This window comes from Sphingopyxis sp. BE235 (genome assembly GCF_031457175.1).
GTDB lineage: Bacteria > Pseudomonadota > Alphaproteobacteria > Sphingomonadales > Sphingomonadaceae > Sphingopyxis.
On the sequence record NZ_JAVDWC010000001.1, the window covers coordinates 805,515 to 862,634 of the forward strand.

Consider the following 57,120-nt stretch of genomic DNA (forward strand, 5'->3'; position numbering starts at 1 on the left):
CGGCATTGTCGCTCCCGACGAACCCGATGACGACAGCTTCACCGCTGGCGTTCCGTCGACCGGCGAAGACAGCGAAGCCCGCGCGATTTTCCAGGCATGGAAGCGTCTCGACACCGGCCTGACCGCCTCGATCGGCGTTGCGGTGCCGTCGCGCCGCCCGATCGACCAGATGTCGCTGTCGTCGTCGTACGGCATGCGCGTCCACCCCGTCACCGGCAAGGTCGCCCGCCACAACGGCATCGACATTCCGGCGCCGCGCGGCACCCCGATCTACGCGACCGCCGACGGCATCGTCGGCCGCGCCCAGCGCCTCGGCGGCTACGGCAATTATGTCGAAGTCGAACATGGCAACGCCATCCAGACGCGCTACGGCCACATGTCTTCCTATGTCGTCACCCCTGGCCAGTCGGTCAAAAAGGGCGATGTCCTCGGTTTCGTCGGCTCGACCGGCCGTTCGACCGGCAACCACCTCCATTATGAAGTCCGCATCGAAGGCGCGCCGGTCAATCCGATGCCGTTCGTTCGCTCGGACCAGATGGCGATCGCCGCCATCACCGGCAAGAATGTCGCGATGGGCGGTCCCGAATAAAAGAGCTTTCCTGGGTCGGAGAGGAGGGGCGCCAGGCGGGTTAACCGTCGAGGCGCCCTTTTTATTTGAGAACAGGACGCCTATCTAGCGATCATGGCCACGCAGCTTTCCGAAATCACCCTCTCGCCCGCCGCGGCGGCGCGCGTCCGCTGGATCGCCGATCGCAAGGGCGACGCTGAGGCCGCGCTGCGCCTCGCGGTCGATGGCGGCGGCTGTTCGGGCTTCACCTATCGCTTCGGCCTTGCCGAAGAAATCGATGCCGACGACATCGTCACCGAAACCGACGGAGTGAAGCTGGTGGTCGATCCGGTCAGCATCGACCTCGTCCGCGGCTGCATCGTCGATTTCGTCGATTCGCTCGGCGGATCGTCGTTCAAGGTCGAAAACCCCAATGCCGCCTCGGGCTGCGGTTGCGGGTCGAGCTTCTCGATCTGACGCCTTTCTAAGCTGCGTGCTTGCTGCCATAGGTGCGGCATGAAAATCGCGACCTTCAATATCAACGGGATCAAGGCCCGTTTGCCGCGCCTCGTCGAATGGCTCGAGGAAACGCAGCCCGATATCGCCTGCCTGCAGGAACTGAAATCGAGCGACGAAACGATGCCGACCAAGGAGATCGAGGCGGCGGGATACGGCTTCCTCTATCATGGGCAAAAGGGTTTCAACGGCGTCGCGATCCTCGCGAAGGGCACGCAGCCGGTCGAGACGCAGCGCGGGCTCGCGGGCGAGGCCGAGGACGAACAGTCGCGTTATCTGGAGGCCGACGTTCACGGCCTCCGCGTCGCGTCGATCTATCTTCCCAACGGCAACCCGCAACCGGGGCCGAAATTCGATTACAAGCTGCGCTGGATGGCGCGGCTGCGCGAGCGCGCGAAATTCCTCCTCGCTTCCGAAATCCCGACGATCCTCACGGGCGATTACAACGTCATCCCGCACGACGACGATGTGTGGGACCCGCGCGTCATGGCGACCGACGCGCTGATGCAGCCCGAATCGCGCGATGCCTGGTTCCGCCTGCTCGGCGACGGCTGGACCGACGCGATCCGCAGCCGCCATCCGGCGGGCGGCATCTGGACCTTCTGGGACTATCAGGCGGGCGGCTGGCAGCGCGACCATGGCTTTCGCATCGATCACCTGCTGCTCAGCCCCGCGCTCGCCGACCGGCTGGTCGATGCGGGCGTCGACAAGGACCATCGCGGCCGCGAAAAGGCGAGCGACCACGCGCCGACCTGGGCCATCCTCGACTAGGATCAGGATCCATTAAATTCCGTCATTCCCGCCTTCGCGGGGACACCTTTGTTATAATTCGTTTGAGGTTGTCATTTGAAGCCCTAGGGTGCCGAAGAAAACGATGGCTTTGTGCCATGTCTCTGACGTTATTGATGAAATCCGACTTTTCGAAAGTTGACCGAAGTTCAGCCGTATTCTTTGCTCAAAATTTCCGGGGGCGATACATTTCGGCGCGTCTCTTCGGTCTGAGGCTAGTGGCGCTGCGAACATTCGCCGACCGTTGCAGGTCGCGGAGCAGCGTGCGAGCGCCAGATTCTGGCAATTCGGGGATTTCAGCTTCAATCAATTGCCAGAGAGCGTGATGCTGCACCATGATCGCGAACGGAAAGATGCCGTGCCTCGCAACGATGTCGAGAACATGTTGGATTACATGTGGACTGGGTTCGGCCTCCACCCGGAGAATTTCAAACCGGTCGCGCGTGATTTTGCGGGGAGCGGCTGCCGCGGGGACGGCAATCATCTGCGATGCTGGAAACGGCATGGGAGGAATCGCATGGGGATGGGGCATATGGCCAAAAGCAGAATACCCGCCCCTCGCTGGCGAGGAGCGGGTATCGCGGGGCATCAGAATTTCGCCGAGACGTCGATCCCGATCGTTCGCGGCGTAACGACCTCCATCTGGGTCATCGTCGTGAGCGAGAAGGGATAGAAATTCCGGTTCGTCAGGCCCCGGCTGTTGCCGAGATTCTCGACGAACAGTTCGAGCGACCATCGATCGGCATTCACCCCGACGCGGGCGTTGATGATGTCATAGGCGGGAAGCCGGCTGTTGGCCGCCAGCGTCGGGTTGAACCGCGTGTTGCGGACATCATTGCCCTGATAGCTCAGGAAGACGAAGCCTTCGAGATCATCGCTCAGGTCGTGGGTATAGTCGATCGATCCGCTCATCGTCCATTTGGGGACGAAGGGCGCATGGTCTCCCTTGCGGCCGCTGACGAAGGCAAGGTCCTCGGTGAGGCGGCTGTTGGTATAACCAAAGCCGCCGCGGATGGTGAGGCCTTCGGTCGGGCGGATGACGGTTTCGAGTTCGCCGCCGTCGATCTTCAGGCCCCCGGCATTGACGAAGATGTTGAAACCGCAGCCGAGCTGCGCCGTGACTTGCGGATTCTTCCAGTCGATATGATAGGCCGAGACGTTCACCGTGAGCGCACGGTCCAGCCAGCTCGTCTTCGCACCGACTTCATAGTTCCAGAGGCTGTCGGACTTGTAGCTGTCGGGCGCCTTGGCGAGGCCGCGCGCGGCGAGATCGGCGGCGCACGAGGTTGCCGGCACGGGCTCGTTGGTCCCGCCGAGGCGGAAGCCCTTCGCGGCCTGCGCGTAGATCATGTGATCGCGGTCGAATTCATAGGACAGGTTGAACTTCGGATTGAAGCCGCTTTCCTTGTTGCGGAACGGAAAGGTACCGATGTTTGGATCGGCGAAAATGCCTCCGAACCGGACCGACGAGCGCTGTTTGGCGTCGAAATAGCGGCCCCCGACGGTCGCCTTCAGATGGTCGCCGACCGGCACGACAACCTCGCCGAAGATTGCCAATTGACGTTCCTTGAGGTCGATCGCGCTCACATAGAGCTGGTCCTTCGCGGCGCCGAAGGCGGTGCTGTCGAACCCGCCCGACGCATCGACGCCGGCAACCGTCAAATTCTGGGCGAAGGCGTTCGACTTGTCCTCGTAAAAGGCGCCGATCGTCCACTGCACGGGTGAGCTGGGTTTCGACGCGAGGCGCAGTTCGGCGCTGTAATCTTCCTGATCTGCGCTGTTCCGGATCACGCCGAGCGGAAGATTCCGGTAATTCGGCGCGACGAAGCTTACGAAGGAGCCCGTCTCGATCAGATAGTCGAGCTTCTTGTTGCGATAGGAACCGACCAGCGTCACGTCGAACGGATCGAATTCCTGATTCACGGTGAGCGCGGCGGTCAGATTCTTGTCGACATAGGGTTCGTTCACCGCGACGGTGGTATTCAGATAGCCGTCCTCCTCGGCATAGACGCTGCGCGCATTGTGGCGCGAGTGCTGGTAGGATAGCAGCGCGTCGATCGTCGTCGCGGGCCCGGGTGTGATCCGCGCCGCGATGCGCCCGCCCTTGCTAACTTCAGAGTTCACATTGTTTTCGCCGGTCACGACGTTGTCGATGAAACCGGCGTTATGCTTGTAGAAGCCGACCGCGCGGACGGCGAAGACGTCGGTCACGACGGGAATGTTTACCATCGCGTCGATCGTCCGGGTGGTGCCGCCGTGGTTGATCAGCGCGAGCTGGCCCTTGGCGCTCGCCTCGAACACGCCGGCGTTGGGCTTGCGCGTGATCAGGCGGATGGCGCCCGCCATCGAGCCCGCGCCATAGAGCGTCCCCTGCGGTCCGCGCAGCACCTCGACGCGATCGAGATCGTAAAGCTTGAGGTTCGGGCTGAACCGCTGAACCGCGATCGGCGATTCATCGAGATAGAGGCCGACCGTTTCCTTGATCTCGGCCTGGTCCTGGTTGACCGGCCCGGTGGTCACGCCGCGCAGAACGATCTGCGAATTGGCGCGATTGCCGGTCAGCGACAGGCCCGGCGTCTGGCCCGCGAACTCCTCGAGCGAATCGGCGCCAAGCTTGCCGAGCTGTTCGGCGCCGAGCGCGGCGATGCTGGACGGGATATCCTGCAGGGTTTCGGTCCGCTTGCGCGCGGTCACGACGATCTCGTTGCCGGTCGCCTCGCCGGCATCGGCTTCGCTGTCCGGCGCTGCGTCCTGCGCACGGGCGGGCGCGGCCGCGACCGCCATTGCGGCGGTGGTGAACAGGAGCGCGGTGCGCTTCGACAATTTCCTCATAAATCCCTCTCTCCATTTCCCTGGCGGCAGCGCCGATAGTGGTTCTCGACTATTATAGATTTTATCCAATTTCAATCGGCAAAGCGAAATGGGCGGTTGCCGGCGTCGAAGGTCATGGGAACAGGCGCTTTTTGGCGCGAGCGGCCGGCGGGCTAATCGCTCACGCGGCCGACGACGGACGCTTCATCGCCAAATTTCGCCCGCGATTCGCAGGTGGTTGCCGCCGAGCAGCTTTGCGAAGGTCGCGCTGCCGATGCCGCGCTTCGCCAGTTCCTCGACGATTTCGTCCATCTGCCAGGGCGCGATCATCGCCATGCCCGCGCCATAGCCCGCCTCCGACGGGAACATCGCCGGATTCGCAGCGGCGAAGGCCGCGACCTCCTGATCGTCGAAGACATAGTCGAGGGCGATCCCGACATGATCCTCGCCGACGAGCGCGAGCGCATATTCGACATGATCGGCAAAGGTGGTGATGCGGGCGTCATTGCGGCCGAGGAAAATGCCGATGCCGTTGATCCCGATGACGCCGCCGCGTTCGGCGCAGGCCGTCATCAGCGTGTCGGGAATATTGCGCGGATGATCCCACATCGCCCGCGGATTGGAATGCGAGAATATGACGGGGGTCGACGAGGCGTCGATCAGCTCGCGCGCGGTCCGGTAGCCCGTATGCGTGCCGCACGGCACCATTCCCACGCGGTTCATTACGGCCACCGCATCGCGCCCGAATCGCGTCAGCCCGCCGTCTTCCTCCATGCAACCGCCGCCCGCGATATTGGCGAGATTATAGGCGACGAGCATCCAGCGCACGCCAAGATCATAATAAAGCTCGATCATGCTGAGCTGCCCGCCGAGCGCGTTCATCCCCTCGATGTCGAAACAGACCGCCAGCTTGCCCGCCGCCTTGGCGGCCGTAATGTCCCGCGCGGCGGATGCCAGCAGATAGCGCCCGGCCCTTTCTCCCAGCCATGTCCGGATGGCCCCCAGCATCCGGACGTGCTCCTCGACGCCCTGATCCCCGAAGCCGACGTTGAGCGTGATCGTGTCGACGCCCGCGTCATGGACCCGTTCGAGCTGGGGAAGGAAGCTGTTGTCGTCGGGACGCAGCGGCATGCAGGCGTGATTGTCCCATATCACGGCGTCTCCGACCCGTTCGCGGATTGCATCTCTACCCGTGCGCATCTTGGCTCCCATCATCTGGCCGGCCCGGCGGGGCCACCGTCGATTGGCAATCTGGCTATCGGAGATTTTATCCAATTGCAACTATCGGGCAGACTATGTATCTAATTTCCGAATGCCATTTGAGAGGAGTGCCCCCGACCCGATCGGGGCATCGCAAATATGACGCAAACGCTCGCAACAAGGTCCATGGGTAAAATCCGACGCGTGACCGTGGCCGATTCGGCCACCGACGCATTGCGGCGGCGCATTTTGTCGGGAGAACTCCCCGACGGAACGCCCGTGCGGCAAGACGCGCTGGCCGAGGATTTCGGGACCAGCCGCATTCCCATCCGCGAGGCGCTGTCGCGTCTCGAGGCCGAAGGGCTGGTCGCGAGCTATCCGCACCGCGGCTATCTCGTCACCGCCTTGTCGCACGACGAGATTCGCGAATTGTTCGAGCTGCGCGCCCTGCTCGAACCCGAACTGATCCGCGCGGCGATTCCGAACATGACCGAAGAGGATTTCGCGGTCGCCGAAGGGGTGCTGGCCGAATATGCCTCGGACCTCGACAATTATGACGTGCATCGCTGGGGTGAGCTCAACACCCAATATCATCTGGCGCTCTATACGCCGTCGGGACGCAAGCGGACGATCGAGATTGTCCGCAGCCTGCTCGTGAACACCGACCGCTATACGCGTGTCGTGCTGACGCTCGAGAGCGGTATCGACGATGCCAAGGAAGATCATGGCGGTTTGCTGGAAATGTGCCGCAAGGGCGCGGTCAATCAGGCCGTCGCGCTGACCCGCGATCATATCCAGCGCGCCGAAAACAGTTTGCTGCGCATGCTCGACGCACAAGCGGGCTGATATCGCGTGACCGGGCGGAAAGCGGTGGACGTCGCGATCGTCGGCGGCGGCGTGATCGGCATCGCGTCGGCCGTCTGCCTGCGCGATGCCGGCTTTTCGGTTCTGCTGATCGACCGGGACGAACCCGGCACGGGCTGTTCGGCCGGCAATGCCGGGGTTGTCGCTACCTCGTTCATACTGCCACTTTCCAGCGTCTCGCATATCATGAGCGCGCCGCGGATGCTGCTTGACGAGATGGCACCGCTGTCGCTGCCGTGGCGCCATGTCGCTGCCTATACGCCTTGGCTCGGCCAGTTCGCGCTGAACGCGCTGCCGGGCCGTCGCCGTCGTTCGATCGATGCGCTCAAACGGCTCAACGGCGACGCGCTCGCCGCCTGGAAACGCCTGCTCGGCGGGTCGATGGCATCGCGTTTTCTGATCGAACGCGGCATGCTCGACATCGTCGCCAGCGGCGTTTCGCTCGGCGGGCTGCGCGCCGGTGCGGCGCAATTGCGCGCGGAGGGCGTTCCGGTTGATATCCTCGGCCCCGGCGAAGTCTTTGAGCTTGAGCCCGCGCTTGGCGACAGGGTCGCGGGCGCGGCGTTCCACAGCGGCGTCGCGCAGGTTACCGACCCTCTACTCCTGTCGCGGGCGCTGCTCGATCGCTTCGTCGCTGGCGGGGGACAGGTCGCGCGGCTGAATGTCGAGGCCGTCGCCATCGAAGCCGACGGCGTGAGGGTGATCGCCGACGGGCAATCGCTCCGGGCGCGAAACCTGCTTGTCGCCGCGGGCTTCTGGTCCCCTCGTTTCGTCGCGCCCTTCGGTCTGCGCGCGCCACTGCGGGCGGAGCGCGGCTATCATCTCATGCTTCCGGCGATGGCCGGCCTGCTTGGCCGCCCGGTGTCGTTTCACGCCGAATCCTTTCTGGCGACGCCGATGGAGGGAGGGCTGCGCCTTGCCGGCACGGTCGAGCTTGCCCCGCCCGATGCCCCCGCCGACTGGCGCCGCGCCGACAATCTGCCGGCACTTGCTGCGCGCTATTTCCCGGGGCTCGATCTGAATGGCCAGTCGCGCTGGGTCGGTTCCAGGCCATCCTTCGCCGATTCCCTGCCCGCAATCGGTGCGGTGCGCGGTGCCGGCCAAATTCTCTACGCCTTCGGACACCAGCATCTCGGCCTCACCCAGGCGGCCGTCACCGCCGAATATGTTCGCGATATCATTCGAGGATCCATGCCGCACAATATCGAATCCTTTTCGCTCGAGCGTTTCGGCGTATCGCGCGATGCGGCGGGCATCATGCGGGAGCGCGCGGCATGAGAATTCTGACGAACGCCGATATCTATGCGGCATCGCAGCCCGGCGAACTGGTCGATTGTCTGGCCGCGGCGTTCGGCGCCGCCTTCGCGAGTCCCGATCGCATGCATTGCGACCTGCCCGGCGGCGATGCCAAATTGCTCGTCATGCCGTCGTGGCAGGGACGCGAGGCGATCGGGGTCAAGGTCGCGACGGTGATGCCTGACAATGGCGCCCTCGGACTGCCGACGATCGATGGCGTCTATGTCTTGCTCGACGGACAGACCGGATCGGTTTCGGCGATCCTCGAAGCGAGAGCGTTGACCGCGCTGCGCACCGCTGCGGTTTCGGCGCTCGCCGCACGGCTTCTGTCGCGGCCGGACTCCCAAACCCTGCTGCTCGTCGGAACCGGCGCTCTCGCCCCGCATCTCGCCCGCGCGCATGCCGCGGTGCGCGGGCTTTCGCGCATCCTCGTCTGGGGGCGCAGCCCGGCCAAGGCGCAGGCGGTCGTCGATGCGCTGTCCGATCAGGGCTGCGAGGTCGCGGTCGCCACTAGCCTGCCCGACGCCGCAGCCGCCGCGGACATTATTTCCTGTGCGACGCTGAGCGATGCGCCGCTGATCATGGCCGACTGGGTCTTGCCCGGCACGCATCTCGATCTCGTGGGTAGCTTCGCTCCCGAGATGCGCGAGGCCGATGAGGCGCTGTTCCGGACCGGTCGCCTCGTCATCGACACCCCGACGGCGCTCAAAGAAAGCGGAGACCTGCTCGTGCCGCATCGATTGGGGTGGATATCCGATCCTGTGCCCGAACTTGCCGACCTCGTGCGCGGTCATGCGCGGGTGCGGACTTCGCCCACCGACATCACCATCTTCAAAACGGTGGGCACGGGCCTGTCGGACATCGCCGCAGCCCGCTATTTCGTCGGCAAGGCCGAGGAGCCGCAAAACCTGTTCCAGCGTAGCGCCGGGGGTGCGGCATGAACGGGGCTTCGGGCGGCTATCCCGCGAGGCTTCAGGCGTGGTGGATGGTCGCCATTTTTTGCCTTGCCGGCTTTGTCTCATACGTCGACCGGATGATCCTCAGCGTATTGGTTGCCCCCCTCCAACGCGATCTAGGTATCGGCGACGCGCAGCTCAGCCTGTTGCAGGGAGCGGCTTTCGCGATCGTCTATGTCTTTGCGGGATTGCCGCTCGGCATGATGGCCGACCGCAAGACGCGGCGCACGCTGATCATCGCCGGGTCGATCATATGGACGACGGGCACCTTGCTGTGCGGTCTTGCGCCCGGCTTCTGGTTCCTTTTCGCCGCGCGCATCCTCGTCGGGATCGGTGAGGCCGCGCTCGCGCCGGCGGCCGCCTCGATCATCTCCGATTCCTTTCCTCCGCATCAGCGCGGCACGGCGCTCGGCATCTTCATGATGGGCATGGTCGTGGGCGGTCCGGGCGCGGTCGGGGTCGGGGGTTTCCTTCTGGCGTCGGCGCAGCACGGCGACCTTGCCCATTGGTCCCTGTTCGCGGGGCTTGCCGACTGGCGCATCGTCCTCGTCATGGTCGGTGCGGCGGGGTTGCTCATCCCGCTCCTGGTCCTGACCGTCCGCGAACCGCCGCGCCGCGAGCGCGAAAGCGAAGCGAGCCTCGCCAAGGTGGTGGCGCATGTGAGCGCGCAGCGGCTGTTGCTGTTTTCGCTGCTGATCGCGGTCGCGCTGCTGTCGGTCGGTGACTATGGACTCTACAGCTGGGTGCCGTCGACGCTGTCGCGAAAATTCGGCTGGAGTCCCGATCAGATGGGCGGCTATTTTTCGATCATCACCACCGTGACAGGCATCGCGGGTGCGGTGCTCGGCGGCATTCTTTCGGACGCGGCGGCGCGCCGCCATGGCGAGGCGGCGCGCTTTTCGGTCGCGGCGGTCGCCGCGGTCGTGGGGGCGGTCGCGGCGCTGATGGTCGCCGGCCCGTACCCGTGGGTCGTGCTACTTGGCCTCGGGCTCTGGACGCTGGCTTCGTCGATCGGCGCGATCGGCGGGATCGCCGCGCTGCAGCATGTCATGCCGAACGAGATGCGCGGCATCGCCATGTCGTTCGTCGCCTTCTGCAACACGCTGCTGGGACTGGGGGTCGGGCCGACGGTTGTCGCCTCGGTCACCGAATTCGGTTTCGGCCGGCCCGATGCCGTCGGGCTCGCCATCGCGCTGGTCGTCGCGCCGGCTGCGCTGTGCTCGCTGTCGCTCTTCCTCGTTTCGCGCCGCGCGCTGGCGGCGCGACCGGCTCTCGACCATTGACAGGGGCGGGCTCTTTCCGGGAGCGTATTCCGCCGCACCGCGAAGAGATGGAAGAGTTGGAAATGGACGAATCGGGCAAAAAGGATCTTCCGCGGCGCTGGATCTTGCAGTCCAAGCTGGAAATGCCGCGCAACAATGTCCGCCTGATCGGGCGTCCGCGGCTGGTCGAGAAGATGGACCGGTGGCTGGATCTCGACCTTGGCGTCGTGGCCGGTCCGGCGGGCTATGCGAAATCGACGACCGTCGCCGAATGGTGCCGGCACCGCCATGCCGAAGGGGCGCGGATCGCATGGCTTTCGCTCGACGAAGCCGATCGCGAACCGGCCCAGTTCCTGTCCTATCTCATCGCGTCGCTGTCGAGCGCCGGGATCGCGTCGCAGGGTCTCGAAGCCGGCGCCGAAGAGGGATTTTTCGCGGGCGGCATATCCTCCGCGCTCGCGGCGCTGCTGGACGCGGTCCGCGCCGAATCGGTGCCCGTCATTCTGGTGCTCGACGATTATCACCGCGTCAATTCGCCCCGCGTCGATGCGTTGCTGCGCAGTCTGCTCGATGCCGCGCCGGACAATCTGACCATGGTCGCGGCCACCCGGGGTACGTTGCCGTTCGACATCGGCGCGCTGCTTGCGGCGGGGAGGGCGGACGAAATCGGGAGCGACGCGCTGCGCTTCACCAGGGACGAACTCGCCGGCATGTTTCCCGACGATATCGACGATGATGCCATCGCGCTGCTTCACGACCGGACCGAAGGCTGGCCGGTCGCGGTCCAGCTTGCGCGGCTGGTCGTGGCCGATGCGCCGACGACGGCGCATATCAGACATTTCCGCGGCGACAGCGGCCATATCGCGACCTATCTCGCCGAACAGATCGTCAGCGGCCTTCCGGAGGAGCTGCAGGAATTCCTCTGCTTCACGGCGCCGCTGGAGCGCTTCGACGCGTCCCTCGCGGCCGCCGTCGTCGAACGCCATGCCGCCGACGAAATGATCGACCGGCTCGAACCGCTGAACGCGCTGGTCGTTCGCGCGGAAGGGCAGGAGGCGACCTATCGCTACCATCATCTTTTCGCCGAGTTTCTGCAGATCGAATTGCGTCGCCGTCACGGCGAAGATGCCGTCGCGGGGGTCCATCGCCGGGCATCGGGCTGGTTCGAGGCCAATGGCTATATGGCCGAGGCGGTGCGCCACGCGCGCGAGGCGGGCGATCTCGATCGCTGCGCTTCGCTGGTCGAAAAAGCGGGTGGCTGGAAACTGATCCTGTTCGGCGGGATCGGCTATTTGCGCGGACTCCTTCAGCAGATTCCCGACGACATTGCGCAGGCCTATCCCCGCATTCTGCTGGCGAAGGCCTATCTCGCGGTAAAGGACGGGCTGCTGGCCGAAGCGCGGGCGCTGTTCGATGCCGCCGAAAACAGCGGCGATGCCGCCGCCGAAGCCGCGCCGCTCCGGCGCGATCTTCGCAATGTGGGGGCGCTTATCCTCGTCTATGAGGATATACCGGTTGGCCCGGCCGATGTAGCCCGGCTGGAAGGGCATCTGGCCGATCTTCCGGCCGACGATCCGCTGACGCGTTCGATCCTGTCGTGCCAGCTGATCGTCTATGAACTCGCCGTGGGCCGCTTCGCCGCGGCCGATCACCGCGCCCAGATGACGATGCGCGCGATGCGCGAGGCGCGCACGGTGCTGGGATTGAATTATTGCTACCTCCATGCGGGGCTGGCGGCGATATATCAGGGGCGTCTCAAGGCCGCCGAAGCGCATTTCGGCGTGGCCCGCCGCATGGCCGAAGAGAATTTCGCGTTCGACCCGGGGCTGCGGGCGCTTTCGCGCCTGCTCACCGGCTGCCTGCGGCACTGGACCGGCGAGCCTGCGGACTATGCCGGGGTTCAGGCGGCGGCGGATCTCGATCAGGTCGAACTTTATGACGGCTGGCTCGATATTTATGCGGCGGGATTGACCGTCGAGGCGATCCAGCAAGGGCAGCCCGAACAGGCCATCCGGCGCGGACAGAGGATTGCGGAACGGCGTGGCCTGCACCGCCTTTCGCGGATCGTCGACGCGCTTCGGGTCGCGACCGCGGGATGCGACGATCGCGGTTCGACCGCGATGACGCTGCGGCAGCAGCTGCCGCCGAACATCTGGAAGGACGAACCCTTCTGGTGGTTTCCCTTCGTCGAGAGCCGGCTGGCGCTCGCGAGCTATTATGCCGCGATCGATCGCTCGCGGGCGATCGAGGCGCTGAACGAAGGGCTCGAATGCGCGCGCGGCTTCGGGGCCAACCTCTATGCCATCCGCATCCTTGTGGCGCGGGCGTTGCTGCTCGATCTGTCGGGCGACCGGGCGCGGGCGGTCGACGACCTGATCGAGGCGCTGACCATGGCCGCGGCGGAACGGATCATCGGCCCGTTTCTGGGTCAGCGCGGGCTGGTGCCCCTGCTCCGGGCCGTCAGCCGTCAGGCGCAGGGTGCCTATATCGATATTCTGATCGTCGATTTCGCCGGCCTCGTCATCGCCCGCCTGTCGAAGCGGGGCGGCGATCAGGACGGCGCCGCAGGCCTTAGCGCGCGCGAGCGCGAGGTGCTGGAGGAGCTTGCGAACGGCCGGTCGAACAAAGAGATCGCACGGCTACTCGACATGACCGAGCATACGGTGAAATTCCACCTCAAGAATATCTTCGCCAAGCTGGGCGCCGAAAGGCGTACTGAAGCCGTCGCCCGCGCCAATCAGCTCGGACTGGTTTGACCTACCCGAAAGGGCAGGTTTTCGGCCCGGCCGGCCGCGCGCCTACCCATATGGGCGCTCCCGCTATGCTTTGGCGCGGTTGCCGGCGGGCGGCGATCCCCCGATGACAGCTCCCGAACCGACGTCAATCGAGCCGAAAGAGCCCTTCCGCAAAGGAAGGCCGGGCCGGAGCATGGGGAGGATATATGGGCGTTTCATACAAGGCAGGTCTGAAGCTCGGGATTGCGGTGGCCGGTCTGGTTTCCGCGGCGCCGTCTTTCGCGCAGGATGCGCCGAAGGACGATAGCACCGGGGTCGAGGAAATTGTCGTGACCGCACGCGGCCGCGGCGAAAATCTTCAAGATGTGCCGGTCGCCGTGACGGCATTCTCGGCCCAGTCGATCGCCGATCGCAAGATCGAGGGCGTCGGCGACTTTCTTTCGGCGACGCCGAATATTTCGATCAACCAGTCGCAGAGCGCCGGGGTTTCCTTCATTACCGTGCGCGGCGTTTCTCAGGTCCGCAACGGCGAAAGCCCAGTCGCGGTCGTCATCGACGGCGTCCAGCAGGTCACATCGCGCCAGCTGACCCAGGAATTGTTCGACCTCGAACGGATCGAGGTGCTGCGCGGACCGCAGGGCGCGCTCTATGGCCGCAATGCGATCGGCGGCGCGATCGTCATCACCACGAAAAAGCCGAGCGAGACGTTCGAAGGTTCGCTGGCGCTCGGTTACGGCCGGGGCGAGGATTACCGTGCGCGCGGTTCGGTTTCTGGACCGCTTGCCGGCGACGCGCTGCGCTTTCGCGTCGCGGGCAGCTATCGCAACCTCGATGGCTATTTCCGCAACGCCTATCTCGGCAAGAAGGTCGATGGCGTCGAGGATCTGAATCTGCGCGGACAGCTGTTCGCCGAACTCGCCCCGAATTTCACCGCCGACCTCAAGGCGCAATATGGCCGGACCGAAGGCGGCGGCGGCAACTTCCAGTATCAGTCGGCCAATTTCGACCCGGCGCGGCCCTGCTTTCTCGACGCCGCCAATCCCTTCGGCGGACCGGCGCCGGACGCCAACCGCGTGACGCGACGCTATTGCGCGACCAATTTGGGATATAATCTTCGCAAGACCGCGCAGGTTTCGCTGAAGCTCGAATATGACGCCGGTTTCGCGACGATCACCAATGTTGCCGCTTATGACCGGGTGAAGGAATATATCGAGGGCGACCAATTCCCCTATACGGCGAGCGTCGATGTCTTCGGCACCGACGGAACGCAGACGCAGTTCGAGGATGTCCGGGCGTGGTCGAACGAACTGCGGATCACCTCGCCGTCGAACCAGCCGTTCCGCTGGATGGTGGGCGCCTATTATCTCGATACGAAGCGCTTCATCTCGACGACGACGGGCGACGACAATCTGCAGGGCGTCGTCGATGTCCGCCGGAACCCGCAATTCGCCAATCCGGCCAATCCCACGCTGTCCTTCCTGGCCGACGACAATCGCAATCGCGCGTGGGCGGTCTTCGGCAATATCGCCTATGACGTCACCGACCGGCTGGAGCTTTCGCTTGCCGGCCGCTACGACAAGGACCGCCGGCGCCAGGCCGTCCGTCCCGACCAGACGGGATCGCTTCCGGTCGGATGCACGGTCGCCGCGCCCGACAATTGCATCAAGCGCAACAGCTATGACCTGTTCCAGCCCAAGCTTTCGGTCAAGTATCAGGCGATGGACAATCTGAACCTGTTCGGCTCGTGGGGCGTGGGCTTCCGTTCGGGGCAGTTCAACCAGAGCGGGGTTGCCGCCGCCGCGGCCGCCGCCGGGGTGAACGGCGTGTCCGACGTCGTAAAGCAGGAAGAGGCCGAGACGTTCGAGCTGGGCTTCAAGAGCGACCTGTTCGACCGCCGCCTGCGGCTGAACGGCACATTCTATACGACGAAGGACGAGAATCCGCTCTATTTCGTCTTCATCGGATCGATCGGTGCACAGGTTCTCGTCAACATCGACCGCGTGCGTTCGACCGGCTTCGAGCTGGAGGCGCAGGCACGGCTCGCCGACGGTCTCGATGCGTTCGCCAACTATGGCTACACGCACAGCCGGATCAAGGAATATGCGGTCGATCCGGCGCTGACCGGCAATTGGACGCCCTATGTGCCCCGCGATACCTGGGCGCTCGGCCTGCAATATCGCACCGCGATCGCCGAAGACATCGGCCTGTTCAGCCGCGCCGACGTCGAGCATCGCGGCAAGCAATATTGGGATCCGGAAAATTCGACCGCGCGCGACGGCTTCGAACTGGTGAACCTGCGCTTCGGGATCGAGCAGCCCGACGGGCGCTGGTCGCTGGTCGGGTCGATCGATAATCTGTTCGACAAGAAATATAACGCCGAATGGGTGCTGGGCGGCTTCGTCCAGCCGGCGCTGTCGCGTACCTGGTCGCTCGATTTTTCGATGAAGTTCTGAAGCGGCGGGGGGAGGCCGCAGGCCTTCCCACCGTTCCGGTTGATGACGCGCGCGGACCCTCCGCCGCGCGAAGGGAGAATGATGCCATGTCGCAGAAGACCAGAGTGCTTTGGGTGAATCCGGTCGGCGTGTCGTCCTATGACGCGCCGATGGGCGAGCTGATGGGCGGGGTCAAATCGCCCGATACCGACGTCGATATCGTTTCGCTCAGCACGGCGGCGCTGCCGAACCACCTCGAATACCGGACCTATGAAGCGCTGATCGTCGCCGACATGGTGCGGCTGGCGCGCATGGCCGATGTCGAGGGCTATGACGCGATGGTGATCGGCTGCTTCTACGATCCGGGGCTCGAGGATGCGCGCGAGATTTCGGGGGGCGCGGTCGTCGTCGCGCCGTGTCAGGCGTCGGTGCAGATCGCCGCGAACCTTGCCAACCGCTTCTCGATCATCATCGGGCAGGAAAAATGGGCGGTGCAGATGCGCGAGCGCGTCGATGCCTATGGCTATGCCCATAATCTTGCGTCGATGCGCGCGATCGGGATCGGCGCGGCGGATTTGCAGAAAGATTGTGATCTGACCGCCGAGCGGATGCTCGAGGCTGGCCGGCGCGCGATCGAAGAAGACAAGGCGGAGGCGCTGATCCTCGGGTGCACATGTTCGTTCGGCCTGCACGAGACGCTCCAGCGCGAACTCGGCGTGCCGGTGATCGACCCGATCCTCGCGGCTTTCAAGATGGCCGAATTTCTGGGCGGACTGCGCCGTCGCTTCGACTGGTCGCCCAGCCGGCGCTGGAGCTGCGCGCCGCCGTCCGAAGCCGAAATCGAAAGCTTCGGCATTTTCGCGTCGGGCCCGCCGGTCGGCAACAAGCTGCGCTATTGAGGAGCATATTCCCGTGGAGATCATACCGCTCAATTGGGACGATGCGAACGTCCGTATCGAAGAGTTGGGCCAGCGCCACAGTTCGGGAAAAAGCACGGCCCTTTATGGCATGGCAAGCTTCCCCGCCGGTATCCGGCATCCGGAGCAAGGCTATTCGGCGCATGAAGGCGTCGAAATCTCCTTCATCCTCGACGGGGTGTTCGAGGTCGAGACGCCGGACGGCATCATTTCCGTCGCGAAGGACCATCTGGTCGTGATTCCGGCGGGCGAGCCGCACGCGACGCGGGCGACCGCGTCCGGCCGCGTCGCCTATTTCCTCATCAACGATATTCAGGAGTAACGATCGTGCGGGCTTCGAGCGATGTCGGAGGGACTTTCACCGACCTGGTCTATTATTCGGTCGATCCTTCGACCGGTGCGTGCGGAACCGTCATGACGGCAAAGGCCGACACGACGCCGCCGAATTTCGAACAGGGCGTTCTCGATGCGCTGGCCAAATCGGGCGTGTCCGTCGCCGATCTGGACTTTTTCGCCCATGGATCGACGGTGGTGATCAACGCGCTCACCGAGCGCAAGGGCGTCAAGACCGCGCTGATCACGACGCGCGGGTTTCGCGATGTCATCGAGATTGCACGCGGTAATCGTCCCGATCTCTTCAATTTCAACTTCCGCAAGCCGAAGCCGTTCGTCGAGCGTTATCTGCGGGCCGAACTCGACGAGCGGGTGACCTATCGCGGGGCGATCAAGCGGCCGGTCGATCTTGCGCCGCTCGCCGACATCATCGCGCGGTTTCGCGAGGACGGGGTGGAGGCGATCGCGGTTGCCTTTCTGCACGCCTATGTCGAACCGGCGAACGAGATTGCGGTGGTCGACGCCATCCGCCGCCTGTGGCCCGAGGTTTCGGTCCTCGCCTCGCACGAGGTCAGCCGCGAATGGCGCGAATATGAACGCACCAATACGACGGTGCTCTCGGCCTATGTGCACCCGATCACCGAGCGCTACATCAATCGCCTCGAGGAGCGGCTGGCCGCCGGCGGCTATGCCCACCCGCTCTACATGATGCAGTCGAACGGTGGCATCGCGACGGCCGAGGCGTCGAAGGCGAACCCGATCGCGATGGTCGAATCGGGTCCGGCGAGCGGCATCTTCGCCGCCGCCTATATGGGCCGCGAGATCGGCGAACCCAATCTGATCGTCCTCGATATCGGCGGAACGACGGCGAAATGCACGCTCGTCGAGGACGGCGAGGTCAAGGTGACGACCGAATATCATATCGAGCGCGACAGCAAGACACCGGGCTATCCGATCCAGACCGCCGTGTCGGAAATCGTCGAAATCGGCAATGGCGGCGGCTCGATCGCGTGGGTCGACGAAGGCGGCAAGCTGCACGTCGGGCCGAAATCGGCGGGCGCGCGTCCGGGGCCTGCCGCCTATGGCCATGGCGGCACCGATGCGACGACCACCGATGCCAATCTCGTGCTCGGCCGGATCGACCCCGCAAGCTTCGTGGGCGGCGAACGCGAACCCGATTGGCGGGCGGTGGATGCCGCTTTCGCCCCGCTTCAGGACCGGCTCGGCCTGTCGCAGGAAGAGGTGGCGCGCGGCATCGTCCGCATCGCCAATGCGAACATGACCGGCGCGCTGCGGCTCGTATCGACGAACAAGGGCTATGATCCGCGCGATTTTGCGCTGATGGCGTTCGGCGGCGGCGGTGCCATGCACGCGGTCGCGCTGGCCGAGGAACTGCGCGTTCCGCACGTCATCGTCCCCGTCAATTCGTCGGTCTTTTCGGCCTGGGGCATGTTGCTCACCGATCTGCGGCGCGACTATTTGCAGACCCGGCTGACGGCGCTTTCGCACGAGGAAGCGGCTGTGCTCGCGGCGACCTTCGCCGCGATGGAAGAGGCCGCGCGCGGTGATTATGGGCGCGACGATATCCGCTTCGAACGCTTTCTCGACATGCGCTATATCGGGCAGGAGCATACGGTGAAGATCGCGGCCGCGACGGCGCCCGGCGGCGGGATCGATGTCGATGCGACCGCGGCGGCCTTCCATGCCGCGTACGAAAAGCGTTTCACCTATCGCCTCGACAATGCGATCGAGATCGTCAACTTCCATTCGGTCGCGACGGTCGCCGTGGCCAAGCCCGAACTGGCCGCGAAGGTGCCGACCGGACGCAGCCTGAACGAAGCCCTTATGGGCACGCGCCGTGTCGATTTCGACCAGCATGGCGTCCATGAGGCGCAGATTTACAATGGCCTGCTGCTCGAACCGGGAATGGAGTTCCACGGCCCGGCGATCATTCAGGAGCCGTCGGTCACCTGCGTCGTGCCGCCGCCGCACCGGGTCAGCATCGACCGGTTCGGCAATTATCACATTCATCTGAACGGCTGAGGGGAAGACGCGATGGCGCACGACATCTTCACGATCGAAATCATCAAGGACGCGATCGTCGCGCTGGGCGACGAGATGTTCAACGCGATGATCCGCACGAGCATGAGCCCGATCATCTACGAGACGACCGATTTTGCGGTCGGCGCGACCGATGCGACCGGCAACCTGCTGGCGCAGGGCAATGGCGTCACCGCCTTCCTCGCGACCCTCGACACCGCGGTGGTGTCGCTGCTCGGCCATTATCCCGACCCCGCGTCGATCCGGCCCGGCGACGTCTTCATCACCAACACCCCCTATGAAGGGGGCGGCACCCATTTGTCCGACGTGGTCATCATGGTCCCGGTCTTTGTGGATGACGAACTGATCGCGTGGACGGTGAACAAGGCGCACTGGACCGAAGTCGGCGGCGCGCAGCCGGGCAGCGTTTCGACCAACGCTACCGAAATCTATCAGGAAGGGCTGCGCTTCACCTTCCTCAAACTCTATGATCGCGGAGAGATCAACCGGTCGCTCGTGCAGCTGATCCGCGACAATGTCCGCCTGCCCGATTCGACTATCGGCGACATGCATGCCGGCGTCGCCGCGGCGCGCGTCGGCGCGCGCCGGATCGGGGAGTTGGTGGAGCGCTACGGCAAGGACCAGCTGCTCGAGGCGATGCAGGAACTGCTCGACTATGGCGAACGAATGACCCGCGCCGAACTCGAGAAACTGCCCGAGGGCGTCTACGAGGCCGAGGATGTGGTCGAGGAGGACGGGCTCGGCAACGGCCCCTTCACGATCAAGGTCAAGGTGACGATCAGCCGCAACGAGATGGTGGTCGACTATAGCGGTACCTCGCCGCAAACGGCTGGACCGATCAATTGCTCCTATACCGGCCTCGTCACCGGCGCGCGCTGCCTGTTCAAGGCGATCACCAATCCGGACATTCCGGCGAACGGCGGTTGCTTCCGGCCGCTCCGGATCGTCTGCCCCCCGGGGACGCTGATCAGCGCCAGCGCGCCCGCGCCCGTCTCGCTCTATTATGAGCCGCTGATCGCGGCGATCGACGTCTTCTGGAAGGCGCTGGCGCCCGTGCTGCCGCATCGCTTGCCCGCGGGGCACCAGCGGACCGTCGGCGCGACCTTTATCTCGGGCTTGCGTCCCGAAAATGGCGAGCTGTTCGTCATGGGCGAACCGCTGGTCGGCGGTTGGGGCGCGTCGGAGGACCAGGACGGCGACAGCGGCCAATTCTGCTGCGCGAATGGCGAGACCTACAATATTCCCTGCGAATTGTTCGAAAGCCGCTACGCGCTCGAAGTCGATCAATATGCCTTTCACGACGAAGAGGGCGGCGCGGGCGAATTTCGCGGCGGCAAGGGCGTGGTGCTCGACTATCGCGTCGTCGCCGACGAAGCTTTTCTGACCTATGCCGCTTCGCGCAGCGTCGTGCGTCCGTGGGCGATGGCCGGCGGGCAGGAAGGCTCGACCAATCACGCGGAAATCCACCGGCTCGACGGCAGCGTCGATCATTATACGATGTGCACGACCGTTCCCGCGAAGCAGGGCGAGATCATTCGCATCTATACGGCGACCGGAGGCGGCGTCGGCGACCCGCGCAAACGCGACCGCGCCGCGGTTCTGCGCGATATCCGGAACGGCTTCGTGACCCCCCAGCAGGCGGCAGAGCTCTACGGGCTGGAACGCGCGGGCTGACCGGAACGGGCGGGGCGGCGGCATGACAAGCGAATATCCGCGCGAGCCGGTTCCCGATCATGCCGCGACCCGTCCGGCGCGGACGATCGCGATGATCGTGTCGAACGCAGTCATGGGCGTGCCGGTGATCATGCTCGGGGCATCGATCGGCAGCGATTACGGCTTCTCCGGCGCTTTGCTGGTGATCCTGGTCGGCTGCGCGATCACTGCATGCTTTGCCGCGCTCGCTGCACATGCGGGCGTCCGGTCGCGGCGATCGGCGGCGCTGCTCGCGCAGCAGGCCTTCGGCGCATCGGGGGCGCTGCTGCTCAATCTGGCGATCGCGATCGCGCTGCTCGGCTGGCTCGCGGTCGAACTGGGTTTCATCGGCGCTCTGATGGCCGACGGCGCGCAGTCGGTCTTCGGCCTCGATATCGGACGCGTCCCCGGGATCGTCCTTGCATCGCTGCTGATCTGCGCGGTCTCCGTTTCGGGCATTGCGTGGATCGGCCGGGCGCCGATCCTGTTTTTGCCGCTGCTCGCCTTGCTGCTGCTGGCGGTGATCGGTCTTACCTTTCCGATTCCCGCGGGCCATGCGGTGCTCCCCGGCCCGGCTAAATCGATCGGCACGGGGATTTCGGCCATCGTCGGCGGTTATATCGTCGGCTGCCTCATCATGCCCGACTACAGCCGTTTTGTGAGGACGTCGCGCGCAGCCGTCGGCGCGACATTTCTGGCGCTGGGGCTCGTCTACAGCCTTGTGCTCGGCGCCTATGCGGCGGCGGCGCTGGCCACCCGTCATGACGAGGTCAATGCGATATTGCTGGCGCTGGGACTGCCGGCCTTCGTCGGGCTCATCCTGCCTGTCGGCCTGTTGCAGAACGGAATCATGTGCCTCTATTCGTCGGCGCTTGCGGTTTCGACGCTGGTGCGATCGGCGTCTTTCGGGATGATCGCAGCCGCGATCATGCTCGCGGCGATGGCGATGGCACTCGCGGGCGCCGACAGTTTTTTCGTGGGCTTTCTCGTCATTCTCGGCCTCGTCTTCCCCCCGGCGCTCGCGCTGCTCATCGATGCCGGGCTCGCCCGCCCCGCGCTGGCGGAGGGCGCCTCGGCATCTTGGAATATCCCCAACCTCGCCATATGGTGTTTCGGTATCGTGTGCGGCGCCGGTTCCGAATGGCTCGATCTCGGGCTGACGGGCTTTTCCGCATTCGATGGCTTCATCGGCGCGGCGGCCGGTGTCGCCACCCTTCATTTCGTCAGGAAAGCCCATGTCACGAACCTTGCTGCATAATGTCCGGATATTCGACGGCATCCACGATCGTTTGAGCGATCCCGCCGCGATCCTTGTCGAAGGCGATCGTGTTCGGCGCATCCTGCCGCTCGATCATCGGGAGGAGGCCGAGCAACGCGTCGATCTGGCCGGGCGGACGGTCATTCCGGGTCTGATCGACGCCCATTTCCATGCCTATGCGTCCGACATGGATTTCGTGAAGCTGGAAAAGCTGCCGCCGACCTATCTCGCGCAGCGCGGACGGCATCTGGTGGAGGATGCGCTGCGGCGCGGCTTCACGACGGTCCGCGATGTAGGCGGGGGTGACTATGGCCTATGGCGCGCGCTGGAGGAGGGCTGGATCACCGGGCCGCGCCTTTTCTATTGCGGACGCGCGTTCAGCCAGTCGGGTGGCCACGGGGACATACGCGCGCCCTATGAGGATGAATCGCCGTGTGGCTGCGCCGGGCGTGGCATTCTGGCGGAGCGTGTCGATGGCGTCGATGCGATCCGCAAGGCCGCGCGCGAGGCGCTGCGGCAAGGTGCGCACCATCTCAAAATCTTCGTGTCGGGGGGAATTTCTTCGCCGAGCGACCCGATCTGGATGCTGCAATTTTCCGAGGAGGAAATTGCGGCGGTCGTCGACGAGGCGCGGCGCCGGCGGGTCTATGTCGCGGCGCACGCCTATACGGCCGAAACGATCGCGCGCGCGGTGCGGCTCGGCGTGCGGACGATCGAACATGGCAATTTGATCGACGCCGACGCGGCAAAGGTGGTCGCCGATGCGGGCGCCTATGTCGTGCCGACGCTGGCGACCTACGAAGCCTTCCGGCGCAGCGGTGTCGAGGAAGGCGCGCCGCAGCATCTTCTCGACAAGCTCGAAGATGTCGCAGGCAAGGGGATCGAAGCGATCCGGCTCTGCCGCGCTGCCGGGGTCAAGCTCGGTTTCGGCACCGACCTGCTCGGTCCCATGCATCGTCACCAGCGCGACGAATTCCGCTTGCGCGCGCAGGCGGAAACCCCGTTCCAGATTCTCCACTCGGCGACTGCCGTGAACGCCGAAATTCTGGGCATGGAAGGGGAAATCGGCTGCGTCGCGCCGGGAAGCTATGCCGATATGCTGGTGATAGATGGCGATCCGCTTGCCGATCTGAGCCTGCTTTGCGAGGATTCGCGTGCGATCCACTCGGTATGGAAGGCCGGGAAACAGGTCGTCTAGCGGCAAGGAAAATGACGTGCGGGAACTTCTGCCCACCGGCCGGGACATCCCCGGCCGGTGGGCAGGGCGTCAGTTCCTGGCGAAACGCATTGGTGCAAGTTCGGTCTGCAGATAGGTCGCGTCGGACGCCGTCGATCGGTTGATCAGCGTTTCGAGGTTCAGTTGCTCGCTTTCCAGATCGAGCATGCCTCCCAGGGCTACGAGAGCCGACCCGTCCTGCCGGAAGACGGACAATGAGACCGATTGCAGGTCCAATCCCCCCGATGCCGCGTTGATGTCGGTCAGGCCCACGACGGGATCGGTGCCGTGGCTGCTGCGCAATGTGCCGTTCACCACCCCGAACCTGTTCTCGGCGGCGGGGGTGACTTCGATCGAGAGTTCGCTCCCGTCCTCGGCGATCCACTGCCCGTCGAGAGAATCTTCCACCGGTCCTTCCTCCAGCGCGACGCTTTGGGCTTCGCCGCCTTCGGCCGACACGCGATGATAGGTGAGCTTGTCGACATAAGTTCCCGCCGTCGCCACGCCCGGAAAATCGTCGGATGCGACCATCAAATGCGACAGAACCAGCGTTTCGGTTCCCCCGTTCACGCTGATCTGGCCGCCAAGCGCTGACGTCCAGTGCCAGCTGGGGTCGGCCGTGCCAGGCACAATCGAATGCCATTCGATGGTGAGCGCGACGGGCTGGCCGGCGCTGGCGGTGGGTTCGGCGGGAAATTGCCAGCCGGTGACGAAATATTCACCTGTTGATCCGGTCGACGACGCATAAATGCCCGACACTCGATTGCCAGTGACAACCAAAGTCATCGTCGAACCATATTCATTCTGCCATTTACCTGCGAGTGTCATGGTCTTGCTCCTTGTTCTACGGCGCGGAGGTGGGGCGGTCCGTCCGGACCACGGCACCACACGCGGCGACAGCGGGTGCTTCAATTTTCCTTCGATGATTGATGGACGCCCCGGCTGATTAAACATGTAGATGCCTACCGGAGCGAGCGAAATTACCGTTTCGTCGCATTTGTCCCGGTCCCGGCCCCGTTGCTTATCACAGTTTTGGCGGGTGGATGCGGTCTGCCTTCGGCGACACGAACGAGCATGGTGTCGAAGGGATACGCTTTTATGCGAAGGTGAAAACGATAACCCAAAGGTGGCCTGATGGCGCGCCCACCGACGAAGGTGCCTTCGTGATTCCCACTATGGCTCGATGCTTCTCGGCCATGCTTGTTCGAAACGACTCTGACCGGATTTATCTCTCGCCGATCCTGATCGTGCAGCGCGCCATCCCTTTGGCTTTGGCGGCAGCCCGTTCGCATTTGTCAATAGCTTCTCGGTTGTCGCGTCGCATCTCGACCGCGAGGATGGTCGAACGCCATGAACCGGGATCACCGGCCTGCATCATGCGACTGCCCGCTTCCCACAAGGTTGGCTCGCCGATGATATGCGCGGCCATGCTTTCGGGCATATGCCAACTCGCCGGCAAGACGCGAAGAATGACGCCGGGCAGGATCGACCAGATCAGGCACCCCGCAACAATGCCGCCGGCTATCGCAATCTGAAGATGCAGCCGTTGCTCCTGCCGGCTACGCATAGTTCCGACCAGCGTCTGGATTTCATTGGCCGCCTGCCGATGCTCATTGCGCGCCTTGTCGATCATCTCGGCGTCGGTACGGCGCGATGTCCTGGCCGCCTTGCCGATCCGCGCCGCAAAATCTTCCGGCGTCATCGTCATCGCAGACTTGCCCTCGATCGCACTGAGCCGCTGCGCCATCTCGCCAAGCGTAACACTGTAATCGGGACCATCGACCTCGGCCTTCTCGCTGGACAATTGCTCGACCGCGCGCCGCAGCAACGCCACCTCGCCGGTCAACTTCGCGAACGCGGTGGCTGCATCGTTCGGCTCCGCGTCGGTACTCACAACATCCCGTCTCTCGCTCATTTGGTGTCTCCTTTCCCTACATTCCGATCCCGATGCCGCGGTCTTTTCCGAACCCGATGCTGTTCGCGAGTTCGCGCCCGATGCTCGCCTCGGGCATCGATATGCCGCCGCCCTTGAGCCCGAGCTGCTGACGGCGATTTTGCAGCAGCGATTCCACCTGCGGATCGCGGTGCAGACCGCTCGCCATCGCGCCCATCGATTTGCCGATCCGGTCCTGCGCCGACCGGTCGCCACGCTGGCGCGCATCGCTGCGCTGCTGGTTCAGCCCCGTCCAGCGCTCGACGAACCGGTCGGCGCGCAGTTCGGGATTGACGCGAACCTCGGCTTCAAGCCGCATCGCGCGGATCGCACCCTGTGTGCGTCCGCCCGCGGCCTCGGTCACCAGCGCCGGATTATGGCGACACGCCGCCTCCCAGTCGCGGCGATGCTCCTTGCCCATGGCGTCCAGTGCGACGCGTGCCTTGTCGAGCGCGGTGCGCTGGTGCGGCAGTATGGGAAGACCCTTGTCCTCCATCTTCCATATCGCATCGACCGCGCGCGCATGACGCTCGATCGCCGGTGCGAGCGCAGTATGCCGTGGAGCAATTGATTCTTTCTCCGGCGCGCGCGGCGCGGCGGGCATCGCGAGACGCAAGCCGTCGAACATGCCGCGCACCTTCTCGGGCACGACCTGCTTCACGGCCTCTACGATGCGCTCGCGGATTGCGATCCCGCGCCGCTCGGCGAACAGCCGTTCGGATGTCGCGCGCGTGGGATCGGCCCTGGCATAGTCGCTCGCCATATCCTTGGGCCGGTCGCGTGACAGGCTTTGCACGAGCCGTCCCCGATCCTTGAAGTCGTCGCAGCCATAATGGATGTCGATGCCGTCACGGTGGCGCGTCATGCCGACATAGCTGCTGTGGCGATCCATGCCCGGCGTGGCGAGCAGATGCGTCTTGTCGACCGTCATGCCCTGCGCCTTGTGGAAGGTCGCCGCATAACCATGATCGAGATCGCGATATTGCTTCACATCGAACGCGACGCTGCGCCCGTCGTCGGTGCGCACCGCCATGCTGTTCGCGTTCACACGCTCGATCGTGGCGAGCGTGCCGTTCTTCACTTCCATACTGTGCTCGTTGCGCAGGAACATCACACGATCACCTGACGCGAACATCCGGTCACCGCGTTCGACCTTGATCGCGACGTCGGCGCCAAGATCGCCAACCTCGCGCATCGCGCCGCGCGCGGCCTCATTGAGCTGGCGCACCTCATCATTGCTATGGGTCAGAATGATCCGGCTGGCGTCGGGATCGATCTTCCGCTCCCTGTCCCATTGCTCTATAAGATCGGTGCGCGCCGCTTCACGCGTCTCGGCGGCGCGCAGCATTCCCGCATCGGTATAGGCACGGATGGCCTCGCCGGTCCGCCCGGTCGCCAGATGCCGGGTGGCGCCCTGCTGCCAGCCCTCATGCTGGCGGCGTATCTCGGTGATCTCGACACCGCCATGTCGTTCGTGGATCGCTCGCAGCGCCGCGCCCGCCTCGATCGCCTGCAACTGCTGCGGATCGCCGACGAGCACGACCTTGGCGCCCGCATCGGCGGCGTGGGACAGCACGCGCTCCATCTGGCGTGTGCCGACCATGCCGGCCTCATCGATGACGAGCACGTCGCGGGGCCCGAGAAGATCGCACCCCCGCGCCCAACCATGTTCGAGGCTCGCAATCGTGCGCGAAGCGATCCCCGAGCCATTTTCCAGCCCTTCGGCCGCGATCCCCGACAGCGCCGCGCCGCGCACCTCCAGCCCGGCAGACTCCCACGCCTCGCGTGCGGCGCCGAGCATCGCGCTCTTTCCCGTTCCGGCATAGCCGATGACGACAGCGAGATCGCGCGCGCTCGTTACTTGGTCGAACGCGGTTCGCTGCTCGCCTGACAGCACAAGGCCGCGTGTCTCGGCCGCGGCAAGCGCGCGCTCGCGGTCGGCGTCCGACACGCGGTGGCGCTCGCGCTCCGCCATGATTTCCGCAGCTCGGCTCAACCGCTGTTCGGTCTCGATCATGTCGCGCGAGGTGAACCGGTCTTCGCCACGTCCGTCCTTGCCCAGCTCGACAAGGTCGGGTGACGAGCGCACCGCGCCCATCACGGCATCATATTGCTCGCGTCCGTCGCTGTGGCGATGCACGAACATTGCAAGATCGCGGTTCGTGAACGTCGCTTGCCCGTGGGTGATCGCATCCAATGCGATACGCGGGTTCGCGATGATGCGCTCGCCGTTGCGCGCCGCGATCTCGCGATGCTGTTCGATGCGTTCGGCCTCAAGGCTGCGGCCCTCCATGCGCGAAGCGGCACCGCCGATCTTGTCCTGAGGTTCGAGCGCAATCCCCTGCACTTCAAGACTGCGGTGATCGATGCGTGCATCGATATCGAATTCCGCAAGGCGCGTGTTGACATGCTCGGCCCAGCGCTCACGCCATTGTTCAACCAACTCCGTGCGGTTCCAGTCGCGAACTTTGGCGCCGAAGGCCACTTCGCCATCCTTGTCGGCGACGATCTCGCGCATCGTCAGCATGACGTGCGCGTGCGGCTTCGCTTGCCCGTCGGCGCCGATATCCCAATGGACATTGAGGTCGGCGATCATGCCAGCATCGACGAACTCCGACTGCACAAAGTCGCGGGCCAGTTCGATGCCCTGCGCCTTGTTCATCTCCCTGGGAATCGCGAATTCGACCTCGCGCGCAAGTTGCGCATCTTTGCGAACTTCGATCCGCTCGATATCATTCCAGAGCTGCTCGCGATCCTGCCAGCCCCCACTGGCGGTCTCGGGCAGCACCACCTCCGAATGCACGACCCCCGACTTGTTGGTGAAGTCATGGCTACGGTCGAGCCGCTCGTCGTACAGCCGGCTCGCCGATCGATAGGCCGCCGCCGCAACGGAACTGCGTCCGGCCGCGCGGCTGATGACTTTGACCGAGAGGTGATAGATCGCCATTGCGGCAATCCATCTACACTTTAAGCAGCCCGTCGGCACGACGTATAAGCGCGCCCTCACACGGAAAAATCCGCGGAGGGACTAGGCTGTGCCAGACTGTCCCGACGACCTTGCTGCGCATCGACAGGCGCATCCCTATGATGGGTGCATCACCCGATCATGGAGATACGGCATGCGCAAACCTCGCGATATCGATTCGGAACTGGAGGCGCTCGAAGCGAAAGCGAAGACCCTCAAGGAACGTCGCATTCGCCAGTTCGGCGAACTCGTCATCGCCACTGGCGCCGATGCACTCGATGCGGACATGATCGCGGGCGCATTGCTCGGCGCGGTCGCGACCAAGGATGCGAGCACGAAGGAGGGCTGGCGCAAGGCGGGCGCGAACTTCTTTCAACGCGGCACACGCAAAGCTACGACGGGACCTGATCGCGGCGCAGCGAACGATGCGGCGCCTGATCGTAATGCGGCATCGGCTTGAAGCGGCGCAGGCGCGAAGCGGAATGCGCGAGTGGCAAATCAAGCGACGCGAACGCACGCGCCAGCTCATCGAACTCGGCGGGCTCGTCGTGAAGGCGGGACTGGTCGATCTCGCCGATGACGATCGCGCAATGCTCTACGGCGCGTTCTTGTGGATGGCGAACAAGCTGCGAAGCGAGGATGGCACCCACGCAGCCGCGCTCTGGCAGCGGCGGGGCAGACGGGCATTCAAAAATGGAACAATATAGATGCGCGGGCGCGTCGTGTTTCGATCATCGCTTTGAATCGAGACCCTGCCGTCGCAGCAAATCAGCGAAATCTTGCATTCCTCGTTTTTCGAGTTCCTCGATGAAGCGTGGCCACGGCGGGATGTTACTGCGATAAGGTGTCGAGGAAGCCCCCATATGAAGGCCGCCAGTTGGCCCCATATGCAACCCGCCGCTCGGACCCATCGACAATCCACCTCCGGGACCCATCGACAGCCCACCGCCCGGGCCCATCGACAATCCACCTCCAGGTCCCATCGAGAGACCACCCCCGGGCCCCATTGATAAACCGCCACCGGGGCCCATGGACAAGCCTCCTCCCGGTCCCATCGAAGCGCCACCACCGGGACCCATATGGAGCCCGCCGCCTGGTCCCATACTTAGTCCGCCACCGGGCCCCATGTGTTGATTCCTTGGCCACATAAACTACACCCTCTCATCCGCTCACGGGGTTATAGGTAATAACTCACATTAGGGCCTGATCGGAAAATTTTGCGCGCTATTTTGCGCGACGCGTCACGGTCTTTTTGCGCCCGCCGCCACGGCCTTTCGTGCCAAGTCCGATTTCCTTCGCAAGTGCCCGGCGCTTCTCGGCATAGTTCGGTGCGACCATCGGATAGTCCTTTGGCAGGTTCCATTTGGCGCGATAATCGTCGGGCATCATATTGTAGTGGGTCATCAAATGACGGCGGAGCATCTTGAGCTTTTTGCCGTCTTCAAGGCAGACGATGTAATCGGGCTTCACCGACGCACGGATCGACACGGCCGGTTCCTGTTTGACTTCGGGTTCCTGGGTGGCGCCAAGACCGGCGAGCGCCTCATGTACCGAGCGGATGACGAGCGGAATATCCGATATGGCGACGCTGTTGTTGCTGACATGCGCCGCGACAATATCGGCCGTTAGCGTGACGAGCGTTTCGGTGTCTTCCATTTGCGCCTCCAATGCAATGCAGTTCGATAGTATTCTATCGATCTTCCCCATGCACCTTTGACGGCGCCGCTTCAACCATGTCGCAGCGCTGCCACCCGGCGACATCGCGCCAGAGCGCGACCGATACGCTTCTCGACGGCCTTGCAGCTCATGCCGAGTTCATCGGCGATGCCCTGATAGGTCATGCCGCGCAGCCGGTGCATCAGGAAGATGCGTCGGGTCCTTCGCGAAAGCGGGCGAAGCGCGCGCCAATAGGCGCGTCGCAAGTCCCTCGCTTCGAGCCGCCGTTCCTGTCCGGGCGGCGTTGGAGCGTCGCACGTCTCGTCGAATGGATAGAGAATCCCGCGCCGCTTTTGCTGGCGTAATCGGTTCAGCCAAATGTTGTGCGCGATCCTTGCCAGATAGGCCCGGGGATATTCGAGGTTCGAGAACTTGCCGCTGCCGTAGAGCCGCATGAACGCCTCCTGCGTCAGATCGGGTGCGTCGTCGCGTCCGGCCTTTCGCCGGAAATAGGCGAGCACCCGCGAGTGCTCGGCCCGATAGAAGGCCTCGAAGCTGACAGGAGACGATCCGGGCTCCTCTGTGATGTTCGGGCGTTTGGCGTTGCCGGTATCGGGTTCCCGCCCGACGCGCGTCGCGGCTAGCATTGTGCCGCGACCGCGGCGCGGCACCGCGCGAGCGCCTGCACCATATGATAGTCGACCGTGGCGAAGCTGATGTCGAGCCGGGCCGCAATCTCCTTGCAACTCATGCGCTTTACCCGGCGCATGACGAACACCCGCCGCGTCTTGGGCGGCATGGCGCGCACGGTGCGCCGGTATAGCCGGAGCAGGTCGTCGGCCTCGATCCGCCACGTCTGCTCCGGCCGCACCGATGCGTCCCGGTCTTCCTCGAAGGGAAAGAAGATCGGCATCCCTTGGCGCTTCCGGCGGGCGCGATCGATCAGCAGGTTGCGGGCGATCCGCGACAGATAGGCGGCGGGGTTTTGGGCGCGGCCCAGTGCTCCGCTGCGGAGGAAGCGCGCGAATATCTCCTGCACCAGGTCGGGCGCCTCGTCGGGGCCTACCCGTCGGCGCAACTTGCGCAGCAGGCGCCGATATTCGGCGTGATAGATGTCGTCGAACGACGCGGCGGGAACAGGCGCGGTCATGGCCGTTCCTCCCCGCGTTCGGCTGGCGACAGCGGCGCATCGCGCGACGCGCGATAGAGGGTGATGCCTGCCTCGATCCGGTCGAGGATGAAGCTGTCGCGTTCGGCTTTGGCGATGCGGATGTCGGACCTGGAATAGATCTCAAGATCGACTGCGCAGCGGTCGCCAAACTCGCTGCGGATGGTCTCGCGCGCGCGGCGCCAACAGCCTTCTTCCTTGAACAGCGGATGATTGACGACGATCCAGAGTTCGTAATCGGAAAAGTCGATCGTTCTTTTGTCTTCATACCAGCTTCGCCGCGCATAGGGTCCGATCAGAATAATGCGTTTGATCCGCCCCGGCTCGGGCGCCTGCACAGACGATGGATCGAAGAAGCATCGCAGGATGCGCGTGATCTGCTGGATCTCGCGCTGCTTGCGGCGGATCAAATGGCCGACGCGCGCCATCACGACTTCGCGCGCGTAAACGTCGTTCGTTGGGGTAGACATGATAAGCTCGCACAGCGGCGGTCCGCGCGTCGATGCGCGGATGTGCAAGCGGTGTCCGCTGTGTGCCGCTAGCGCGGTCTACAGCAACTGCCCGACCTCAGGCCGGACCTGCATGATGCTGGCAGGACGTTCCTCGGGTTGGCCGCCAGTCATTCCATCCCGTGAGCGGGATTATGCCAGAATGTCGGAGTCCCGGCAAGCGAGGCAGCGCTATGCGATTATGCGCGGGCGCCCTTTTCCAGTTCGGCGATCTTGTCGGAGCAGACCTGATGGACGACGCGGCCGAGTTCTTCGACGCGCTCGCCAAGCCAGCTCAGCTCCTCTTCGCTGATCCGGAAGTGTTTTGAGTACCTTGCCTTCGTGTACGCTTCTTTCAATTTCTGGAACATCGCGCGCTCAGCGCGATTGGTTTCCGGCCACACACCGTGAAGCCGACGGTCCAGCCCTTCGGCGAGCGACCGCAGGAAAGCGATATTATGGTTGTAAGGCGTATAATAGGTCAGAGTCAGGAGCAGGCAGGAATAAAGTCGCTCGGTTGTTTGATGAAAATCGAACGCTGCGTCTTTGAGCAAACCTTCCGCAACGGCGTACTTCGCTAATTTTTGGCGCGACAATGCGCCCGCCATCCCGTCGTCAAAATATTCCTTAGCAGTCTTCAACGCCTCATTTGGCGTTTTCGGCTTGGGCGTCGCCAACTCCCGATCATCCGCCTCGTAGAGTGCGATGCCATCCTTCGCGACCTCCATGAAGAATACGCGGCCATGCGCCAGCCCGTCATTCACCTCGTGCAGCGAATGAACGATGAAGTTGACCGGCGTGCGCAGCGTCTTCTCAATCGTGTAGGCGCGGATCAGCCGTTCCTCGGCCTTCGCCCAATAGACGGCGCGATCGGTCAGCTCCTTCTGGCTGACGATCACGAGAATATCGTAGTCGGACTTATACTGATTGGCCGAAAGCGGGGCATCGACCCAATCGCCCCTCGCGTGGCTGCCGAACAGGATGATCTTCAAGATGCGGGCGCCCTTGCGGCGCCCGGTCGCATTTTCCGTCGTCTGACCGAACTCGTCGAACAAAATCTCCACGATGCGCTCGAGCTCGCGCTGCTTGGCGGCAGGAAGATGATCGACGTCGGTTCGCATTCCTCAAGAATCTTCGGGCAATGCCCGTCACTTGGCAAGAACAGAATGCCCGGCGCTTTGCGCCGGGCGAAAAATTCTGGAGGAACGGCAACGCCGTTCCTCCGATGATGGAAGCTGGTCAGGCGGCCTCACGCAACTCCGGTTCCTCTGCGATTTCGGGCTGCGCGACCAGCGCCGCGATATTCTCGCTCCGCTCGACACAGCCAATACCGCCGCGGTCTGTGTAGCATGATGGCGGGAAGGCGAACCAGCGCGGAAGCCAGCCGTCCACCTTCGCCCGACCATTGCTGCCAGTAAGGCAGTCGACAAGAATGCTGCGCTGGACCTTGGCGGTTGCTTCGGCATTGGCTTTCGCAACATCACTGCCCCCGACCTCGGCGATGACTGCGTTGAGCAATTGCTTGTCGCGGATGAGGTCGGGCAGCACGGCACTATCGTTCCAGCTTGTCCGCATATCGGTTCCGGTGATCTGGCCCAGCAAATCAACCTCGGCACTGCCGACGCCAAGTGTCTCGCCCATCACGACGGGAAGGATGCGCATCACCGCCTCATCGGACAGAACCGCCAAGCGGGCATACAGCCGGGCAACGCCATGATCGCCGTCGTATCCGCCCACCACGGTCGGGGTGTCGGCATCGAACCCAAGCAGGTCGAGCACCGACCGCCGCGCCTTGTCGAACGCCGCCTCGCTTGCTGACACCTCGACGCTCTCGGCGATGGCATCGCTCGCCGCGCGCTGCTTCTCGACATCGACCCGCCACAGATGCGAGCCGACAATGGCATGGGCCACCATCATGCGCAGCGCGATGGCGGGTTCGGACAACAAGGATGCGCGAACGGCGGCATGGCGGTGAAGGTCGATATAATTGCCGAGCGCCGCACTGACTTCGGGGCGCACCGGCTTGTTGGTGATCGGTTCTCCCTTCGCCCGCTGCCGCGCCTCTTTCGTCGTGATGTAGCCTTCAAGGAAGGCGACCTCGCCGCGATGGCTCACGGTCACGAAAATCTTGCCGCCCTTCCTCTTGGGGCAGCGTTCATGCTCCCAGCTATTGAAGTATGCGCCGCGCTCCATGACGACGACATCGGACCAGCCGGTCTCACGATAGAAAGCCGCCTGCTTCTCGACCTCGGCCATCTGAGCAGTCCAGAACACCTCGGCGTCGGCAAAATAGCTGTCCTCGCCGAACAGATCGGAAACGATTTCGCCGGTGTAGCTGGCGACATCGAACATCGCCACCTTGGCCGCAACCGCGCTGCCGCCGAACAGCCATGCCTTGAGCTGGCTGCCGGTCGGGGCGTGCTTTTCGGGGCAATCAATCAGCGCCAGCCATTCACGCTGCTGCGCTCTACTGGCAAGGGTCAGGTGGCGCATCGTCACGGCATCGATCTTGTGGGTTCGATAAAGGGTACGGATGCGCGGCAAGAGATTGCCGATGGCGAGGGTTCGCTTCACCTGCAAGCTGGTCAAGCCGAAGGTCAGGCCGATGTCCTCGATGCTCCGTCCCTCGCGAACGAGACGAGTGAAAGATTCGCACCGCGATACCTCGTCGGGGTCGAGACGAGCGATATTCTCGATAAGCGAGGCTTCCAACGCCGCCGCATCGTCACCCGCCTCCATCACTGCGCAAGGCAGCGGGTCGAAGCCGCAGCATTCCTCGGCTACGGTCAGCGCCGCATGATAGCGCCGCTTGCCCGCGACGATCTCGTAAGCGTCTTCCGCGCCATTGGGGCGAACGATCAACGGGACCAAAATCCCGCGCGCGCGCACCGACGGCAGGATATTGGTCAGGTCCGGCTTCTTGGCGACGCCGCGCATGTTGGCGGGCGACACGACGAGCTGCGAAAGTTCGATATGCTTGAGTTCCATGACTGTCTCTCCTTTGCTCTTCCAAACCACCGCAGCCCCGGCTGAGCGGGGTGGGCGGCGAGAGCGACCGGAGAGGCCCGCCTGCAAGGCAGGGCGCACCCGAAGGGCCGGAATGCAATGGAGGACCCCGCAGGGGTTGCGCCCTGCCGGGCGGGTCTCAGAGGAGAGCGACCGACCACCCCGCACGGTCGGAGGCCACGCCAGCGCGCGGAACGCGCGATGACCTTCGGGCCGGAGCTAAGCTCCGGCCTTCGCGTCAGTCGATCGTCACGGCGTCAGCCGACGAGACGGCGCGTAGCGCTGGCTCGGTGGAGCGAAGCGACATAGAGCGCGGCCGCCGCAGGGGGGGACGCCACCTCTTCTTCAATCCGGATTCATAAACTTCGGTCCTCCATGTGGATATATTTCCGCTCGACTTGTTGTCCTTGCTGTGCTGCCTACATTTCATTCGGGAGGGAAAATGACAAAAGCGACAATCCAGTATCGTCAACTCAAACTCGACGGACTTTGGCCGGATGCCGACCTGAAGGCCATGGTAGTGGATGTGCTCAGGCGTCGAGGCTGGGCGGATAACGCCAAAACCCGCATTATCGACCTCGATCAAGATCAGAGCTATGTTATTCTGAACAAGCTCTCAGACCCCGCAACATGGGATAGCCCCGTGTTCGCAGGCCAACTGATACAACTTCAAGCCGGAACCGATGTGCATGCCGTTTTGCAGTCGCTTGAAGAAGACACGGCTGAATATGTCGTGCAGAATCTCAACGTCGGGGAAGCGGTTCGTGTCCTGAAAGGTGCGCTATATTTCGTCGCAGTCGGAAATCATGTCGGGTTGATCGAAGGGCAGCAGGTCCGCGGACGCACGCTGGAACGCTATCTCACCGCGCTGCTTCAACGCGCTGAGGAGATTGAGCCTGGCCAAGCCATCATCCTCAACGGCAAGTTTATGGCCGGGGATGGAAAGGAATTATCGGAATCAAGCGAGATCCAGGTATCGGCTGCCGCCACCAATCGGCAGGGCGAGCGCAAAGAGCGTCCTATTGAGCCGCGCGTCGAACAACGTGAAGCGGCGGAGGCGCGTGAACATGAACAAGCGACCGTCTTCGACATTCTGCGGATGCTCGGTTGGTCGGAAGAAGCGATCGACAGCTTGGGAGCCGAAATACCTGACGACGGATGGGTCGAAGGATTTTTCAAGGTATTCATCAAAGAGCGCCGGCGCCGGAAGCCCATTTCCCGTGCAACAATTAACGAGGCCCTTCGCAATATTGACCCCGCAGACCTAGGCCTGCGTGGCGATGGCTCGGAGCGTGGCGGCATTGTGAAGATGTCGGTTCAGCGCGATATCCGAACGGCCGGCTCGCTTTTGGACCCGGCGGATGCTATGGAACAGATTACGAACGCCCTTCGTGATTGGGCCGTGGCCGGGAAAATAGATTGCAACTTCGAAGGATAGAACGGTGGCTTCTTCCGGCGGCGTTGGTCGCCGGGCTGGTGCTGGCGCCCGGTGCAATCACGGCGGATGCTGGCCGGATGCTGGTGACATTCCTAGGCTTGGTCTCCGCCAGCATTCTCCCCACTGTGTCCCTACTGATCAACAGCATGACCGCGAGCGGCCGATCAGTTATGGCGCTCGACGAACTGGAAAGCGAGCTGCACGCCGCCATGGACGGGTTGCTGCTCCTTTTTGGATGTGTGGCGGTCGTTGTCGCCGCATTGGTCGCACTCGCCACGCCTCCCGGAGAGCTGTTTACAAAAGTGCCATATCTGACCAGTCAAATACTGCCTCGATCAGGTCAGGCGACGGTTGTCGTATTTTCCGCGATCATATTGTCGCGTGTGGGGCAAATTCCGGCGGTCCTTCGCCGCTCCCTCATTGTACGCCACAAGATTGCGGTCGAGGAAGCGCGACGTAAGACGTTGGAAAAGGCGCCCGCAGCGGGATCGGGCCAGCAGATGTTTGCAACCCATCCCGATTTCGGAAAATCGGTGCGGTTGGACGAACTGACGGGCAAAGGAAACTGACTGCGATTCGCGTTAAAGCCACGTTATTGGGTCAGCTTGCCCCTGACAGTCTCAAGCTCATGTCTTTCTCGGGACGGCATGGGAAAAAATCTGCATCCTGCCAATCGTCGCGATAGAACGTCAGGGGACGCCAGCGGACGACATAAGCCGCACCGACAAACAGCCGCCGTTTTGAACGCTCTTGCACGCGTTTTAATCATCGCCAATTCTCTTGCCCAGGGGCTTTCATCAACCGTCATATGATGGAGCACGCTGCATGTATGTCCGCGAGAAGATCATCCGCCTCAAGACCGTCCTTGCCCGGACCGGCCTGTCTCGTTCGACCCTCTACCGCAAGATCGCGGACGGGACATTCCCGCGCCAACTATCGATCAGCGTCCACGGCGCGGGCTGGCATGAATCCGCCGTCGACCGCTGGATTGCCGATCCGGCGGGCTACCGCGCCGACAATGATAACCGGCCTTCCGGTCCGGGGCCGGTATGAAGGAGGACGAGACGCCACGCTCGCGGCCCGTCACCGCTGCAAATGACGATGAAATCGCGCCCGATCCCGTAGCTATCGACACGGCTCTTTCGCGCATCGCCGAGGTGATCGGGCGGCATATCGCGCGCGAACATATCCGGGCGAAGAAAGCGGCCAACGACAATGAGTCGAATGGGAAAAACCCAAACCCGCTAAAGCGTTGACGCTAGGGGCATGGGAGCCGACACTGTCTTATCGGTCGTGAAGGGCTTTCGTCCCGCCGCTCGAAAGGAAGACATGATGATCCGCGCCGCGCTCTATGCCCGCTACTCCTCCGATCAGCAGAGTTCGGCGTCGATCGCCGACCAGCAGCGTATCTGCCGCGAGCGCGCGGGGCGCGAGGGCTGGCAGCTTGCGGGTTCGTACGAGGACGCGGCCATCTCGGGTGCGAGCATGATATTGCGGCCCGGCATCCAGCGACTGCTCGCGGACGCGCAGGCGGGCAAGTTCGATATCGTGCTGGCCGAGGCGCTCGATCGCGTGTCGCGCGATCAGGCTGATGTCGCGACACTCTACAAGCATCTCCAGTTCGCCCGCGTTCCGCTCGTCACGCTCGCCGAGGGTGAAATCTCCGAGCTTCATGTCGGGCTCAAGGGAACGATGAATGCGCTGTTCCTCAAAGACCTCGCCAAGAAAACACATCGCGGCCTGCGCGGACGCGTCGAGAAGGGTTTCTCCGCCGGGGCGGTCGGTTATGGCTACCGGATGGTCCGGCGCCTCACCAGCGAGGGCGAACTGGTACGCGGCGAACGCGAAATCGATCCGGCGCATGCGCTGATCGTCGAGCGTGTCTTTCGCGAGTTTGCGGACGGCAAGAGCCCGCTCGCCATCGCGCGCGACCTCAACGCCGATGGCATTCCCGGCCCGAAGGGGCTTGCGTGGCGCGACACGAGCATTCGCGGTGACGTTCGGCGCGGCACCGGGATCATCAACAACGAGATGTACGTCGGTGTCCGCGTCTGGAACCACAAACATTATGTCACCGACCCCACTAGCGGCAAGCGCGTTACCCGCTTCAACCCCGAGTCCGAATGGATCAGGAACGAGGTGCCTGATCTTCGCATCGTCAGCGATGAGATGTGGCAAGCGGCCAAACGCCAGCAAGCGGCGCTTGCCGAGCGTCATTTCGGGATCAAGGAAGCGGCGCAGGCCCGTGCGCTGCTGAATACACGGCGCCCAGCCTATCTGCTTTCGGGCCTACTCGAATGCGGCATATGCGGTGGGACCTATGCAGTGGTCGTCGGCGACCGCTATGGCTGCGTCGGTCATCATCGAGGCCGCACCTGTTCGAACAATCGGACGATCAGGCGCGCCGACCTAGAACGCCGCGCGCTGGCTGGCATTGCCGACCGGCTCGTATCGGTCGACAAGATCGAGGCCGCCGTGACCGCCTACGCGGCGCATATCAACCGCGAGAACCGCGAACAGCGCATTCAAGCCGATGCCGACAAGCGGGCACTGGCGAAGATAGACAAGGCCGTCTCGGGCATCATGGCCGCGATCGAGGACGGCTTGTACCAGCCGAACATGAAGGCTCGAATGGCGGAACTCGAAGGCGAGCGAGCCGAAGTCATTGCGCGGCTTGCCAAGGCGCCGCAAGGCATCCCCGATATCCATCCCGGCATTGCCGAAATCTACAAGCGCAAGGTCGCGGCGCTCACCGACACGCTCAAAGACCCCGAAACGCATCTCGATGCCTCAAGCGATATTCGGTCGCTCGTTGGCAAGATCGTCTTGGATCCTGGCGAGAAGCGCGGCGAAGTCCATGCCACCCTCCACGGCTCGCTGATGGGTATTCTCGACTTCGCTAACGACACACCGCAACCCGAGGCCAACCGAGTTATAACATCGGTGGCCCCGGGTTCGCGGGAATGACGAAAGGAAATTAGCGACCTGATCCTATGCGTCGGGATAAAGCGTCGTCATCACCCGCTTCGGGTCGAGCGCATAATGATGCGCGACCGCGGCGGCGATCACGCTTTCGAGGCTGCGCGTCGGTTTGAGGTCGCGGCCTTCGTAGCGCGCCGCCGCGCCGAGGCCGGGCCAGTCGGCCGACACCTTGCCGCCCGCCGCCAGCCCGCCGCCGAGCAGCATCGCGGTCGATGCGGTGCCATGGTCGGTGCCGCCGGTGCCGTTGACCTCGACGGTGCGGCCGAATTCGGTGGCGACGATGACCAGCGTGTCATTCCACGCGGGACCTAGCCCGGTCTGTAGCGCGCCGACAAGCTGATCGAGTCCGCGCAATTGTGCGGCCAGCCGGCCGCGCTGGGCGCTATGCGTGTCCCAGCCGCCGGTTTCGACCATCATCACGCGCGCGCCGTCGGCGGGCAGCATCAGCGACGCCGCGAGCTTGCCGAGGTCGGCGCCGTTGCGGCCATTATTGCCGCCGATGTCGCTCGCCAGCTCCTGCGTCTTGACCGCGCTCTCCCACAGCGGATGAAGCAACGGATCGTCCTGATAGAGTGCGGTGAGCCGCGCGATCAGGTCGGCGTCGGCCTGCGGCAGGCGGCTCGGCGCATAGGTCCCGACCTGCACCGTCCCGCGCAGCGCGAGCGGCACCGCGGGGGCGATCGCGATCGCGTCGCGCTCGGCGGCGGGCAGCAAGGTGAGCAGCCGTCCGACCCAGCCGGTGTCGCGTCCATAGGGGCGCGATCCGCCGCCCTCGAGCATATTCTGCCCGTCGAAATGCGACCGGTCGCGATAACCCGTGGCGACCGCGTGTGCGAAATGCGCCTGCTTGCCCGTATAGAGGCCGGCGGTTGCCGCGAGCGCCGGGTGCAGCGTGAACATGCCGTCGAGCTTCGCGCCGCCCGCCGTTTCGTCGGCCAGCGCGCGCCGCGCGACGGCGAAGGCGGGATCGCCGGTCGGTGCGACGGTCGCGAGCCCGTCGGCGGCGCCGCGCTGGATGATGAAGACGAGCCGCTTCGGCGTGCCCGCGGCGGCATAGGCAAAGCGGGGCAGCGCGCCCGCGGCGGCGACGGTGATCCCCGACAATATGATCGAGCGGCGTGAGAGGATCATCGTCTATCTCCGCAAAAAGGCCGGGCTGGCGAACAGCATCGCGATGCCCTGACCCGGGCTGTCGGCGCGCGCGATCGCTTGGCGCGTTTCGGGGGTGAGGGCGTCGGCGAGGACGAGCGGCGCGAGCACGCGCGCATCGGCGCGGTCGCCGATGCGCCCCGCGATCCGGCTCGCGAGTTCGACGCGCTGCATCAGCGCTGCCGATCCTGCCCAGGTCGCGACCTTGTCGTCATAGCCCGCGGGCGACCCGGGGCGCCACACCGGCTGGCCGAGCTGGGTGAACATCGCGGCGATATTCTGCCGCTCGCCAAGCGCGGGGACTTTCAGCGCGCGCAGCATCGACACCGTCCAGTCCCACGGCGATTTGAACATCGCGGGCGTGGCCGCCCACGGCTCGGGCGAGGCGATCAGCGTTCGGTAGAGCGAGCGAAGGTCGCCGCCGGTCTGGAGGAAGTCGGCCGACAGCCGGTCGACCAAGGCCGCCGGCGGCACATCGCCGGTGAAATGACGTGCCAGCTTGGCGGCGATATGTTTCGCCGTCGCGGGATGAACGGCGAGGTCGCGCAGCACGGCTTCGGCCTGCCGGGCACCCGTATCGTCGTATCGCTTGCCAAGGATCGTCTGCGCCCCGGGTTGGTGAAGGCGGTCGATGAACACCGTCTCGCCGGGCCGGGCATCGGCGGGCATCAGCCGCTGCCCGGCGCCGCGGCCAAGCCCAGCGACAGTCAGGCCGGTGAGCGCCTTCGCAAAAGCCGTCACGTCGCTCTGCGTATAGCCCGTGCGCACGCCCAGCGTGTGCAGCTCCAATATCTCGCGCGCCAGATTCTCGTTGAGTCCCGGCGCCTGCCGCTTGCCGCGGTTTCGCACGCGCGTCGCGAACGGGCTGTCGGGGCCGAAACTCTGCGCCTGATCGAGATAGAGCAGCATCGCGGGATGATGGGCCGCGCTGATAAGAAGGTCCGAAAATTTTCCCATGACATGCGGGCGGATCGCTTCATTCTCGTAATTTCCCGCGAAGCCGACGACGGTCTGCTTGTCCGCCGACACCGCGAAATGATTCGCCCAGAAATGGACGAGCCGTTCGGGGAAGGGGGTGGACGTCGCGATCGCGGCGGACAGGCGCGCAGCGCTCGCATCGACATAGTGCCGGCGGATCGCCGAGCGCAACAGGCGGCGGAGTTCGGGGTCCATGCCCTTTTCCTCCTCGTTCATCGGCATGTCGGCGGCTTCGCGGCGCATCGCCTGCCGTTCGCCGCGATATTCGACATAAGCGGCGGCGATCGCGTCGCGCCCGGCGAGGCCCGCCAGCGCGGCGGGGGCGGGGTCATAATCGCCGATCTGGCGCGTCAGCCAGGCTTTCGGATCATCGATCGCCGGATCGTCGAACCGGCGGCCGAGCCCGAAGCGATTGGCGGCAAGATATTGGACTGCCATGACAAAGCCTTTCCGTGCCCAAAACGCACGATGGCCCCGAATTGTCGCAAAGCTGTCCCGGTGTCAGAGCGATTTGTCGTAGATCTGGTACACGCGGTTGACCTTGGCCTCGATCGCCTCGGCGACCGCGTTCATCCCCTGATTATCGTCGAGCACCCAGCCGATATCGCCGCGCTTGGTGCCATAATCGACGACCGCGTCGCGGCGGATATATTCGATCATCATAAAGGCGAGCGTGCTCGCCATGCGACTGTTCTGAAGCTTTTTCGCGACGCCCATCAGCGGCACGCGCAGGATATGGCTCTGGGGTTTGCGCAGCCACCACAGCAGCCGCGCCCAGTTGAAGGGGAGCAAGGATCCGTCCATGTCGATCAACAACTGGTTGATGTTCGGCAGCACGATCATGAACGCGACCGGCTCGCCGTCGACTTCGGCGACGCGGATCAGATCCTCGAAGACAATGTCCTTCAACTTCTTGCCGACATAGGCGATCTCGCTGTCGGTCAGCGGGACAAAGCCCCAATTGTCCGACCAGGCATCGTTGAGCAGCCCCATGATCAGTTTCGCTTCGGCGGCGAAGCGGCGCTTGTTGACCTTGCGGATGCGGATGCGCGCATTCTTCTCGCCCGCCGCGACGATGCGGTTCACGATCGGCGGAAATCCCTCGTCGATCGCGACGTCGTAATTCAGCAGCTGCTTGACCGGCCGATAGCCGGCGCCTTCGACCCAGCCGCGATAGAGCGGACTATTGTGCCCCATCATCACCGTCGGCCGATTGTCGAACCCCTCGATCAGCAGCCCGGGCTCGTCCCAGATCGAAATCGACAGCGGCCCCAATGAGCGGTGCATGCCCTGACCGCGCAGCCAATCCTCGGCGGCGACAAGCAGCGTCTGCGCCGCGCCTTCGTCTTCGGCTTCGAGCAGACCCCAATTGCCGGTGCCCGGCCCCATGCCCTGTTCGGCGGGCTGTGCGAGTGCGAGGGTGTCGATATGCGCCGAGATGCGCCCGATCGTGCGGCCGTCGCGCCGCGCGAGGAAGAACTGCGCCTTGCCATGTTCGAACCACGGATTCTTGCCGGGCGTGAGCAGGCCATACACCTCGCCCTTCAGCGGCGGCACCCACGACGGATCGCCGCGATTGAGCCGAAAGGCGAGCTCGACAAACTCGCGCAAATCATTCTTGTTCTTGACCGGGTGGATCGTAATCGGGCCGTCCGAATGTCCGCTCATACTGGTTTCCTGAAATCGCTGACCTATATATTTGGCGACGCATTACGGCATAGAAATGGCGCTGGCGACCCGCATTCGGCCATTTTGCTGCCACGAAATAATGGTGAAGACACCCGTATGACGACGATCACTCCCCCTGCCGATCGGGTCGCGACGCCTTTCGCGAAGTCGATTGTAAAGACGCCCCCGTCGGCGGATGCCGACAAGATGCCCAAGTCGGCGATTGCCGACGATATGGCGATGATCCGCGCGGCGTCGGAGCTGACGCGCGATCTCGTGCAGCCGAGCGCGCGTATCTATTGGACCGATATGCTCGCCTCGGCCTTTGTCGGTTATGCCGGCATCGCGGCGGCGATCCTCGCGCCCTCGACCGCGTGGATGCTGGTCGCCGCCCTGATTTCGGTCGTCGCGCTCTACCGCGCGGGCAGCTTCATCCACGAGCTGACGCATATCCGCAAAAATGCGCTGCCGGGCTTCCGCCTCGGCTGGAACATCCTCGTCGGCGTGCCGATGCTGATCCCGTCGTTCATGTACGAAGGCATCCACAGCCTGCACCATAACCGCACCAAATATGGCACGGTCGAGGATCCCGAATATCTGCCGCTCGCGCTGATGAAGCCGTGGACGGTGCCGTTGTTCGTCGTCGCCGCGGCGTTCGCGCCGGTGGCGCTCGTTTTCCGCTATGCCGTGCTCACCCCGCTGTCGTTCCTGATCCCGCCGCTGCGCAAGATCGTCGTCGAACGCTATTCGGGGATGATCATCAACCCGCTGTTCCGCCGCAAGCCGCCCGAGGGCGAGTTCCGCCGTCAATGGGCGTGGCAGGAAGGCGGCGCGTGGGCGTGGTCGACCCTGCTGATCGCCGCGGGCGTTTTCGGCTGGGTGCCGCTGCGCGCGCTCGCCATTTTCGGCGCGATTGCCGCCGCGACGCTGGTGCTCAACCAGATCCGCACGCTCGTCGCGCATCTGTGGGAAAATGACGGCGCGGTGCTGACCGTGACCGGCCAGTTCCTCGACAGCGTCAACGTCCCGCCGCCGGGCCTGCTGCCCGAACTGTGGGCGCCGGTGGGCCTGCGCTATCACGCGCTGCACCATCTGCTGCCGGGCGTGCCCTATCATTCGCTCGCCGAGGCGCACCGCCGCCTGAAGGACGCGCTGCCCGCCGATTCGCAATATCATGGCGCGAATTACGACAGCTTGCCCAAGCTGGTGATGAACCTGGTTGCGGGGTCGGCGCGGGGCGCGGCCGTCTGAGCAACCTGCAGACCGTGTCGGCTCGGGGGTGGGAGTGGACATTCGCCGTTCGTCATCCCGGGCTTGACCCGGGACCCGCTTTTCTCCTGCTCAACGTTAAAAAAGACAAGGCAGGCTCCGGGTCAAGCCCGGGGTGAGGATGCCAATGGACGTCCGCCTTCCGTCGAAAGCAAGATCAATCTTGTGGATTCCGTCGAGCCACCCACAATCGCAAAGCTTTTAGCGTGTGGAATGTCAGATAGCCGAACCATATTGCGCCGGGCATGAGCAATGCGGCGAGGATGATAAGGCGATAAGGGCTAGATAGCCCCAATCCGAGATCAAGGGCCGCAAATATCGCTCCGCCAACCAAGAGCGGCCAGAGCATGTCCAGTTTATCGGGGCCGAGTGGCTCGCCCTCATACATATCGCCGAGAATTTTGGATCGATAGTTTCCGAACCACTGCATCATTTCGCCTCCCGGTCGAACGATCCTATTCCTCAGTCCGTATCAAAATCATCTCGCCGATCAGCGCAAACAATATGAACGGCCCCCATGCGGCGAGGAAGGGCGAGTAGGCGCCCAGATCGCCCATCGCGAGCGCGAAATTGTCGGCGACGAAATAGGCGAAGCCGAGCCCCATGCCGATGATCGCGCGGATGAACAGCTTGCCCGATCGCGCGAGGCCGAACGCTGCGACCGCGCCGAGCAGCGGCATCAATATCGCCGACAGCGGCCCCGAAATCTTGTGCCACAGCACGCCCTTAAGCGCATCGACCGGCCGCCCCGCGGCCTCGAGATCGGCGATCGCCGACTGGAGCTTCAGGAAGGGCAGCTCGTCGCCGTCGACCTGTGCCAGCGTGAACTGGTCGGGGCGGACATCCTTCGCCGCGACGATCGTGCCGAGCGGTTCGAGCGTGCCCGAGCGGCGCAGGAAGCGCCGCGCATTGGTCAATTCCCAGCCGCCGGCCGGAAGCGCGCGTGCGCTGTCGGCCGACAGCATCGACGACAGCACCCCGCCGGTGCGCTCGTAAATCGTCACATAGCCGAGGACGATCACCGGGCCGCTGGTATCGACCGTCGCGGCGTTGATCAGATTGTCGCCGTCGCGGACCCAGATGTTGGTGCGTATGCCGCTGTCCTTGGGGACCTTTTTATACTCGACCTTTTGCCAGGCGCTGAGCGCCGCGGTCGAGCGCGTGACGATGCGTTCGTTGAACGCAAAGCTGATCCCCGCGACGAGCAAGGCCGCGAGGAACAGGGGCGCGAGCACCTGATGCGCCGACATGCCCGACGCCTTCATCGCGATGACCTCGCTGTTCTGGTTCAGCGTCACCATCGTCAATATCGTGCCGAGCAGCACCGAAAAGGGCAGGAAGGTCTCGATAATCTGCGGCATCCGCATGCCGACATAGCGCCACACGTCGGAGTCGCTGTTGCCCGCGACGGCGAGAATCTTGCCGCTCTCGCCGAGCAGGTCGAGCGTCTGGAGGATCAGCACCAGCGCGAAGAGGATCGAGAAGGACCGGACGAGAAAAAGGCGGCCGACGTAGAGCGCCATCGTCCGCGACGGGAAAAAGTGGAGCTGATGCATTTAGTTCACACTCTCCACCAGCCCCGGCTTGCGCTGAAACATCGTCAGTATTTTGCGAATCTTCTGCGCCGCCTTCGCCGCGACGCGCTCGAGCGCACCGATCGGCTGGCCGCCGGGGACATGCGCGACGACATAATACATCCAGATCGCGAGCGCCGCGAACAGCAGATAGGGCACCCACAGCGCGATCAGCGGGTCGACCACCCCGCGCGCGCCCATGTCCTCGGCATATTGGTTGATCTTGTGCTGGGTGACGAGCAGCACGATCGACAGGAAGACGCCGAGCGACGAGGTCGATCGTTTGGGCGGGATCGCGAGCGCGATCGCGATCAGCGGGATCAGGAACATCGACATCACTTCGACGATGCGGAAGTGGAAATTCGCGCGCGATTCGAGCCGTGTCTGCACCGACTGGCTCTTGTCCTTACCCGCGACGAACAATTCGGGGATCGTCATTTCGCGGTCGGCGCCGCCGCGCAGGCGGAAGGCCTCGATCTTGGGCAGGGGGATCGGCAGGTCGTGATTGTCGAAGGTCAGGACGCGCGGAACCGAAAATTTCGGCGATTCATGGATCAGCACGCCCTGCGACAGGCGGAGGATGATTGTGTTCGGATCGTCGGTCGCGAGGAACTGCCCGCGCGCTGCGGTGGCCGACACGCGCTGTCCGTCTTTCTGCTCGCCGCGCACGAAAATGCCGCGCAAGCTGCGTCCATCGTTATAACTTTCCTCGATCCTGAGCGTCATGCGGTCGCCCAATTTGGTGAATTCGCCGACCTTGATCGACGCGCCCAGCGCGCCCGAGCGCAGTTCGAACTGCAGCCCTTCATAGGCGTAGCGCGCGACGGGCTGGATAAAGCCGACAATCGCCAGATTGAGCGCGGCGAGCGCGATCGCATAGGCAAAGGGCACGCGCATCAGCCGCCCGAAACTCATCCCCACACCCTTCAGCACATCGAGCTCGCTCGATGTCGCAAGGCGCCGGAAAGCAAGGAGAATCCCCAGCATCAGCCCGATCGGAATGCCGAGCGAAAGATATTCGGGGATCAGGTTTGCAAGCATGCGCCACACGACGCTGACCGGGCCGCCCTCGGTGGCGACGAAATCGAACAGGCGCAGCATCTTTTCGAGCACGAGCAGCATCGCCGACAGGACGAGCGTGCCGAGCATCGGGAAGAAGATGAGCCGCGCGATGTAGCGGTCGATGGCAGGAAGCTTATTCAATCTTTGGTCGCCCCATCACCATGATTTGGCCGCAGTTGTTTCCGATATGCCGATTCAAGGGCGACAGGGACCCGTGTCAGCGTGCGCTCTCGCGCTTGCTGAGATGGCTATAGCCTCTGGAGGTTTTGAGGTCATGTCGAAAATGTTTCTCGCCGGACTGCTTGGCGCCGGTGCTGCCGGAGCGCTGATCGCGCCCGTCGCGGCGCAGGGTGCCGCGCTGGGTCCGAGCGCCGCGCTGTGCAACAGCAACGCCACCGCCGTCCAGGTCGACGTGCGCGGTTTCAAGCAGCGCACGGGAACCGTGCGCGTGCAGATTTACAGCGCGAACAGCAGCTATCTGGAAAAGCGTAAATGGCTCGAACGCGTCGATGTCCCCGTGTCGCGCGCCGGCACCATGTCGGTCTGTGTGCCCGTGAAGCAGCAGGGCAATTATGTCATTTCGGTGCGGCACGACATCAACGGCAACGGCAAGTCGGACCGTAGCGACGGCGCGGGCCTGTCGGGCAACCCCGACATGAAAGTCAGCGACTTCATCTTCAAGCGGAAGCCCAAGTTGGCAACGGTCAGTTTTGCGGTCGGCGGCGCCACCAAGCGCGTCCCGGTCGTGCTGAACTATGTCAACGGCCTGTCCTTCGACCCCGTCGAATAGAGAGACTTTAGGGATATATGGCAAGCGTCGCGCTCCTTTCGAATCCACGCTCCACGGGCAACCGCTCGCTGCTGCCGCGGGTTCGCGAATATTGCGCGGCGCACCCCGACATCTTTCATTATGAGGTCGAGGACGTCGACCAGATCGAAAAGGCCATCCGCACCATGGCGATGGTCGGCCCGCGCGTCGTCGTGATCAACGGCGGCGACGGCACGGTCCAGGCGGCGCTGACCGAAATTTATTCGGGCGACCATTTCGGCGGCTCGCCGCCGCCGGTCGCGGTGCTTCCCAATGGCAAGACCAACCTCATCGCGCTCGACCTCGGCGCCGAGGGCGATCCGATTAAGGCGCTCGATCGCGTGCTCGAACTCGTCGCGAGCGGCCGGCTCGAGGATCATGTGATCGAACGCCAGCTCATCTCGCTCGACAGCGGCGGCGAAGCGCGGCCGGTGCTCGGCATGTTCCTCGGCGGCGCCTATCTCGCCGACGTGATGCTCTATTGCCGCAACCGCATCTATCCGCTCGGCCTGCCGAACGGGATTTCGCATTTCCTCGCGGCGATCCTCGGGCTGTTCGCGATCATCTTCGGGATCGGCGGCGGCCGCCTGCCGCCCAAGCCCGAAAATATGACCGTGTCGCTGATCCGTCAGGGCGAGTTCAAAGGCAAATTCTCGCTGCTGATCGTCACCACGCTCGAAAAATTGCTGCTCAGCATCCGCACGAGCGACGGCGGCGGCACCAACGGGCACATGAAATTGCTCGCGACCGACAGCAATGTCGGCGCGATGTTCCGCATGCTCGGCGCGACCTGGCGCGGGACGCTGGGGCAAAAGCCGCTCGACGGCGTGCATTTCCAGCAGGGCGACGAAATCCGCATCGAGGGCGAACGGTCGAACGTCATCCTCGACGGCGAAATCTTTCAGGCGAAGCACGGCATGCCGATCATCCTGACCTCGACGCAGCCGGTTCCGTTCCTGCGCCTCGCCGCCTGAGCCTTCGCGCGTGTCCGACCTGATCGATCTGGTCCGCGCCGAACTGGCGACCCCCGTCGACCCGCGCGCCGCCGCGATGGCAGCGGCGATCGCTGCCCAATATCCGGGCAGCGCGCGCGCGGTGCTGTTTTACGGCAGCTGCCTGCGCGAGAGCGAGCTCGATGGGCTGATGCTCGATTTCTACCTGATCGTGTCGGACTATAGCGACGCCTATCCCAAGCGCTGGATGGCGGCCGCCAACCGCCTGATCCCGCCCAACGTCTTCCCGTTCCAGTCGGGCGGGCTGATCGCCAAATATGCGGTGCTCAGCGAAGGTGATTTCGACCGGCTGAACGGTGCGGAGACGCGCAATGTGTCGGTGTGGGCGCGCTTTGCGCAGCCGTCGCGCCTCGTCTGGGCGGTTGACGATACCGCGCGCGACCGGGCCGTCGCGGCGGTGGCGCGCGCGGCACCGACGCTGCTCGCCGCGGCGGGCCGGGTCGATGGCGAAGCGCCGCTCGACTGGTGGCGGCGCGCCTTTTCGCTCACCTACTCGGTCGAGCTGCGCGCCGAGCGCACGAGCCGCGCACAGTCGGTGGTCGACGCCGATGCCGAACGATACAAGCGGTTCAGCCTGCCCGCGATCGCCGCGATCCCGGCCGATGCGCGCGCCGGCGGCTGGGCGCGGCGGCGGCTGGAGGGCAAGGCGCTCAGCATCGCGCGGCTTGCCAAGGCCAGCCTGACCTATGCGGGCGGGATCGATTATCTGGCGTGGAAGATCAATCGCCACGCGGGGACCAAGATCGAGATCAAGCCGTGGCAGCGCCGCTGGCCGCTCGTCGCCGCGCTGACTTTGGTGCCGCGCCTGATGAAGAGCGGGGCTATTCGGTAACACCCGTAGTCATCCCGGCCTTCGCCGGGATGACGGATAACCCTAACTCGCCAGCCTTTGCCCTTCGGCCGGCCGCGCCTCGCCGCGCCGGCGGATGGCCTGGTCGAGCGCGGTGAGGGTGAAGGGTTTGCGCAGCACATCATGGTCGCCGAAGCTTTCGACCTCGCTCGCGTCGCCGGCATAGCCGGTCACGAACAGCACCGACAGGTCGGGCCAGCGCTGTTTCAGCTGCGCGACCATTTCGGGACCGGTCAGCTGGGGCATCAGCACGTCGGACAGGATCAGGTCGAAACCGCTCCCTCCCTCCGCCAGCCGCCGCTCGACCAGCGTTTCGGCCTCGAGCGGGTTGCCGCAGGCGACCACGCTATGGCCCAGCTCGCTGACCGCATCGACCGTCGCCGCGAGGACGCGTTCGTCATCCTCGACGACGAGGATGCTGAGCGCGTCGTCGGGCGATGCGGGACCGTCGGCATCGACGGGCAAAGTTTCGGTGGCCGCATCGGCCTCAGGCTTGGCGATCGGCAGCAGCATCGCGACGCTGGTGCCTTCGCCCTCGGTCGACGAAAGCTGCACTTCGCCGCCCGACTGGCGGCAGAAGGCGAAGACCTGGCTCATGCCCAGCCCGGTGCCCTGGCCCGCGGGCTTGGTCGTGTAAAAGGGATCGAACACGCGTTCGAGCACTTCGGGCGACATGCCGCAGCCGGTGTCGATCACCCGCACCGCGAGCGCCTTGCCTTCGCCATCGTCGAGCGTCTGGATCGTGAGCGAACCATGGCTGTTCATCGCGTCGCGCGCATTGACCGCAAGGTTGAGCAGCGCATTTTCGAATTGCTGCCGGTCGACCCAGCAGGCACGGCCCGGCGCCTGCAGGTCGAGCGTCAATGCGATGCGGTCGCCGATCGTGCGTTCGATCAGCTCGGCAAAGCTCGTGATGCACGCGTCGACCGCGACCATCTCGGGTCGCGCGGGCTCCGACCGGGCAAAGGTCAGCAGCCGGCGGGTCAGGTCGGCGGCGCGATTGGCGCCGTCGAGCGCGTTCGCGAGGTGGCGCGACGCTTTTGCGGGCGACCGTTGCGCCAGTTCGAGCCCGCCGACGACGACCGCCAGCATATTGTTGAAATCATGCGCGATGCCGCCGGTCAGCTGGCCGACCGCCTCCATCTTTTGCGCCTGGCGCAGCTGGGCCTCGGCGGCTTCGCGCTCGATCATCTCGCCGCGCAGCGCATCGTTCGCGTGCGCAAGTTCCGCGGTTCGTTCGTTGACCGCCGCCTCGAGCTGCGCGGCGCGGTCGCTTTCGATCAGCTGCTCGTTCCGCGCGAGCCGCCGTTCGCCTTCGGCACGGATCAACGAGAAGGTCGTGCCGATCGCGATGACCGCGGCGCCCGCGCCGAGTAACGAAAAGAGCAGGATCGCCTGGTTGAGGCTGGCGCGGTCGGCCACGGCAAGCCGGTTGCGCTCGCGCAGCAATGCGCGCTCGTTCGCGATGATTTCGCTGAGCAGCTTGTCGATCCGGCTGACGCCCTGGCCTTTGCCCGCCGCGTAATATTTCGAAATGGCCGCGACGGTCTGGTTGTAGTTGGCGCTGAGCGCCGCGTCGCCGAGTTGCGCCCCGCGGCTGTCCATTTCGCGCGTCAGCTGTTCGACCAGCGCCATCTGTTTGGGATTGTCGCGGACGTTGCGCTGCAATTGCGCGAGGAACTGCCGCGCGCGGCCCCATTGATATTCATAGACGCGCCCGTCCTCTTTCTGCAGCCCGACCGCGAAGCGGCCGAGCGACGCCTCGGCGCGCGCGATCGCGGCGTCGACCGACCGCGTTTGCGAAATAACTTCCATGCTCTGCGTCTGCCAGCCGAGCGAGCGGTCGTAATTGTCGTTGGCGCGCGCGAGCAGCAGCACGAGCGCCCCGACCACACCGGTCAGGATCGCGCCGAGGACGATCGTCAGCCAGAAGCGAACACGCTCCCGCCGGCCGTCATTTTCGCTGTCGCCATCCCTCTCGAACACGCGCATCTCTTACCGGACAAGCGCGGCGCCGCAAAGCGCCGAAGCCGCCGTTAACTTAACACCGCTTCAACTCGACCCGAAAAGGAATCCGCTGGTCGGCGCGCAGGCTCGGTTCAGCCGATAATGCCGACGCGCTGGCCGGCGCGTTCGAACCGGCCGAGGATTTCGCCGACCTGTTCGATGCTATGCTCGGCGCAGAGCGAGCAGCGGAGCAAGGTCATGCCCGCGGGGGTGGCGGGCGGGCGTGCGAGGTTGACGTAAAGGCCTTCTTCCAGCAGCGCTTCCCACATCATCGCGCCGCGTTCAAGGTCGGGCATGATCACCGCGATGATCGCCGACTGCGGCTCTTCGGTGCCGAGCTGGAAGCCGAGGTCGCGCAGTCCCTTGTGCAAAACCTTCGAATTTTCCCACAGGTGCGCGCGCTTGTTCGACCCGTGCATCAGCTTGCGGATGCTCGTCGCCGCGGTCGCGACGACGCTTGGCGGCAGCGAGGCGGTGAAGACGTACGGGCGGCAGACGAGCCGCAGGATTTCGAACTTCGGATGGTTCGACACGCAGAAACCGCCGACGGTGCCGACGCTCTTCGAAAAGGTGCCGATGACGAAGTCGACGTCGTCCAATACGCCCTGCGCCTCGGCGACGCCGCGGCCATTCTCGCCGATGAAGCCCATCGAATGCGCTTCGTCGACGAGCACCATCGCGCCGGCTTCCTTCGAGACGCGGATCATTTCCTTCAGCGGCGCAACGTCGCCGAGCATCGAATAGACGCCTTCGAGCACGACGAGCTTGCCTGCCTCGGGGGGCAGGCGCTTCAGTCTTTTTTCGAGCGCCTCGACGTCATTGTGGCGGAAAGCGACGATTTCGGCATTGCCCATCGCGCAGCCGTCATAGATCGACGCATGGCTGTCGATGTCGAGGATGACATAATCGCCCTTGCCGGCGATCGTCGAAATGATGCCGAGGTTCGCCTGGTACCCCGTTGAAAACACCATGGCATGGTCCATGGCGTAAAATTCCTTGAGCGCCTCTTCGCACTCCTTGTGCCCCTGATAGGTGCCGTTGAGCACGCGGCTGCCGGTCGTGCCGCTGCCGAACTTGTCGAGCGCGTCCTTGCCCGCGGCGATGACATCCTCGTCGAACGTCATGCCCATATAATTATAGGTGCCGAGCAGGATCGTCTCGCGCCCGTTACAGATCGCGACGGTCGGCGAGATCACCTTTTCCATCACCAGATTATACGGATCGGTGACCCCGGTCGCGAGCAGCTGCTCGCGCTGCTGGATCAGCGGGTCGAATTTCGAAAAGAGGTCGGTCATGTCAAATGTCCAAAATCCGTTCGCATCGAGCGAAGTCGAGATGCCCCTCGAACTTGCGCTGTCCCGATGGGTGTCTCGACTTCGCTCGACACGAACGGGGAAAAAGATTTAGCCCTGCAGCTTCTCGACCGCGGCGACCAGCTGGCCGACGGTTTCGATTTCGGCCTGCATGTTCATGCTGATGATGATGTCGAACGTGTCCTCGACCTCGGCGACGAAATCCATCACCGTCAGGCTGTCCCATTCGAGGTCGCCGGCAAAGGTGGTGGCGTCGGTCAGTTCGACGCCCTTCTTGTTGAAAGGGGCAATCAGCCCGAAAATCTGGTCGCGCAGGGCGGTGCTCATGTGGTGCGTCCCATATGGAATGAAGTTGCGTGCGGCATGCCGCGAAGGCTTCCGATTGGCAAGCGAATGCGGCGGGAACAGGGCAGCATCTTGCCGCTGGCGGGACTTCGTGGCATCGCTGTGGCGGGTCGCCAGCAGGGGCAGCTTGGCATGGACAGCGCAGATTCAACGACATCGCAGAGCCGGCCGGCGATTTCCTTCCCGCCGAACGCGGTGCACCTCGTGCGCACCAACCAGCAGATCACGATGCAATTGTCGCAAATGGCCGACCAAAAGGCATCGATCCTGATGGGCGCGACCTTCGTCGTCTTCACGCTCGCGATCGGGCAGGCGCGCTCGGGCGGCGGTGCGCTCGCGATGCCGCTCGCGATCCTCGCGACCTTTTCCTTCCTCTCGGCTTTGCTCGCGGTGTCGGCGGTGCTGCCGCGCGTCGGCAGGGCGCCGCCGGTCGTCTACAAGGACGGCAAGGATCACAGCAATATCCTCTTCTTCGGCCGCTTCGAACAGATGGACGAGGACGAGTTCATCGCCGCGGTAAAGGCGCGGCTGCGCACCGAGGAGGATCTTTATGAGACGATGCTGCGCGATACCTACCAGAATGGCGTCGTGCTCGCGCGGCGCAAATATCGCTACCTTGCCTACGCCTACCGCCTGTTCGTCGTCGGGCTGACGCTGACCTTCATCGCGTTCGCGGTCGAGATGGCCGGGATGTGGCGAGGATGAATTCATAGATCCTCCCTGTCGCGAAGCGATGGGGAGGGGGAGTGCAGGGTTGAATTGCCCCCGGCAATTCAAGTCCAGTCCGGGGGACTGGACGACCCAGCACTCTCGCGCAGCGAGTGGTGGAGGGGTCGCGCCATAACCCCTCCGTCAGCGCTTCGCGCTGCCACCTCCCCATGCCTGCGGCACAGGGAGGATCCAATCTCCGCATTGCTGTTGCCATTCTGCCACCCCCAGGCACCAAATAACCCGCCGTCGCCGCGCCGCACTTGAACCGTAACATTCGTGCGCCTATCCGGGCCGGCTATGCTGCATCAGGCCGCCCCTCTGACCGCGGAAACACCGCCGAGCCTCCGCGCCGAATTCCGCGCGACGCTGGCGCTTGCGGTGCCGCTCGCGGCCGCGAACCTGCTGCAAATGCTCGTCCATGCGATCGACGTGATCTTCGTCGCGCGGCTCGGCGACGCGGCGCTCGCCGCCTCGTCGCTCGGCGTCGCGATCTTCGGGCTCCTGCTGTGGACCGGCTCCGGCCTTATCGGCGCATCGGCGCCGCTGATCGCCGCCGAACTCGGCCGCCGCAAGCATGCGGTGCGCGAGGTGCGGCGGACGGTGCGCATGGCGCTGTGGCTCAGCGCGCTGGTCTCGCTCCTCTTCATGGGCATCTGCGCCGCGGGCGGGCCGATCATGCTCGCGACGGGGCAGCCGGCCGAAACCTCGGCGCGTGCCGCGGGCTTCCTGCTGATCCTGATGTGGGGCATGTTCCCGATGATCGCCGCGGCGGTGCTGCGCATCTTCGTCTCGGCGCTCGGGCGGCCGACGATCGCGACCGCGATCACCTTCGGCGCGCTGTTCGTCAATGCGCTGGGCAACTGGGTGCTGGTGTTCGGCCACCTCGGCATGCCCGCGCTCGGCCTCCACGGCTCGGCGATTTCGAGCGTGATGACCAGCTTCCTGATGCTGATCGCCTATGTCGTCGTCATCCAGAGCGACCGGCGGCTGCGGCGTTATCATCTGTTCGGCAACTGGTGGCGGTCCGAATGGACGCGCTTTTTCGACATGCTGCGCATCGGCACGCCGATCAGCCTGACGATCCTGGCCGAGGCGGGGCTGTTCACCGGCGCCGCCTTCCTGATGGGCCGCATCGGCGAAACCGAGCTCGCCGGGCACACGATCGCGCTGCAGGTCGCGGCGCTCGCCTTCCAGATCCCCTTCGGCGTCGCGCAGGCGGCGACGATCCGCGTCGGTCTTTTCTATGGCGCGCGCGACCATCGCGGTATCGCACACGCGGGGCAGGCGTCGCTCATCCTCGGCATCGGCTTCATGGGGCTGACCGCGCTCATCATGTGGCTGTTCCCGTCGCTCGTGCTGTCGATCTATGTCGACGTCGATGCCGCGCGCAACGCCGCGCTCGTCAGTTTCGCGATGCAGTTCCTCGTCGTCGCCGCCGCCTTCCAGCTGTTTGACGGCGCACAGGCGGTGGCGGCCGGCGTGCTGCGCGGATTGCAGGACACACGCACCCCGATGATCATCGCGATCTGCGGTTACTGGATCGCGGGTTATGGCACCGCCATCTATCTCGGCTTCTGGACGCCGCTCGCCGGAGTCGGGGTGTGGATCGGGCTGGCCGTGGGGCTGATTGTCGTCTCTGCCGTGCTGCTGCTCCGCTGGCGGATGCGCGCGCGTCTGGGCCTGCTTCCGGCCTGACGCAAAAACTTCGCGAGAATCTTGTACCCCTGCGCTTGACGCCTATCTGACTCCCACCCATATGGCCGACTGTTAGCACTCGCGTCCTGTGAGTGCTAAACGACATCATTTCCATCTCTGGAGGGATTTCCATGCAATTTCGTCCGCTGCACGACCGCGTGCTTGTTCGCCGTATCGAAGCCGAAGAAAAGACGGCTGGCGGCATCATCATCCCCGACACCGCCAAGGAAAAGCCGCAGGAAGGCGAAGTCGTCTCGGTCGGCACCGGGACCCGCGCCGATGACGGCAAGGTGACCCCGCTCGACGTCAAGGCGGGCGACCGCATCCTGTTCGGCAAATGGTCGGGCACCGAAGTCAAGGTCGACGGCGAAGAGCTGTTGATCATGAAGGAATCGGACATCCTCGGCGTCATCGCCTGAGCGATTTCATCGAATTCAGTGTGAAGTTACGCAGTTTTCTGCGGATTTTAAAGGAACAAGCCCATGGCTGCTAAAGACGTAAAATTCAGCCGCGACGCGCGTGAGCGCATTCTGCGCGGCGTCGACACCCTCGCCGACGCGGTGAAGGTGACCCTCGGTCCCAAGGGCCGCAACGTCGTGATCGACAAGAGCTTCGGCGCGCCCCGCATCACCAAGGACGGCGTCACCGTCGCCAAGGAAATCGAACTTAAGGACAAGTTCGAGAATATGGGCGCCCAGATGCTGCGCGAAGTCGCATCGAAGGCGAACGACAAGGCCGGCGACGGCACCACCACCGCGACCGTTCTCGCCCAGGCGATCGTGCGCGAAGGCATGAAGTCGGTTGCCGCCGGCATGAACCCGATGGACCTGAAGCGCGGCATCGACCTCGCGGTCACCAAGGTTGTCGAAACGATCAAGGCGCAGTCGAAGCCCGTGTCGGGCACCGCTGAAATCGCCCAGGTCGGCATCATCTCGGCCAATGGCGACAAGGAAGTCGGCGACAAGATCGCCGAAGCCATGGAAAAGGTCGGCAAGGAAGGCGTGATCACCGTCGAGGAAGCCAAGGGCCTCGATTTCGAACTCGATGTCGTCGAAGGCATGCAGTTCGACCGCGGCTACCTGAGCCCTTACTTCATCACCAACCCCGAAAAGATGCTCGTCGAGCTTTCGGATCCGTACATCCTGATCTTCGAAAAGAAGCTGTCGAACCTCCAGTCGATGCTTCCGATCCTCGAAGCCGTGGTGCAGTCGGGCCGTCCGCTCCTCATCATCGCCGAAGACATCGAAGGCGAAGCGCTCGCAACGCTGGTGGTCAACCGCCTGCGCGGCGGCCTGAAGGTCGCGGCCGTCAAGGCGCCGGGCTTCGGCGATCGTCGCAAGGCGATGCTGCAGGACATCGCGATCCTCACTGCCGGTGAAATGATCAGCGAAGACCTGGGCATCAAGCTTGAGTCGGTCACGCTGAACATGCTCGGCCAGGCCAAGCGCGTCACGATCGACAAGGACAACACCACCATCGTCGATGGTGCTGGCGACCATGATGCGATCAAGGGCCGCGTCGAACAGATCCGCGCGCAGATCGAAACGACGACCAGCGACTACGACAAGGAAAAGCTGCAGGAACGTCTGGCGAAGCTCGCCGGCGGTGTTGCCGTGATCAAGGTCGGCGGCGCTTCGGAAGTCGAAGTGAAGGAACGCAAGGACCGCGTTGACGACGCGCTCCACGCGACCCGCGCTGCGGTCGAAGAAGGCATTGTCCCCGGCGGCGGTACGGCGCTTCTGTACGCGACGAAGGCTCTCGACGGCATGTCGGGCGTCAACGAAGACCAGACCCGCGGCATCGACATCATCCGTCGCGCGCTGCAGGCTCCGGTTCGCCAGATCGCCGAAAACGCGGGCTTCGACGGCGGTGTCGTCGCGGGCAAGCTGTTCGACCAGAACGACAGCAACTTCGGCTTCAACGCCTCGACCGACGTCTATGAAGACCTGGTCAAGGCCGGCGTCATCGACCCGACCAAGGTCGTGCGCACCGCGCTGCAAGACGCTGCCTCGGTTGCCGGTCTGCTGATCACCACCGAAGCCGGCATCGCCGAAACGCCTGACGACAAGCCCGCCATGCCCATGGGCGGCGGCGGCATGGGCGGCATGGGCGGCATGGACTTCTGACGACCCCAACAGGTCGTCACCCCGGCGAAGG

Annotated in this window: 51 protein-coding genes and 1 pseudogene (1 of these 52 cut by a window edge); 31 read left to right on the plus strand and 21 right to left on the minus strand. The window is 64.1% G+C overall.

Translation table 11 applies throughout. The annotated features are described in order from the left end of the window. From J2X38_RS03925 to xth, 3 genes are all read left to right on the plus strand, one after another. A protein-coding gene (locus J2X38_RS03925) for a M23 family metallopeptidase (RefSeq protein ID WP_310251521.1) crosses the window boundary here: on the plus strand, nt 1–589 show its 3' portion. 44 nt of this gene lie to the left of the window's left edge; the window shows 589 of its 633 coding nt (coding positions 45–633); its start codon lies off the left edge, out of view; its stop codon occupies nt 587–589. 93 nt (nt 590–682) lie between these two features. After that, nucleotides 683–1,024, plus strand: a complete 342-nt coding sequence (gene erpA, locus J2X38_RS03930) for an iron-sulfur cluster insertion protein ErpA (RefSeq protein WP_310251523.1) — start codon at nt 683–685, stop codon at nt 1,022–1,024. A 39-nt stretch (nt 1,025–1,063) separates the two neighbouring features. Continuing rightward, nucleotides 1,064–1,834 (plus strand): exodeoxyribonuclease III, encoded by a 771-nt coding sequence (gene xth, locus J2X38_RS03935; RefSeq protein WP_310251525.1) that lies wholly within the window; start codon nt 1,064–1,066, stop codon nt 1,832–1,834. A gap of 184 nt (nt 1,835–2,018) precedes the next feature. On the opposite strand, the gene J2X38_RS03940 is transcribed toward xth, so the two are convergent. The 3 genes from J2X38_RS03940 to J2X38_RS03950 form a co-directional block, all read right to left on the minus strand. After that, nucleotides 2,019–2,357 (minus strand): hypothetical protein, encoded by a 339-nt coding sequence (locus J2X38_RS03940; protein ID WP_310251527.1) that lies wholly within the window; start codon nt 2,355–2,357, stop codon nt 2,019–2,021. A gap of 83 nt (nt 2,358–2,440) precedes the next feature. Beyond that, nucleotides 2,441–4,684 carry a TonB-dependent receptor domain-containing protein gene (locus J2X38_RS03945; protein ID WP_310251530.1) on the minus strand — a complete coding sequence of 748 codons (2,244 nt, stop codon included), beginning with the start codon at nt 4,682–4,684 and terminating at the stop codon, nt 2,441–2,443. Between the two features lie 183 nt (nt 4,685–4,867). After that, nucleotides 4,868–5,863 carry a membrane dipeptidase gene (locus J2X38_RS03950; protein ID WP_310251532.1) on the minus strand — a complete coding sequence of 332 codons (996 nt, stop codon included), beginning with the start codon at nt 5,861–5,863 and terminating at the stop codon, nt 4,868–4,870. A 186-nt stretch (nt 5,864–6,049) separates the two neighbouring features. On the opposite strand from J2X38_RS03950, the gene J2X38_RS03955 reads away from it, so the two are divergent. The 12 genes from J2X38_RS03955 to J2X38_RS04010 all read left to right on the plus strand — a co-directional run bounded on the left by J2X38_RS03955 (nt 6,050) and on the right by J2X38_RS04010 (nt 22,867). Further along, a complete protein-coding gene (locus J2X38_RS03955) occupies nt 6,050–6,709 on the plus strand; it encodes a GntR family transcriptional regulator (protein ID WP_310251533.1) in 660 nt (219 codons plus the stop codon). 6 nt (nt 6,710–6,715) lie between these two features. Beyond that, nucleotides 6,716–8,005 (plus strand): FAD-dependent oxidoreductase, encoded by a 1,290-nt coding sequence (locus tag J2X38_RS03960; RefSeq protein WP_310251535.1) that lies wholly within the window; start codon nt 6,716–6,718, stop codon nt 8,003–8,005. Then, the gene (locus tag J2X38_RS03965; RefSeq protein ID WP_310251537.1) at nt 8,002–8,964 is read left to right on the plus strand and encodes a hypothetical protein; all 963 of its coding nucleotides are present in this window, start codon (nt 8,002–8,004) and stop codon (nt 8,962–8,964) included. Before J2X38_RS03960 ends, J2X38_RS03965 begins: the two co-directional genes overlap by 4 nt. After that, nucleotides 8,961–10,262: an MFS transporter gene (locus tag J2X38_RS03970; RefSeq protein ID WP_310251539.1), complete on the plus strand. Its 1,302-nt coding sequence runs from the start codon at nt 8,961–8,963 to the stop codon at nt 10,260–10,262. The genes J2X38_RS03965 and J2X38_RS03970 overlap by 4 nt, the downstream gene beginning before the upstream one ends. 62 nt (nt 10,263–10,324) lie before the next feature. Beyond that, complete coding sequence (locus J2X38_RS03975; protein ID WP_310251541.1) at nt 10,325–12,997, plus strand: LuxR C-terminal-related transcriptional regulator; 2,673 nt, start codon at nt 10,325–10,327, stop codon at nt 12,995–12,997. Between the two features lie 185 nt (nt 12,998–13,182). After that, entirely contained in the window at nt 13,183–15,429 is a 2,247-nt protein-coding gene (locus tag J2X38_RS03980) for a TonB-dependent receptor (RefSeq protein WP_310251543.1), read from the plus strand. Nucleotides 15,430–15,515: 86 nt separating this feature from the next. Further along, the gene (locus J2X38_RS03985; RefSeq protein ID WP_310251545.1) at nt 15,516–16,307 is read left to right on the plus strand and encodes an aspartate/glutamate racemase family protein; all 792 of its coding nucleotides are present in this window, start codon (nt 15,516–15,518) and stop codon (nt 16,305–16,307) included. Nucleotides 16,308–16,320: 13 nt separating this feature from the next. Then, nucleotides 16,321–16,647 carry a cupin domain-containing protein gene (locus J2X38_RS03990; RefSeq protein WP_310251547.1) on the plus strand — a complete coding sequence of 109 codons (327 nt, stop codon included), beginning with the start codon at nt 16,321–16,323 and terminating at the stop codon, nt 16,645–16,647. A gap of 5 nt (nt 16,648–16,652) precedes the next feature. Continuing rightward, on the plus strand, nt 16,653–18,701 hold the full coding sequence (locus J2X38_RS03995) for a hydantoinase/oxoprolinase family protein (protein WP_310251549.1): 2,049 nt from the start codon (nt 16,653–16,655) through the stop codon (nt 18,699–18,701). A 12-nt stretch (nt 18,702–18,713) separates the two neighbouring features. Continuing rightward, nucleotides 18,714–20,393: a hydantoinase B/oxoprolinase family protein gene (locus J2X38_RS04000; RefSeq protein WP_310251551.1), complete on the plus strand. Its 1,680-nt coding sequence runs from the start codon at nt 18,714–18,716 to the stop codon at nt 20,391–20,393. 22 nt (nt 20,394–20,415) lie between these two features. Further along, entirely contained in the window at nt 20,416–21,669 is a 1,254-nt protein-coding gene (locus J2X38_RS04005) for a cytosine permease (RefSeq protein ID WP_310251553.1), read from the plus strand. Next, nucleotides 21,647–22,867 carry an amidohydrolase family protein gene (locus J2X38_RS04010; protein ID WP_310251554.1) on the plus strand — a complete coding sequence of 407 codons (1,221 nt, stop codon included), beginning with the start codon at nt 21,647–21,649 and terminating at the stop codon, nt 22,865–22,867. Before J2X38_RS04005 ends, J2X38_RS04010 begins: the two co-directional genes overlap by 23 nt. Before the next feature lie 69 nt (nt 22,868–22,936). On the opposite strand, the gene J2X38_RS04015 is transcribed toward J2X38_RS04010, so the two are convergent. Next, nucleotides 22,937–23,713, minus strand: coding sequence for an avidin/streptavidin family protein (locus tag J2X38_RS04015; protein ID WP_310251558.1), 777 nt, complete (start codon nt 23,711–23,713; stop codon nt 22,937–22,939). 173 nt (nt 23,714–23,886) lie between these two features. On the opposite strand from J2X38_RS04015, the pseudogene J2X38_RS04020 reads away from it, so the two are divergent. Then, a pseudogene (locus tag J2X38_RS04020) lies at nt 23,887–24,063 on the plus strand (methylmalonate-semialdehyde dehydrogenase (CoA acylating)); the annotation flags it as partial. A gap of 47 nt (nt 24,064–24,110) precedes the next feature. Here J2X38_RS04020 and J2X38_RS04025 read toward each other — a convergent pair. Further along, a complete protein-coding gene (locus J2X38_RS04025; RefSeq protein WP_310251560.1) occupies nt 24,111–24,800 on the minus strand; it encodes a DUF6118 family protein in 690 nt (229 codons plus the stop codon). A gap of 16 nt (nt 24,801–24,816) precedes the next feature. After that, nucleotides 24,817–27,765, minus strand: a complete 2,949-nt coding sequence (gene traA / locus J2X38_RS04030) for a Ti-type conjugative transfer relaxase TraA (RefSeq protein WP_310251562.1) — start codon at nt 27,763–27,765, stop codon at nt 24,817–24,819. Between the two features lie 172 nt (nt 27,766–27,937). Here traA and J2X38_RS04035 point away from each other — a divergent pair, with 172 nt between their 5' ends. Both J2X38_RS04035 and J2X38_RS04040 read left to right on the plus strand, forming a co-directional pair. After that, on the plus strand, nt 27,938–28,243 hold the full coding sequence (locus tag J2X38_RS04035; protein WP_310251564.1) for a conjugal transfer protein TraD: 306 nt from the start codon (nt 27,938–27,940) through the stop codon (nt 28,241–28,243). Nucleotides 28,244–28,265: 22 nt separating this feature from the next. After that, nucleotides 28,266–28,490 (plus strand): conjugal transfer protein TraD, encoded by a 225-nt coding sequence (locus J2X38_RS04040; protein ID WP_310251566.1) that lies wholly within the window; start codon nt 28,266–28,268, stop codon nt 28,488–28,490. Nucleotides 28,491–29,007: 517 nt separating this feature from the next. Here J2X38_RS04040 and J2X38_RS04045 read toward each other — a convergent pair. From J2X38_RS04045 to J2X38_RS04070, 6 genes are all read right to left on the minus strand, one after another. Continuing rightward, nucleotides 29,008–29,439, minus strand: coding sequence for a MucR family transcriptional regulator (locus J2X38_RS04045; RefSeq protein ID WP_310251568.1), 432 nt, complete (start codon nt 29,437–29,439; stop codon nt 29,008–29,010). A 71-nt stretch (nt 29,440–29,510) separates the two neighbouring features. After that, nucleotides 29,511–30,086, minus strand: a complete 576-nt coding sequence (locus J2X38_RS04050; protein WP_310252683.1) for an RNA polymerase sigma factor — start codon at nt 30,084–30,086, stop codon at nt 29,511–29,513. Next, the gene (locus J2X38_RS04055) at nt 30,080–30,589 is read right to left on the minus strand and encodes a sigma-70 family RNA polymerase sigma factor (RefSeq protein ID WP_310251570.1); all 510 of its coding nucleotides are present in this window, start codon (nt 30,587–30,589) and stop codon (nt 30,080–30,082) included. Before J2X38_RS04055 ends, J2X38_RS04050 begins: the two co-directional genes overlap by 7 nt. Beyond that, nucleotides 30,586–31,077 (minus strand): hypothetical protein, encoded by a 492-nt coding sequence (locus J2X38_RS04060; RefSeq protein ID WP_310251573.1) that lies wholly within the window; start codon nt 31,075–31,077, stop codon nt 30,586–30,588. Before J2X38_RS04060 ends, J2X38_RS04055 begins: the two co-directional genes overlap by 4 nt. 218 nt (nt 31,078–31,295) lie before the next feature. Beyond that, nucleotides 31,296–32,216, minus strand: a complete 921-nt coding sequence (locus J2X38_RS04065) for a HEPN domain-containing protein (protein ID WP_310251575.1) — start codon at nt 32,214–32,216, stop codon at nt 31,296–31,298. Nucleotides 32,217–32,334: 118 nt separating this feature from the next. Next, a complete protein-coding gene (locus J2X38_RS04070) occupies nt 32,335–34,083 on the minus strand; it encodes a ParB/RepB/Spo0J family partition protein (protein WP_310251577.1) in 1,749 nt (582 codons plus the stop codon). A gap of 460 nt (nt 34,084–34,543) precedes the next feature. On the opposite strand from J2X38_RS04070, the gene J2X38_RS04075 reads away from it, so the two are divergent. The 5 genes from J2X38_RS04075 (at nt 34,544) to J2X38_RS04095 (ending at nt 38,506) form a co-directional block, all read left to right on the plus strand. Then, nucleotides 34,544–35,539 (plus strand): hypothetical protein, encoded by a 996-nt coding sequence (locus J2X38_RS04075; RefSeq protein WP_310251579.1) that lies wholly within the window; start codon nt 34,544–34,546, stop codon nt 35,537–35,539. A gap of 23 nt (nt 35,540–35,562) precedes the next feature. Then, nucleotides 35,563–36,108: a hypothetical protein gene (locus J2X38_RS04080; protein ID WP_310251581.1), complete on the plus strand. Its 546-nt coding sequence runs from the start codon at nt 35,563–35,565 to the stop codon at nt 36,106–36,108. 256 nt (nt 36,109–36,364) lie between these two features. Continuing rightward, nucleotides 36,365–36,592: an AlpA family phage regulatory protein gene (locus J2X38_RS04085; protein ID WP_310251583.1), complete on the plus strand. Its 228-nt coding sequence runs from the start codon at nt 36,365–36,367 to the stop codon at nt 36,590–36,592. Beyond that, the gene (locus J2X38_RS04090) at nt 36,589–36,795 is read left to right on the plus strand and encodes a hypothetical protein (RefSeq protein ID WP_310251585.1); all 207 of its coding nucleotides are present in this window, start codon (nt 36,589–36,591) and stop codon (nt 36,793–36,795) included. The genes J2X38_RS04085 and J2X38_RS04090 overlap by 4 nt, the downstream gene beginning before the upstream one ends. Before the next feature lie 73 nt (nt 36,796–36,868). Next, nucleotides 36,869–38,506 carry a recombinase family protein gene (locus J2X38_RS04095; protein WP_310251587.1) on the plus strand — a complete coding sequence of 546 codons (1,638 nt, stop codon included), beginning with the start codon at nt 36,869–36,871 and terminating at the stop codon, nt 38,504–38,506. Between the two features lie 24 nt (nt 38,507–38,530). On the opposite strand, the gene J2X38_RS04100 is transcribed toward J2X38_RS04095, so the two are convergent. The 3 genes from J2X38_RS04100 to J2X38_RS04110 form a co-directional block, all read right to left on the minus strand. Beyond that, nucleotides 38,531–39,652, minus strand: coding sequence for a DUF1501 domain-containing protein (locus J2X38_RS04100; protein ID WP_310251590.1), 1,122 nt, complete (start codon nt 39,650–39,652; stop codon nt 38,531–38,533). Nucleotides 39,653–39,655: 3 nt separating this feature from the next. After that, on the minus strand, nt 39,656–41,086 hold the full coding sequence (locus tag J2X38_RS04105) for a DUF1800 domain-containing protein (RefSeq protein ID WP_310251592.1): 1,431 nt from the start codon (nt 41,084–41,086) through the stop codon (nt 39,656–39,658). A 63-nt stretch (nt 41,087–41,149) separates the two neighbouring features. Beyond that, the gene (locus J2X38_RS04110) at nt 41,150–42,316 is read right to left on the minus strand and encodes an N-acetyltransferase (protein ID WP_310251594.1); all 1,167 of its coding nucleotides are present in this window, start codon (nt 42,314–42,316) and stop codon (nt 41,150–41,152) included. Between the two features lie 117 nt (nt 42,317–42,433). On the opposite strand from J2X38_RS04110, the gene J2X38_RS04115 reads away from it, so the two are divergent. Next, nucleotides 42,434–43,567: a fatty acid desaturase gene (locus tag J2X38_RS04115; RefSeq protein ID WP_310251596.1), complete on the plus strand. Its 1,134-nt coding sequence runs from the start codon at nt 42,434–42,436 to the stop codon at nt 43,565–43,567. 175 nt (nt 43,568–43,742) lie between these two features. On the opposite strand, the gene J2X38_RS04120 is transcribed toward J2X38_RS04115, so the two are convergent. From J2X38_RS04120 to lptF, 3 genes are read right to left on the minus strand one after another with little or no spacing between them, the layout of a single operon-like run. Then, the gene (locus J2X38_RS04120; RefSeq protein ID WP_310251598.1) at nt 43,743–44,018 is read right to left on the minus strand and encodes a hypothetical protein; all 276 of its coding nucleotides are present in this window, start codon (nt 44,016–44,018) and stop codon (nt 43,743–43,745) included. A 22-nt stretch (nt 44,019–44,040) separates the two neighbouring features. Further along, on the minus strand, nt 44,041–45,141 hold the full coding sequence (gene lptG / locus J2X38_RS04125; RefSeq protein WP_058536854.1) for an LPS export ABC transporter permease LptG: 1,101 nt from the start codon (nt 45,139–45,141) through the stop codon (nt 44,041–44,043). Then, nucleotides 45,142–46,362 (minus strand): LPS export ABC transporter permease LptF, encoded by a 1,221-nt coding sequence (lptF, locus tag J2X38_RS04130; protein WP_310251602.1) that lies wholly within the window; start codon nt 46,360–46,362, stop codon nt 45,142–45,144. It abuts the gene before it with no gap. A gap of 133 nt (nt 46,363–46,495) precedes the next feature. Between lptF and J2X38_RS04135 the strand changes: the two genes are divergently transcribed. Genes J2X38_RS04135 through J2X38_RS04145 form a run of 3 tightly spaced genes read left to right on the plus strand, consistent with a single transcriptional unit; the run spans nt 46,496 to nt 48,874 of the window. Continuing rightward, the gene (locus J2X38_RS04135; RefSeq protein WP_082639648.1) at nt 46,496–47,011 is read left to right on the plus strand and encodes a DUF2141 domain-containing protein; all 516 of its coding nucleotides are present in this window, start codon (nt 46,496–46,498) and stop codon (nt 47,009–47,011) included. Between the two features lie 17 nt (nt 47,012–47,028). Then, nucleotides 47,029–48,003, plus strand: coding sequence for a diacylglycerol kinase family protein (locus J2X38_RS04140; protein WP_058536853.1), 975 nt, complete (start codon nt 47,029–47,031; stop codon nt 48,001–48,003). Between the two features lie 10 nt (nt 48,004–48,013). After that, nucleotides 48,014–48,874: a hypothetical protein gene (locus J2X38_RS04145; RefSeq protein ID WP_310251605.1), complete on the plus strand. Its 861-nt coding sequence runs from the start codon at nt 48,014–48,016 to the stop codon at nt 48,872–48,874. Nucleotides 48,875–48,916: 42 nt separating this feature from the next. Here J2X38_RS04145 and J2X38_RS04150 read toward each other — a convergent pair whose 3' ends face one another. The 3 genes from J2X38_RS04150 to J2X38_RS04160 form a co-directional block, all read right to left on the minus strand. Continuing rightward, nucleotides 48,917–50,878, minus strand: coding sequence for an ATP-binding protein (locus J2X38_RS04150; RefSeq protein ID WP_058537023.1), 1,962 nt, complete (start codon nt 50,876–50,878; stop codon nt 48,917–48,919). Between the two features lie 113 nt (nt 50,879–50,991). Then, nucleotides 50,992–52,194: a serine palmitoyltransferase gene (gene spt, locus J2X38_RS04155; protein ID WP_310251608.1), complete on the minus strand. Its 1,203-nt coding sequence runs from the start codon at nt 52,192–52,194 to the stop codon at nt 50,992–50,994. 108 nt (nt 52,195–52,302) lie between these two features. Further along, complete coding sequence (locus J2X38_RS04160) at nt 52,303–52,539, minus strand: acyl carrier protein (protein ID WP_056372169.1); 237 nt, start codon at nt 52,537–52,539, stop codon at nt 52,303–52,305. 150 nt (nt 52,540–52,689) lie between these two features. Between J2X38_RS04160 and J2X38_RS04165 the strand changes: the two genes are divergently transcribed. From J2X38_RS04165 to groL, 4 genes are all read left to right on the plus strand, one after another. Then, entirely contained in the window at nt 52,690–53,262 is a 573-nt protein-coding gene (locus J2X38_RS04165) for a Pycsar system effector family protein (RefSeq protein ID WP_310251611.1), read from the plus strand. 303 nt (nt 53,263–53,565) lie between these two features. Continuing rightward, the gene (locus J2X38_RS04170; protein ID WP_310251613.1) at nt 53,566–54,963 is read left to right on the plus strand and encodes an MATE family efflux transporter; all 1,398 of its coding nucleotides are present in this window, start codon (nt 53,566–53,568) and stop codon (nt 54,961–54,963) included. Between the two features lie 131 nt (nt 54,964–55,094). Continuing rightward, nucleotides 55,095–55,382: a co-chaperone GroES gene (gene groES, locus J2X38_RS04175; protein WP_037514464.1), complete on the plus strand. Its 288-nt coding sequence runs from the start codon at nt 55,095–55,097 to the stop codon at nt 55,380–55,382. A gap of 63 nt (nt 55,383–55,445) precedes the next feature. Continuing rightward, on the plus strand, nt 55,446–57,089 hold the full coding sequence (groL, locus tag J2X38_RS04180) for a chaperonin GroEL (RefSeq protein ID WP_058536849.1): 1,644 nt from the start codon (nt 55,446–55,448) through the stop codon (nt 57,087–57,089). Nucleotides 57,090–57,120: the final 31 nt, after the last annotated feature.

Excerpts from the sequence above, each read along its gene's own strand:
- erpA (WP_310251523.1), top strand. The coding sequence starts at position 683 with ATGGCCACGCAGCTTTCCGAAATCACCCTCTCGCCCGCCGCGGCGGCG.
- xth (WP_310251525.1), top strand. The coding sequence starts at position 1,064 with ATGAAAATCGCGACCTTCAATATCAACGGGATCAAGGCCCGTTTGCCG.
- J2X38_RS03940 (WP_310251527.1), bottom strand. The coding sequence starts at position 2,357 with ATGCCGTTTCCAGCATCGCAGATGATTGCCGTCCCCGCGGCAGCCGCT.
- J2X38_RS03945 (WP_310251530.1), bottom strand. The coding sequence starts at position 4,684 with ATGAGGAAATTGTCGAAGCGCACCGCGCTCCTGTTCACCACCGCCGCA.
- J2X38_RS03950 (WP_310251532.1), bottom strand. The coding sequence starts at position 5,863 with ATGCGCACGGGTAGAGATGCAATCCGCGAACGGGTCGGAGACGCCGTG.
- J2X38_RS03955 (WP_310251533.1), top strand. The coding sequence starts at position 6,050 with ATGGGTAAAATCCGACGCGTGACCGTGGCCGATTCGGCCACCGACGCA.
- J2X38_RS03965 (WP_310251537.1), top strand. The coding sequence starts at position 8,002 with ATGAGAATTCTGACGAACGCCGATATCTATGCGGCATCGCAGCCCGGC.
- J2X38_RS03970 (WP_310251539.1), top strand. The coding sequence starts at position 8,961 with ATGAACGGGGCTTCGGGCGGCTATCCCGCGAGGCTTCAGGCGTGGTGG.
- J2X38_RS03975 (WP_310251541.1), top strand. The coding sequence starts at position 10,325 with ATGGACGAATCGGGCAAAAAGGATCTTCCGCGGCGCTGGATCTTGCAG.
- J2X38_RS03980 (WP_310251543.1), top strand. The coding sequence starts at position 13,183 with ATGGGCGTTTCATACAAGGCAGGTCTGAAGCTCGGGATTGCGGTGGCC.
- J2X38_RS03985 (WP_310251545.1), top strand. The coding sequence starts at position 15,516 with ATGTCGCAGAAGACCAGAGTGCTTTGGGTGAATCCGGTCGGCGTGTCG.
- J2X38_RS04000 (WP_310251551.1), top strand. The coding sequence starts at position 18,714 with ATGGCGCACGACATCTTCACGATCGAAATCATCAAGGACGCGATCGTC.
- J2X38_RS04005 (WP_310251553.1), top strand. The coding sequence starts at position 20,416 with ATGACAAGCGAATATCCGCGCGAGCCGGTTCCCGATCATGCCGCGACC.
- J2X38_RS04010 (WP_310251554.1), top strand. The coding sequence starts at position 21,647 with ATGTCACGAACCTTGCTGCATAATGTCCGGATATTCGACGGCATCCAC.
- J2X38_RS04015 (WP_310251558.1), bottom strand. The coding sequence starts at position 23,713 with ATGACACTCGCAGGTAAATGGCAGAATGAATATGGTTCGACGATGACT.
- J2X38_RS04025 (WP_310251560.1), bottom strand. The coding sequence starts at position 24,800 with ATGAGCGAGAGACGGGATGTTGTGAGTACCGACGCGGAGCCGAACGAT.
- traA (WP_310251562.1), bottom strand. The coding sequence starts at position 27,765 with ATGGCGATCTATCACCTCTCGGTCAAAGTCATCAGCCGCGCGGCCGGA.
- J2X38_RS04035 (WP_310251564.1), top strand. The coding sequence starts at position 27,938 with ATGCGCAAACCTCGCGATATCGATTCGGAACTGGAGGCGCTCGAAGCG.
- J2X38_RS04040 (WP_310251566.1), top strand. The coding sequence starts at position 28,266 with ATGCGCGAGTGGCAAATCAAGCGACGCGAACGCACGCGCCAGCTCATC.
- J2X38_RS04045 (WP_310251568.1), bottom strand. The coding sequence starts at position 29,439 with ATGGAAGACACCGAAACGCTCGTCACGCTAACGGCCGATATTGTCGCG.
- J2X38_RS04050 (WP_310252683.1), bottom strand. The coding sequence starts at position 30,086 with ATGCTAGCCGCGACGCGCGTCGGGCGGGAACCCGATACCGGCAACGCC.
- J2X38_RS04055 (WP_310251570.1), bottom strand. The coding sequence starts at position 30,589 with ATGACCGCGCCTGTTCCCGCCGCGTCGTTCGACGACATCTATCACGCC.
- J2X38_RS04060 (WP_310251573.1), bottom strand. The coding sequence starts at position 31,077 with ATGTCTACCCCAACGAACGACGTTTACGCGCGCGAAGTCGTGATGGCG.
- J2X38_RS04065 (WP_310251575.1), bottom strand. The coding sequence starts at position 32,216 with ATGCGAACCGACGTCGATCATCTTCCTGCCGCCAAGCAGCGCGAGCTC.
- J2X38_RS04070 (WP_310251577.1), bottom strand. The coding sequence starts at position 34,083 with ATGGAACTCAAGCATATCGAACTTTCGCAGCTCGTCGTGTCGCCCGCC.
- J2X38_RS04075 (WP_310251579.1), top strand. The coding sequence starts at position 34,544 with ATGACAAAAGCGACAATCCAGTATCGTCAACTCAAACTCGACGGACTT.
- J2X38_RS04085 (WP_310251583.1), top strand. The coding sequence starts at position 36,365 with ATGTATGTCCGCGAGAAGATCATCCGCCTCAAGACCGTCCTTGCCCGG.
- J2X38_RS04090 (WP_310251585.1), top strand. The coding sequence starts at position 36,589 with ATGAAGGAGGACGAGACGCCACGCTCGCGGCCCGTCACCGCTGCAAAT.
- J2X38_RS04095 (WP_310251587.1), top strand. The coding sequence starts at position 36,869 with ATGATGATCCGCGCCGCGCTCTATGCCCGCTACTCCTCCGATCAGCAG.
- J2X38_RS04100 (WP_310251590.1), bottom strand. The coding sequence starts at position 39,652 with ATGATCCTCTCACGCCGCTCGATCATATTGTCGGGGATCACCGTCGCC.
- J2X38_RS04105 (WP_310251592.1), bottom strand. The coding sequence starts at position 41,086 with ATGGCAGTCCAATATCTTGCCGCCAATCGCTTCGGGCTCGGCCGCCGG.
- J2X38_RS04110 (WP_310251594.1), bottom strand. The coding sequence starts at position 42,316 with ATGAGCGGACATTCGGACGGCCCGATTACGATCCACCCGGTCAAGAAC.
- J2X38_RS04115 (WP_310251596.1), top strand. The coding sequence starts at position 42,434 with ATGACGACGATCACTCCCCCTGCCGATCGGGTCGCGACGCCTTTCGCG.
- J2X38_RS04120 (WP_310251598.1), bottom strand. The coding sequence starts at position 44,018 with ATGATGCAGTGGTTCGGAAACTATCGATCCAAAATTCTCGGCGATATG.
- lptG (WP_058536854.1), bottom strand. The coding sequence starts at position 45,141 with ATGCATCAGCTCCACTTTTTCCCGTCGCGGACGATGGCGCTCTACGTC.
- J2X38_RS04135 (WP_082639648.1), top strand. The coding sequence starts at position 46,496 with ATGTCGAAAATGTTTCTCGCCGGACTGCTTGGCGCCGGTGCTGCCGGA.
- J2X38_RS04140 (WP_058536853.1), top strand. The coding sequence starts at position 47,029 with ATGGCAAGCGTCGCGCTCCTTTCGAATCCACGCTCCACGGGCAACCGC.
- spt (WP_310251608.1), bottom strand. The coding sequence starts at position 52,194 with ATGACCGACCTCTTTTCGAAATTCGACCCGCTGATCCAGCAGCGCGAG.
- J2X38_RS04160 (WP_056372169.1), bottom strand. The coding sequence starts at position 52,539 with ATGAGCACCGCCCTGCGCGACCAGATTTTCGGGCTGATTGCCCCTTTC.
- J2X38_RS04165 (WP_310251611.1), top strand. The coding sequence starts at position 52,690 with ATGGACAGCGCAGATTCAACGACATCGCAGAGCCGGCCGGCGATTTCC.
- J2X38_RS04170 (WP_310251613.1), top strand. The coding sequence starts at position 53,566 with ATGCTGCATCAGGCCGCCCCTCTGACCGCGGAAACACCGCCGAGCCTC.
- groES (WP_037514464.1), top strand. The coding sequence starts at position 55,095 with ATGCAATTTCGTCCGCTGCACGACCGCGTGCTTGTTCGCCGTATCGAA.
- groL (WP_058536849.1), top strand. The coding sequence starts at position 55,446 with ATGGCTGCTAAAGACGTAAAATTCAGCCGCGACGCGCGTGAGCGCATT.